Raw genomic sequence first — 55,115 nt, 5'->3', positions numbered from 1 at the left:
GTACATCCAGGCGGAGGCCGAGCGGGTGCGGGCGGAAAACGCTCGCCGGAGGGCGATCGCGGAGTCACACGGGCAGGACACTTCGGGCTGGGGAGCCCCATCGGGCGACTACTCAGCGGAGTAGCGACCGGGCAAGCTGCGCGCCCAGCGGCCCTAGAGCCGGTCACCCAAGAGCTTCGCCACCGAGACGTACACGTCCTCGCGGTTCGTCGGCGTGTAGAACTGCGCGAACCGGCTCTGGCCGTGGCCGCGCTTGCCGATGGCGACCATCTCTTCGCCGTCCGGGAACTTGCAGTGGCTCGCGTACTCGCCCGCGCCCGGGATCGGCTTGGCGGGCTCCTTGCACTCCTTGTTGAGCCGGCCGATCGTCGCCGACGGGCTCTGGGCGCCCGGGAGCGCCACGACCACCAGTTCGCCGTTCAGCCCGTACCCGCAGTGGTAGGCCGTCCCGGGGTTCACGTCCTCGGACTTGCCCTCGGTGCCTTCGCCTTTTTCGCCCGGCCGGCCGGTGAGTTCCCGGACCTCCGAGCCGCCCAGAAACGGGCAGGCCGCCGTCACCTTCTCCGGGGACACCACCGCCGCGAACTTCGGTGTCGTCGGCGTTGGCGTCGGCTTGCTGACCGACGTGGATGACGGCGGCGCCGACGTGGTCGCCGGCGCCGCCGTCGTGGAGCCGCCCGAACACGCTGTGACGCAGGTCAGCAGGCATGCGACGGCGAAGATTCCCCCTACGAAGCGCACGCAAGACAATCTAGCGCTCGGTAACGGAGCGCGGGATTGCGGTTACGCAACGTTTCAGTCCGTGGACGTGACCAAGATCGGGAAGCAACCTTTCGCGGGCCCGGCCGTCGCTGGGTGAGGACGGAGTGAGGTGACGGATGGCGCGGGGCGACGAGGAGTTCGCGGAGTTCGTCCGTGCGTCGTCGGCGCGGCTCACCCACGCCGCGTTCCTGCTCACCGGTGACCGCCACCAGGCGGAGGACGCCGCCCAGACCGCCTTCACCCGCACCTACGCGGCCTGGTCGCGGGTCCGGCACAAAGACGCCTACGGCTACGCCCGGACCGTCCTGGTCAACCACGTCATCGACGGCTGGCGGCGCCCGATCCGCGAGTACGCCACCGAAGCGCTGCCCGAGCAGCAGGACCGCCTCGACGTCGACAAGGCCGTCACCCAGCGCGCGTGGCTCACCGCGGTCCTCAAGACGCTCACCGCCCGCGAACGGGCCGTCGTCGTGCTGCGCCACTTCTTCGACCTGCCGGAAGCCGACGTGGCCCGTGAGCTCGGCGTTTCCGTGGGTACCGTGAAGAGCACGAACTCGCGGGCGCTGGCCAAGCTGCGGATCGAAGCGGCCGATCCCGAAGACACGCTGATCGGGGGGTGCGGGCGGTGAACGAGCTCGACGACTTCCGCGCGGCCCTCCGGCAGCCTCCCGGCGAGCCCTTCGCCGAACCGGACCTGGCCCGGATCATGCGGGACGGCACCCGCCTCCGGCGCCGCCGCCGCGTGCTGACCGGCACCGCCGGGATCGCCGCCGCGGCCGCCGTCGTGCTCGTCATCGTGTTCGCCGTCCAGCTGCGCCAGCCGTCACCCGCTCCGGTCGCGCAGCCGCCCGCACCCGTGTCCGTGACACCGGCGCCGACGACCAGCCGGCCGCCGGTCGCGCAGGCGATCGGCGACGTCGTGGGCACCGGGATCCGGACCCCGGCCGGCGAAATCGTCCTCTACGCGAAAGCGGTCGACCTCCCGGAGCTGCCGAACGTCCGCTTCGGGCTGGTGGCCGGCTTCCGGTCCGGGGACTCGCTGGAGGCGGTGCTGGTGTCGAACGAGACCCGCGGCACCGACCTGTCGTTCGGGTTCCACGCCACCGACGGCGGCGAGGTGATCCGCGACCAGCTCATCCCGGTCTTCGGCTACTTCTCGGGCCGGGCGGCGCGGATCACGACGACGGTGCACGGCAAGACCGTCGACGCCCACCTGGCGACCTGGACCGCGGACGCGACCGTGGTCATCTTCTGGTTCGACCCCGCCCAGGTCCCGGACTCGGCCGTCCTGACGCCGTTGATCGCCTACGACGCCGACGGCAAGCGGCTCACCAAGTAGGCGGTACCCGGCCGCGGGAAGCGGGCGTAAGAACCCAACGGTGACCTCTCGACGAGCGTTCCTCACCGCCACGGCCGCGCTCGGCATGGCGGCCGCCGTCCCGGCCGGCGCCACCGAGCTCGGCGATCGCGGCCCCGGCGGCCCGATCCGCCCGCAGCGCCCCGACGCGGAACTGCGGGCGCTGCTCCGCCAGGTCGACGAACGGCGGATCGAGGCGACCGTGCGGCGGCTGGCCGCGTTCGGCACCCGGCACACGCTGTCCGCCCAGGACGACCCCGCCCGCGGGATCGGCGCGGCGCGCGACTGGCTGTTCGCGCAGTTCCAGCAGATCGCGGCGGCTTCCGGCGGCCGGCTGAGCGTCGCGCTGCAGTCGTACGTCCAGCCGCCCGCCGACCGGATCCCGGTGCCGACGACGATCACCAACGTCGTCGCGACGCTGCGCGGGTCCACCGACCCGGGGCGCGTGTACGTCGTTTCGGGGCACTACGACTCGCGCCGCAGCGACGTCATGGACTTCACCGGGGACGCGCCGGGCGCGGACGACGACGCTTCGGGCGTCGCGGTGTCCCTGGAGCTGGCCCGGGTGCTCTCGACGCGGCAGCCGGCCGCCACGATCGTCTTCGCGGCCGTCGCCGGCGAAGAACAGGGCCTCTACGGCTCGCGATTCATGGCGCAGCAGTTCAAGGCGGCCGGGACCGACGTCCAGGCGATGTTCACCAACGACATCGTCGGCTCGAGCCGCGCCGACGACGGCACGCGCGACCCCGGCACGATCCGGCTGTTCGCCGAGGGCGTCCCGACCGCGGAAACGCCGGCCGAGGCGAACCTGCGCCGCAGCATCGGTGGTGAGAACGACTCCCCGCCGCGGCAACTGGCGCGGTTCGTGAAGTCCGTGGCGGAGAACGACGCGACCGGCATGACGGTCCGGGTGATCTATCGGCGCGACCGCTACCTGCGCGGCGGCGACCACATCGGCTTCCTGGAGCAGGGCTACCCGGCGGCGCGGTTCACCGAACCGAACGAGGACTTCGCCCACCAGCACCAGGACGTCCGCGTCGAGAACGGCGTCCAGTACGGCGACCTGCCGGAGTTCTGCGACTTCCCGTTCACCGCCCGGGTCGCGCTGGTGAACGGCGCCACGCTGTGGTCCCTCGCGACGGCACCGGGGACACCGAAGGGCGCGAAGATCCGCACGGCGGCACTGACGAACGACTCGGACCTGCTCTGGGACGCCACGCCGGGCGCCACGAGCTACGAGGTCGTCTGGCGCGAGACGACCGCGCCGGACTGGACGCACGCGATCGACGTCGGCCCGGCGCTGACGGCGAAGGTCGACCTGTCCAAGGACAACGTCTTCTTCGGCGTCCGCGCGGTGGGCCCCGGCGGCCGCCGGAGCCCGGCCGCGTTCCCGGTGCCGGTGAGCTAGGCGGCTTGGCTGGTCTGCCGTGGCTGGTCGTGAGTGGTAAGGCGGGTTCTAACCCGCTTTTTCACTCACGACGGCCGCGGCAGACCCGTTGCCCGTGGTGAGCTAAGCCGCGGCCTGCGTCAGCACCTGCTCGACGACGTGGTGCGACGGCAGGATCAGGTCGCGCTCGGTGTCGGCGTCGATCTTGCCCTCCAGCAGGTCGCAGAAGCGGTCCAGCTGGGTGGCGAGCGGCTCCCGCGCCGTGACGAGCTCCGGGATCTCGATCACCGTCTGCTGCCGGTAGCCGAGGCCGTCCGGGGTGACGGAGTCGTGCGAGACGTGCCGGTAGATCGTGACGTCGCGGCGCAGCAGGTCGATCTCGATCAGCCGGTCCAGTTCGGACACCACCAGCGAGCGGACCTTCTTCTGCCCCAGCCGGGACGCCGACACCGTGGCCAGGCCGGTCTCGAACGACAGCACCGTCTCGATGGTGTCCTCGGCGCCCTCGACCGACGACGGGTGGAAGTAGCCCGCGCCGGACGTCACGCGCGACGGCGTCGCGCCGCCGAAGAACTGGATCGCCAGGTCGACGTCGTGGACCAGCAGGTCCCACGCCACGCCGGTCTTGATCCGCGGCGCGTACGGGCCGTGGCGGCGGGCCATCAGGTGCACCGGCTCGTTCACCAGCGCCCGCGCGGTCATCACCGCCGGGTTGTAGCGCTCCAGCAGCCCGCACATCAGCGGGACGTCCTTCGACGCCGACAGGGAGACGATCTCCTGCGACTTCTCGAAGCTGTTGCAGACCGGCTTCTCGACCAGCATCGGCTTGCCCTGGCCGAGGATCTCCTGCGCCAGGTCGTAGTGCGCCTCGGTGGCCGAGGCCAGCACCACCGCGTCCACATCGGACAGTGAGCCGATCTCCGGCGTCCACTGGGTTTCGTACCGCTCGGCGACGGCCTTGCCCGCTTCCTCGCGCGGATCGATCACGCGGACCAGGTCGACGCGCTCGTTGCCGGCGAGCACGCGGGCGTGGAGGGAACCCATGTTCCCGGTACCGACAAGAGCGATCCGATGCGTCATGCGCCCAGTACCTCGCGAACGGTTTCGATGATGGTGTCCAGGTCGGACTCGGTCAGGTGCGGGTGCACCGGCAGTGACAGCGCCTGCTCCGAAACGGCGCGGGCCACCGGGAAGTCCTCGACGCGCGCGCCCGGGATCAGGTCGTGACCCGCGTAGCACTCGTAGTCGAAGACGATCTTGGGGTAGTAGATGCCGTTGCCGATGCCGCGCTCGGTGAGCGCCGCGGCCAGCTCGTCGCGCGAGAGGAACGCGTGCGGCCCGACCAGCACGGTGTACTGGTGCCACACGTGCTCGCGGCCCGGCAGCACCTGCGGGACGTCGAGGCCCGGCGTCCCCGCGAGCCCCTCGGACAGGCGCTTCGCGTTCGCCTGGCGGGCGGCGGTCAGCTGGTCGAGCTTGGCCAGCTGCGGAATGCCGACGGCCGCGTGCAGGTCGGTCATCCGGTAGTTGTGGCCCGCGACCTCGTACTGGTAGCGGGCGCGCATGCCCTGGTTGCGCAGCACGCGCAGCTTGTCGGCCAGCGCGTCGTCGTCCGTGGTGATGACGCCGCCCTCGGCAGTGGTGATGTTCTTCGTCGCGTACAGCGAGAAGCAGCCGATGCCGAACGAACCGGCCTGCTTGCCCTCGAACGACGCGCCGACGGCCTGCGCCGAGTCCTCGATCACCTGCAGGCCGTGCTCGGCGGCCAGCGGCGCCAGCTTGCCCATGTCGGCCGTCTGGCCGTAGAGGTGCACCGGCATGAGGACCTTCGTGCGGTCGGTGACGGCGCGCGCGACGGCGTCCGGGTCGATCGCGAAGTCGTCGCGCCGGATGTCGGCGAAGCGGACGGTCGCGCCGGCCTCGAGGATCGCGTTCAGCGTCGCCACGAAGGTGAACGGCGAGGTGACGACCTCGTCACCCGGCTTCAGGTCGAGCACCTGGAGGGCGGCGACCAGCGCGGTGGTCCCGTTGTTGACCGCGATCGCGTGCTTCGTCCCGGAGACCGCCGCGAAGGCGTCCTCGAAGCGCTTGACCATCGGTCCCTGTGCGATGGCGCCGGAGCGCAGCACCTCGACGACGAGGTCCTCCGCGTCACGCACGTCGACCACAGTGATGGGGATCATGGGCAGTCTCTCTCGGCAGGCGATTTCGGCGCGTCCGGTACAGTGAGCCGCCGGTTCTGCGCCCGGCCGCCCTGCAGCAACGCGGGCCACACGTTACCGGGCGCGGCCGCGCGCCCAGTACCCAGCCGCCGACGAACGGATACCCGCCCGTGGCCAACCGCATCCACCCGACCGCCGTCATCGGCGAAGGTGTCGAACTCGGCGAGGACAACGTCATCGGGCCGTTCGCGGTGATCGCCGGACCCACCCGGATCGGCGACGGCAACTGGATCGGCCCGCACGTGACGATCGGCACGCCCGGCGAGGACCGCAACCGTCCGCATCCCGCCTCCTGGGAAGACGCACCGACCGGGGACCCGGATCACGACGGCCACGGTGTCGTCATCGGCAGCCGCAACCGGATCCGGGAGTACGTGAGCGTTCACCAAGGAACCTGGCGGACAACGACCGTCGGCAGCGACGGCTACTACCTCCGCAACAGCCACATCGCGCACGACTGCCTGGTCGGCGACGGCGTGACGATCGCCTCGAACGCCGTCACGGGTGGCCACTGCCACATCTGGGACGGCGCGAACCTCGGCATGGGCGCGATCCTGCACCAGAAGGTCGTGATCGGGCCCGGCGCGATGGTCGGGATGGGCTCGGCGGTGCGGCGCGAGATCGGCGCGTTCACCATCGCCGTCGGCAACCCGGCCCGCGTCACCGGCGTCAACGTGGTGGGGCTGTCCCGCCGCGGTCTCGACGAGGAGACGATCGAGGCCCTCGGGCCGTGGCTGAAGGGCAAGGAAGGTCTCCCGGACGTCACGCTGCCCGGCGACCTCTCTACCTTGGTAAAGGCGTGGGACGCTCGCCCGCGCGACGAGCACTAGGAGCTGTCAGATGTCGGAAGTCGCCCCCAAGCTGCGCGAGGTCTTCGTCGAGGCGCTGGACCTCGACGGCGGTGTGGACGTCGAGAACCTGAAGTACCGCGACATCGAGGCGTGGGACTCGGTCGGCCACATGGCGCTGGTCGCGGCCATCGAGGACGAGTTCGACGTCGAGTTCGACACCGACCAGGTCATCGACATGTCGAGCTTCAAGGTCGCCGTCGACATGGTCACCGAGCTGCAGTCGAAGAATGACTGATTTGTCCGGTCGCGTCGCGCTCGTCACCGGCGGGACGCGGGGCATCGGCCTCGCCACCGCCCGCGCGCTGGTCGAAGCGGGCGCGACGGTGGTGCTCACCGGCCGCGACGAGGCTCGCGCCAAAGAGGCCGCGGCTTCGGTGGGCGCTTCCGGGCTCGCCCTCGACGTCACCGACGCGAAAGCGGTGTCTTCGCTGGTCAGAGGTGTCGCGAAAGAGTACGGCAAGCTGGACATCGTGGTCGCGAACGCCGGGATCATGGAGGACGCGCTCCTCGGGATGATCAAGGAAGACGTCGTCGACGCGACGCTGAGCACGAACGTCGCCGGCACGCTGCACACCGTCCAGGCCGCGGCCCGGGCGATGATGCGCAAGAAGTCCGGCTCGATCGTGGTGCTCGCTTCGATCGTCGGCGAGTACGGAAGTGCTGGTCAGACGGTGTACGCGGCCTCGAAGGCGGCGGTGGCGAACATCGCGAAGTCGGCGGCGAAGGAGCTCGGCCGGTCCGGCATCCGCGTCAACGCGGTCGCACCGGGCGTGATCGAGACCGATCTCACTGCGGGCCTGAGCGAAGACGCGAAGGCCGAGAACGCCGGTAAGACGCCGCTCGGGCGGCTGGGCCGGCCCGAAGAAGTGGCGAACGCGATCCGGTTCCTGGTGAGCGACGAAGCGTCGTTCGTCACCGGCCAGGTGCTGGGGATCGACGGAGGCTTGGTGCTGTGACGCTGTTGGGTGCGGGAGCCCGGCTGGTGGACGTGGCCGGGGGCCGCACGCTGGCGGGCGCGGAACTGTCGGCCGAGGTCGGCCGCGCGATGGAAGCGGTGGACGCGCTGCCCACCGGCGTCGTGTTCGCGCGGATGTCGATCGACCTCGGCAGCGTGCTGACCTACCTGGGCGCGTTCGAGTCCGGGCGGGCGATCGCGCTGATCGACCCGGCGCTGGACGCCGACGTGCTGGCCGGGCTGGTCTCGCGCTTCCGCCCGGCGGCCGTGCTGGCCGCTTCGGGCGACGCGCCGGAGGGGTACACCGCGCGGGGTGCCGACTGGGTCCGTGACGCCGCCGACGGTGTCCAGCCCCACCCCGACCTCGCCGTCCTGCTGCCGACCAGCGGCTCGACCGGCAACCCGAAGCTCGTCCGGCTTTCGCGGCAGGCGATCCTGGCCAACGCCGACGCCATCGCGCAGGTGCTGCACATCGACGCCGACGAGGTCGCGCCGACCTGCCTGCCGCTGCACTACAGCTACGGCCTCTCGGTGCTGAACTCGCACCTCGTGCGGGACGCGACCATCGTCATCGAGCCGTCCGGGGTGCTCGGCCGCGGCTTCTGGGACGCGGTGAACACCTACGGCGTCACGTCCCTCTCGGGCGTCCCGTACCACTACGAAATGCTGCGGCGGCTCAAGTTCGACCCCGCGAAGTACCCGACGCTGCGCACCCTGACGCAGGCCGGCGGGAAGCTGCGCGACGAGCTGATCGCCGAGTTCAACGACAAGATGCTCGCGGTCGGCGGCCGGATGTACGTCATGTACGGCCAGACCGAGGCCGCGCCGCGGATGACGACGGTGCCCGCCGAGCGGCTGGCCGAAAAGCTCGGTTCCGCCGGGCCGGCGCTGCCGGGCGGCAAGTTCTCGGTCCGTCGCGACGACGGGTCGGAGACCACGCACCCGAAAATTGTCGGTGAGGTCGTCTACCGTGGGCCCAATGTGATGCTGGGCTATGCGGACGACGAGTCCGGACTGGCCAAGGGCGACGAATTCGGCGGCGTGCTGGCCACCGGTGACCTCGGGTACCTCGACGAAGAGGGCTACCTGTTCATCACCGGCCGGCTCAAGCGCATCGGCAAGGTGTTCGGCAACCGCGTCAGCCTCGACGACCTCGAGCAGGCCGTGCGCACGGCGGCGGTGGGGATCGACGTGGTGGCCGCGGTGCCCGCCGGCGACAAGGTCGTGCTGTTCGCCGAAGGGGCGGACAAGGACATCTGCAAGGACGCGTCGCGGGCGCTGTCCGAGCGGCTGCACCTGCACGTCAGCGGGTTCGACGTCCGCCCGATCGACACCGTGCCGCTGCTGGCCAGCGGCAAGATCGACTACCGGACCCTGGAGGGGCAGGTATGAGTGTGTTCACGCGGTCGCAGGCCGACCGGGAAGCCTTGCTGCTGCCCGAGCTGGCTTCGCTCACCGCCCACCACCGGGCGAACTCCGAAGGCTACGACCGGATCCTGTCCTCGCTGGGCATCGCGCCGGACGCACGTTTCGGCGCGATCGCCGAGCTGCCCTGGCTGCCGGTGCGGATGTTCAAGACGCACGACCTCAAGTCGGTGCCGGACAGCGAGGTGTTCAAGACGCTGACCTCGTCGGGCACCACCGGCGCCGGCGCGTCCCGGATCTACCTGGACAAGGAGTCGGCGGGCGCGCAGACCAAGCAGCTGGGCGCGACGCTGCAGGAAGTCCTCGGCGGCGAGCGGCTGCCGATGCTGATGGTCGACACGATCGGCATCATCAAGAACCGCCGGTCGTTCTCCGCGCGGGGAGCTGGTGTGCTGGGCATGGCGAACTTCGGCCGCAAGCACACGTACGTGCTCGACGAGAACGACCAGCCGGACGTCGAGGCCGTGAAGAAGTTCCTGGCCGAGTACGGCGACAAGCCCTTCCTGATCTTCGGCTTCACGTTCATGGTCTGGCTGTACCTGTACGAAGTCGCGCGGGACAACGACCTCGACCTGTCGAACGGCATCCTGATCCACTCCGGTGGCTGGAAGAAGCTGATCGACCGCGCCGTGGACAACACCGAGTTCCGGCGGCGGTTCAAGGAGGACACCGGGCTCACCCGGATCCACAACTACTACGGGATGATCGAGCAGATCGGCACGGTGTTCCTCGAGGGCCCGTCCGGCAATTCGCTGTACTGCCCGGACTTCGCCGACGTCGTGATCCGCAACCCGGAGACGTGGGAAGAGCAGCCGGTGGGGGAGCCGGGCGTGATCGAGGTCGTCTCGACGCTGCCGACGTCGTACCCGGGGCACGTGCTGCTGACCGAAGACCTCGGCGTCTACAACGGCATCGACGACGGTGACTGGCCGGGCAAGCACTTCTCCGTGCTCGGGCGGCTGCCGAAGGCGGAGGCCCGCGGGTGCTCCGACACATTCTCGGGAGCGGCAGCGTGACTTCCCTGACCCAGCGTTTCCCCGAGTCGGCTCCGGTTTCCGTGAGCGACCTGGTCGGCCAGTTGCGCGCGGAGCCGCCCGGCGGCCGCCTGCGCGTGGGTGACCCGCGGATCGTCGAGTTCGTCACGAAGTTCGCCCGCAAGCTGCTGGCCCCGGCCACCGCGCGGCGGTTCCCGGAGCTGGCGTCACTCGGCTTCTTCCTGCGCAAGGGGGAAATCGCCAAGGCACTGTCCACTCTGGACACTTCGGGGAACGCGCTGCGGTTCCCGCGCGGGCTGGTGTTCCACGTGCCGCCGGCGAACGTCGACACGATCTTCGTCTACTCCTGGGCGCTGTCCGCGCTGGCGGGCAACCACAACGTCGTGCGCGTCTCGTCGCGCTCGGCCGGGGCTGCCGAGGCGGTGCTGGACGCGCTGAACGCGGCACTGTCCGAAGTGGACGCGGACACCGCGGCCGCGATCACGGCCACCCAGCGGATGGTGACCTACGACCGCAGCGACGAGGTGAGCGGCGCCCTGTCGCTGGCCGCCGACCTGCGGGTCATCTGGGGCGGCGACGGCTCGGTCGCGGCCCTGCGGAAGTACCCCCTCGCCCCGCACGCGCGTGACCTGACGTTCCCGGACCGCTCGTCCTTCGCCGTCGCGTCGGTGGCGGGCTGGCAGCGCGCGTCCGCCGAAGAGCGGCGGGCGGCCGCCGAGGGCTTCTACAACGACTCGTACTGGTTCGACCAGGCCGCCTGCTCGTCGCCGCGCGCGGTGTTCTGGGTCGGCGACGAATCCGGCGCGCGCGAGGCCGGGAGCGAGTTCCGCACCCTGCTGGCCGCGGTGCTGGAGACGAAACAGCACGTCACCGAGCCCGCGATGGCGGTGCAGAAGCGCGTCTCGGCGTACGGCGCGGCGGTCGACGGGCTGGTCAAGGAGATCGCCTTCCAGGGCAACGGCCTGGCGACGCTCGAGCTGGCCGACCCGGCGGTGCTGCCGCGGGAGTGGCTCGGTGCAGGCACGTTCGCCAACGCGCGGGTGTCCACTCTGTCCGACCTGGTGCCGATCGTCCTCCGGAAGGACCAGACGGTCAGCCAGTTCGGCTTCACCGCCGAGGAGCTGACGGCGTTCGCGCACGAGCTCGCGGGCCGCGGCGTCGACCGGATCGTGCCGTTCGGCTCCGCCCTGACCTTCTCGGCGGTGTGGGACGGTTACGATCTGCTCTCCGAGTTCAGCCGCCTGGTCACGGTGCAGGCCTGAGGAGAGCCGTCGATGACGACAGTCGATGACCTGCCGGCCGCGGGCAAGCAGCCGAAGTCCACCCGGGCGAAGCTCCTCGACGTCGTCCGGTGGGTCGCGATCGTGCTGGTCATCGGCTTCGCGGCCAAGCAGCTGGCGGCGAACTGGGGCGAGTTCTGGCACACCCTGCGTGACGTCGCCTGGGAGTCGTCGCTGCTCAGCCTGGTCGCCCTGGTCGCAGCCATCCTGGTGTCGACCTGGGGCTGGCAGATGATGGTCGACGACCTCGGCGAGCCGATCGGCTACGCCCGCGGCGCCCAGATCTGCCTGGTCGGCTCGCTCGGCAAGTACGTGCCGGGCTCGGTCTGGGCGTACCTGCTGCAGATGGAGCTCGGCCGCAAGGCGGGCCTGGCCCGCGCCCGCATCTTCACCGGCTCCCTGATCCAGCTCGGCGTCGGTGTGGTTTCGGCGCTGGTGGTGTCGCTGCTGGCGGCCCCGGCGGTGTTCAGCAACAGCCCGCGCGCGCTGTGGCTGTTCGTGCTCATCCCGCTCGGCCTGGCGATGCTGCACCCGAAGATCCTGACCTGGGGCACGTCGCTGGTGCTGCGGATCCTCCGCCGCCCGCCGCTGGCGCACCCGCTGGGCTGGGCGGTGATCGGCAAGGTGTTCGCCGCGTCGACGGCGGCGTGGTGCCTGCAGGGCGTCCACCTGTGGCTGCTGGCCAACTCGGTGGGCACGCCGGGTCTCGGCGGCTTCGTGCTGTGCGTGGGCGCGATGGCGGTGGCGATGACGGTGGGCACGTTCGCGTTCATCCTCCCCAGCGGCGTCGGCGTCCGCGAGGTGGCCCAGGTGGCGGTCCTGACGGCGAGCGGCCTGACGGTCGGCCAGGCGACGGCGTTCGCGGTGGCCTCACGGGTGATGTTCACGGTGGCCGACCTGCTGACCGCGGGCCTGGCGGCCGTGGCGGCCCGGTCCGCGCGTCCGGCGGTCACCGCGGCCTGACGCAGTTGCCCACAGGTTGTCCACAGGACCTGTGCACTTGTGGACAACCGTCGGCGCGGAATTCGTCGAACACCGAAAACGATTTGCCGCCTCGCGTATCCGGCGGTGGTGAACTGACGTCCCCGAAATGCGCGTCCCCACCTTTCGGGGACGTCACTTCAGCCGTCCGATCCGGCATCCGATCGGGTTATTCTCGGTCGTGGAATTCCCTGTTTGCCGGTCCACGGGAAACGCCTCGCCACCGATGATCGATAACCTGGCGTGGCCCGCCCGGCCGGGGCAGGTGCGGTGACGAGGTGAGGGGGCCGGGTGGTCTACGCGGTCGTGGTGGCGTGGCTCGTCGTCGCCGCAACCGTGGTGCTCAGCTGGAACCGCCTGGACACCGACCGCGGCTGGCGCGGCTTCGTCCTCACCCTCACGCTCGGCCTTTCCCTGCTCCACCAGCTGCTGTTCGCGACCGTCACCGAGGACGCGCTCGTGACGTTCCGGTACGCCCAGAACATCGCCGACGGCAACGGCCCGGTCTTCAACCCCGGCGAACGCGTCGAGGGGTACACGAACTTCCTCTGGCTGGTGCTGATCGCCCTCCCGCGCGCCGCGTTCGGCGCCGACGTCCGCACGACGGCCATCGTCCTCGGGGTGCTCGCCGCGCTCGGCTGCGTGCTCCTGTCCTGCTTCCTGGTCAACCGGACCGTCGCCGCGGCCACCCCGGACGGCGCCGAGCCGCGGCCGGCGATCGGGGTGGCCGCCGCGGTGCTCACCGCGAGCGCCGGCGGCCTCGCCGTCTACGGGGCGTCGGGCTCCGAAGTCCCGCTGTTCGTGCTGCTCGTTCTCGCCGTCGGCTACTCGCTCGCCGCGCGCCGCCCGGTGGTCGCCGGGGTGCTCGTCGCCTTCGCCGTGATGACCAGCCCGGAGGGCCTGGTGGTCGGCGTGCTGGCCGGTCTGTGGCTGGCCGGTGCGGCCCTGAAGCGGAAGCACACCTGGTGGGCGCCGGTCGGGTACCTGCTCGGTGCGCTGGTGTTCCTGATTCCCCGGCTGGCCTGGCGGGCGACGTTCTACCAGCACTTCCTCCCCGCGCCGCTGGCCGCGAAGCTCGGCGCACCGCTCGGCGCGCAGCTCGCCGCCGGCTGGCCGTACCTGTCCGGGTTCGCCCTGGCGCACCAGGGGTTCCTGCTGCTCGGCCTGGTCGCCGCGGTCGCGCTCCTGCTGCGCCGCACCGACGCCGTCGAGGCCCCGAACGCCGCCGCCGCGTCCCGGGTGGCGAGGCCCCAGGAACGAACCGGCACCGCCACCGAGGCCCGCGCCCTGATCGGCCTGCTGTTCGCGACGGCCGTCGGGCTGGCCGCCGCGGCCGTGGTGACCGGTGGCGACCCCGGCCCCTCGTGGCGGCTGCTGGCCCCGGTGCCGCCCCTGCTCGCCGTGGGGGCCCTCGCGGCCTACGGCGTGCTCACCGCGGGCCTCGCCGGGAAGCCGTCGCCCCGGCCGAAACCGTCGCCCGCCGGGACGCGGCTGGTCCCGGTGGCCGCCTGCGGGCTCGCCGGGATCGCGGTGCTCGTCTCGGTCTTCAGCCCCGAGATGCTCGACCGCGTGCGCGACTGGCGCGCGCACGGCATCGAGCTCGCCGAGATCGGCGGCTGGCTCGGCGACTACCTGCCGCCCGGCTCGGTGGTCAGCGCCGCCGCGCCCGGCGCGCTCGCCGCCCACGGCGGGCAGCTGCTCATCGTCGACGTCTTCGGCCGCACCGACGACCACATCGCCCGCGACGGGCAGCACGACGGCGGCGTCGCGACCGACTACGACTACGTGGTCAACGGCCGCCGCCCGGCCGTCGCCGTGCCGGACGCCGGCTACGGCGACCGCCAGCACTGCGCGATCGACCCGGTGTACGCGGGCAAGTACCAGGTGGCGACCTTCCGCCGGGTCGGCACGCCGTACTGGGTGTCGGTGTACCCGCGTGCGGAAGAGGCGAAGGCGCTGGTCGCCGACCTCGACAAGGGCCCGGACTTCCGCTACGTACCCTGTCCTTCGTGAAGCTCGAGGCCCCGGACCGGCAGCTGGGCGCGGAAGCCCGGCTCGGGATCGGGGTGTTCGGCGCGTCGCTCGCGCTGTTCGTGGTGCGGTTCCTGGTGCCGCGGCCGGTCGCGATGTCCAACAACGGCGACGGCGGCCGCGTGCTGTGCGGCGCCGGGATCACCTGGAAGGGCCTGCCCGAGCCGTTCGTCCACCTCGCCTACCGGCCCACCCCGGAGACGTGCCGCCCGACGTACCTGCTGACGCAGAGCTGGCTCGCGGACCTGGCCGTCCGGATCGGCCGGCTGATCGGCCTGCTCGGCACGCTGAGCCTGGTCATCCTGGGCCTGCTGAGCAGCGTGATCGCCGCGGCGGCCGTGACGGCGATCGTGCTCGGCCTGCCGCACCCGCGCCGGACCCGGCTGTTCGTGGCGGCCGGGCTCCTGCTGGTCGTCGCGGACTCGGCGTTCTTCGGCTACTTCGCGGCGATCCTCGGCGAAGGCGCGGCCTTCCTCGGCCTGCTGCTCGCCGTCGGCGGCCTGCTCCTGACCGCGCGTGAAGGCCGGTGGAGCTACGCGGGGATGGCGGTGACGTTCGCCGGCGGCGTCCTGGTGGTCAACGCCAAGGTCCAGACGCTGACCGTCCTGCCGATCCTCGCGCTGGCGATCCTGCTGGTCCGGCCCGGCGGGCTGCGCGGTGCGCGGCGGTGGGCGTCGGCGGTGCTGGTCATCGGCGCGATCGGCGCTGTCACGCTCTACGCGCAGCAGAGCGTCGAGCCCGCACGGGCGCCCGACGGCACGTACACCGAGTTCCCCGGCGACGACTCGCGCGAGATCAACGTCTTCAACTCGATCTTCCTGAACATCGTCGACGGGAAGCACGACACCCGAGCCGACCTGGCCGAGCTCGGGCTCCCGGCGTCGTTCGCGCAGTACGCGGGCAACGGCTGGTGGCACCCGCACCCGGCGACGATGGACCCGCTGTACCCGCAGTACCGCGACAAGATCAGCCGCCGGAACGTCGTGACGTACTTCGCGACGCACCCGGGCCGGACGCTCGGGGTGCTCGACCGCGCCGCGACCGACCAGCTCACCGCGCGGCCGGACTACCTCGGCAGCTTCGACCAGAGCGCCGGGTTCCCGCCGCACGCGCAGGAGCACCGGGTGCCGGTCGTGTCGTGGCTGACCGGCCTGATCGCCCCGCTCGGCCTGTTCGCGCTGCTGCCGATCTGGCTGTTCGTGCTGGTCAGGGCCTGGGGGCGGCGGCGGACCGCACTCGGTGTCCCGCTGGCGTTCCTGTTCGCCGTCTCGGTGACGCAGTTCGGGACGGCGGCGCTGGGCGACGGCATCGAGGGCACCAAGCACCAGTCCGTCGCGCTGTTCGCGCTGCTGATCGCCGTCACATTGTGTTCTTCCCCGCTGAACAGCGGTCAACAACCTACGGTCCCGTAACCTTGCCGGATGGCTGACCTGGTTTACCCGCCCGTGATCGCGGCGGCCCGGACGATGTTCCGGGTACTCGACAACCGCATCCGGATCGAGGGCGCGGAAAACATCCCGCGCCGCGGCGGCGCGGTCATCGCGTGCAACCACGTGAGCTACCTGGACTTCATCTTCTGCGGCCTCGGCGCGCGCCCGGCGAAGCGGCTGACGCGGTTCATGGCTAAGAAGGAGATCTTCGACAACAGGATCGCCGGGCCGCTGATGCGCGGCATGCACCACATCTCCGTCGACCGCTCCGCCGGGCTGGCCTCCTACCGCGAGGCGCTCGCGAAGCTGCAGGCCGGCGAGGTCGTCGGCGTCTTCCCCGAGGCCACGATCAGCCAGTCGTTCACCGTCAAGGAGATCAAGTCCGGCGCCGTCCGGATGGCCGCGGCCGCCGACGTCCCGCTCGTGCCGATGGCGCTGTGGGGCACGCAACGGCTGTGGACGAAGGGCCGTCCGAAGGACCTGACCCGGCGGCACGTGCCGATCTCGATCCTCGTCGGCGAGCCGATGCACCCGGCGAAGGGCGACGACTGGGACGTCGTCACGAAGGAGCTGCGGACCCGGATGAGCGCGCTGCTCGACCGCGCCCAGGCCGAGTACCCCGAGCAGCCCGCGTCCGACGAGGAACGCTGGTGGCTGCCCGCCCACCTGGGCGGCACGGCGCCGACCCCGGCCGAAGCGGCCGAGCTCGACCGCCGCTAGAACCAGCGCTCGAGGACCTGCGCGACGCCGTCCTCGCCGGCCGGCCCGGTGACCTCGTCGGCCACCGCGAGCAGCCGCGGGTGCCCGTTCTCCATCGCGACGCCGTGGCCCGCCCAGCGGAGCATCTCGACGTCGTTGGGCATGTCGCCGAACGCGATGACCCGCTCGGGCCCGACGTCGAGCCGCTCGGCGACGTCGGCGAGGCCGGTCGCTTTGGTGATGCCGTGCGCGGACAGCTCCACCAGGCCGCCCGACGACGAGTACGTGACGTCGACCTCCCGGCCGAACAGCGCGGTCACCGCGTCCGCCATCTCGGCCGACGACATCCCGCGGTGGCTCACCAGCAGCTTGATCGCCGGGTGCCCGAGCACCTCGGCGCGCGGCGCGGTGCGGCCTTCGCCGTCGCCCCACGGGTTGTGGTAGTCGGGCTCGATCACGAAGTTGCGCATGTCGTGGTCGGCGTCGGTGCCGACGCGCTCGGTGGCCAGCCGGCAGCCGGGCAGGGCCTTGTCGAGCGCGTGCGCCACGTCGTGGAGCAGTTCGGGCCGCAGCAGGCCGTGCACCGCGACGACCTCCTCGCGACCGCAGTCGTACAGGACGGCACCGTTCGCGCACACCGCGTACCCGGTCAGCTCGAGCGGCCCGGCCACGGGCGCGATCCAGCGCGGCGGGCGGCCGGTGGCCAGCACGAACGGCACACCCGCCTCGATCGCCCGGCGGACGGTCGCGATGGTGCGGCCGGTCAGGGATTCGGAGGGGCCGAGCAGGGTGCCGTCGACGTCGGACGCGATCAACTGGGGTCTCTCCACCCGGTCATTGTCCCTGACTCGTTCGGGCGAAGGCGTTCCCATCCGTGCGACAGCCGGTGGTGACCGATAGTGTCCGGCATTGTGCGAGTTGGCATCGTCATTCTCCCTGAAGATCGTTGGTGGGCCGCCGAGCCGAAGTGGCGCGGCGCCGAGGAGTACGGCTTCGACCACGCCTGGACCTACGACCACCTGGGCTGGCGCAACCTGGTCGACGGACCGTGGTTCTCCGCGATCCCGACCCTGACCGCGGCGGCGACGGTGACGTCCCGCATCCGGCTGGGCACGTTCGTGGCGTCCCCGGTCGCCCGGCACCCCGTCCCGTTCATGCGCGAGCTCACCACCCTCGACGACGTCTCCGACGGCCGGCTCGTCCTCGGCGTCGGCGCGGGCGTCGACCACCTCCACTACGACGGCGCGGTGCTCGAAGCGCCCGAGCTGACGCCCAAGCAGCGCGTGGACCGCTTCACCGAGTTCGTCGAGGCGCTCGACGGGCTGCTGATGACCGACAAGTTCGACTTCGCGGGCGAGTACTACCGGGCCCGCGAAGCCCGCAACCTGCCCGGCCCGGTCCAGCGGCCGCGGCTGCCGTTCGTCGTCGCGGCGAACGGCCCGCGCACGATGACCCTCGCCGCGCGCTTCGGCGCGGGCTGGGTCACGACGGGCAAGGGCGGCGCGACCGCCGACGAGTGGTGGGCCGGCATCAAGCAGCTCACCGAGGTCTTCGACCAGCGGCTGGACGCGGTGGGCCGCGACCGCGCGAGCATCCAGCGCCACCTCAGCCTGGACGCCTCCCCGGTGTTCTCGCTGAGCAGCGTGGAGGCGTTCCGCGACGCGGTGGGCCGGGCGCGGGAGCTGGGCTTCACCGACGTCATCTCGCACTGGCCGCGGTCGTCGTCGCCCTACGAAGGCCGCGAAGCCGTCCTGGAGCAGGTGGCGAGCGACGTCCTGCCAGAGCTGCACAACCGGTCGTGAGTGGTAAGGAGGGTTCTAACCCTCCTTACCACTCACGACCGGCTACTTCACGATCCGGTAGATGACCGCACCCGGGTTCCGGTACACGACCTGCAGGAAGTCGTGGCCGTCCAGGTGCTGCAGGCCGCGCGCGATGGGCGTGTCCCGGCGGATGGTGCCGCTGCCGACCAGCACGTAGTGGATGTTCAGCCGGCGGACGGCCGCCCGTGCCCCGGGGTCGGTGTCGTAGTCGGCGAAGTGCTGGGCCAGGTAGAGCGCGTCCGGCGGGGCCACGCCGGCGTCGTAGTGGCCGGCCACCGGGTGCACGCCGGTCAGGGCGTACATCCAGGCCGTGCCGTCGAGCCGGTCGTTGAGCACCTTCTGGTCGGCCGGGATGCCGAGGGTGCCGAGGTGGTCCATCGCGTCGATCTCGTCCTGGCTGACCGGCGGGACCACCTCGCCGGGCAGGCCGTTGTAGTAGAGCAGCGACACCGTCTTGGCGTTGGCCGCGCGGTAGAACCCGCCGGTCAGCACGGCCATCGCGACCACCAGCAGCACCGCGGTGGCGAGCCCGACGCGGCCGGTCAGCCACGGCCGGGCGCGCACCCAGGCGCGTCCGCTCGCGACCTTCGCCAGCCACCGCTGGGTCTCGCTCATGCCGTGCGCGGCGAGCAGGCACAGCGGGATCGAGGCCAGCGCCATCAGCCGGAACCGGTCGTTCCACCAGGGCCGCGACAGCGAGATGACCCACTCTTCGCCGCCGAAGCAGGCGACGACCACGAACAGCGCCGACAGCCCGAGCGCCGAGAGCACCAGCCAGCGCATCCGCCGCAGCGCGACCAGCGTCAGGACGCCGATCGCGAGGAACACCGTCAGCCAGATCTGCGGGACCGGCAGCACCTGCTTGAACGTCGCCAGCATGGCCAGCGCCTTCCACACCGGCATGTGCGAGCCCCAGGCGTGGTACGGGTACGAGCCGGACGTGAAGCCGATCGCGCCGAGGATCATCGGCGCGGACGCCAGCCCGGCGACGACCATCACCGGCACCATCCGCAGCACGTCGCCGCCGACCACCCGCCAGGCGCGCCTGCCCTCGGGAACGCCGTCGACGCGGCGTCCGCGCAGCGCCCGGTACCAGCGCTGAACCACCAGGGGGAAGGCGAACAGGATGGCGCCGAACAGGGCGCTGGAGTGGGCGGCGAGCAGGCCGGTCGCGCTCAGCGCCAGCACCGCGCCGGTGTCGACGCCCGGCCGCGCGAGGAACCGCTGCAGCGCGATCGCCGCCAGCGGCGTCAGCACGATGCCGAGCGCGAACGGCAGCAGGCCGCTCGACACCGATTCGTACGCCCCGGTGGTCGCGCCGCCCGCGACCAGCGCGGCGCTGCCGGCGAACACCGCGCGGCCGCCGAGCTGGCGCACCAGCGCGGCCATGGCCAGCGCGAACAGCCCGGCGACCGGCATGGTGATCGCGTTGAGCGTGACCGGGATCGACGTCCCGGACAGCTGGTAGACCAGGGCGCCGACCAGGTGGTAGGCGTTCGGGTAGAACGAGCCGTCCGGGTACCAGTTGATGGTGCCCATGCCGGTCAGCGAGCCGTCGCCGGTCTCGGCGATGTAGCGGATGCCGTTCGCGTGGAACACGGTGTCCCAGCGCTGGAACACCGCCGTCGTCCCGCCGCGGCCGGAGACGACCACGGCGATCGACACGGCGACGGCGATGGTGACGCACGCCGCGACGGCCAGGTGCGCCCGGCGCGTCCACGCCGGTTCCCCGGCGTCCGGCGTGAGCCAGCCGCGGGCGGCCGCCAGCCGGCGCAGGCCGTAGAGGACGGCGGCGAGCAGCAGGGTGAGCGCGGCCACGCTGAGCGGGCCGTACGGGATGTGCGCGATGGCCAGCCAGGGCCCGGCCAGGCCGGTGATGGCGTAGCTGAGCAGCGGCGCGAGCCCGGCCAGGGCCCAGCCGCGCAGGCCGGCGGCCCAGCCGACGACCCCGCCGGGGACCGCCAGCACGGCCAGGTAGGTGGCCACCGCGCCGAAGTAGCTCCAGAAGTCCTCGGGTGCAGGCACTGCTTTCCAGGTGTGTCGTAGGCCGAAATGTGATAGTCGGGTGCGGGCCGGGTTCACGACCTGCGTACCCTCGACGCCCGTGAGCGCGCACACGAACCCCGCACAGATTACTGAAGCCGATTTCGCAGGTTACGACCTCGTCGTCGTCGGGTCCGGCTTCTTCGGCCTGACGGTCGCCGAACGGGCCGCGGCCGAGCTGGGCAAGAAGGTCCTCGTCCTGGAGCGGCGCAGCCACCTCGGTGGCAACGCGTACTCGGAGCCGGACCCGGAGACCGGGATCGAGGTGCACAAGTACGGCGCGCACCTGTTCCACACCTCGAACAAGCGCGTCTGGGAGTACGTGAACCGGTTCACCGAGTTCACGAACTACCAGCACCGGGTGTTCGCGCGGGTCAAGGACCAGGTCTACTCGTTCCCGATGAACCTGGCCCTGATCAACCAGTTCTTCGGCAAGTCGCACACCCCGGACGAAGCGCGCGAGCTCATCGCCAAGCAGTCGTCCGAGTACGAGACCTCCGCCGCGCAGAACCTCGAAGAGAAGGCGATCTCGCTGGTCGGCCGCCCCCTGTACGAGGCGTTCATCAAGGGTTACACCGCGAAGCAGTGGGAGAACGACCCCAAGAACCTCGGCGAGAACATCATCACGCGCCTGCCGGTCCGCTACAACTTCGACAACCGGTACTTCAACGACACCTACGAGGGCCTGCCCGTCAACGGGTACACCGCGTGGCTGGAGAAGATGGCCGAGCACGAGAACATCGAGATCCGGCTGAACGTCGACTACTTCGACGTCCGCGAGCACATCCCGGCGGGCACCCCGACCGTCTACACCGGGCCGCTGGACCGCTACTTCGGCTACTCGGCCGGCCGGTTCACCTGGCGCACGGTCGACTTCGAGTCCGAGGTCGCGGAGACCGGCGACTTCCAGGGCACCTCGGTCGTCAACTACAACGACCAGGAAGTCCCCTACACCCGGATCATCGAGTTCCGGCACTTCCACCCGGAGCGGGACTACCCCAAGGACAAGACGGTCATCTTCCGCGAGTACTCGCGCTTCGCGGGCGAGGAGGACGAGCCGTACTACCCGATCAACACGCCGGAGAACCGCGAGAAGCTCGAGGCCTACCGCGAGCTGGCCAAGACCGAGGCCCGCGAGCGGAACGTGCTGTTCGGCGGCCGGCTGGGCACCTACAAGTACCTCGACATGCACATGGCGATCGGCTCGGCGCTGTCGGCGTTCGACAACAAGATCGCCCCGCACCTGACCGACGGCGCGCCGCTCGACGGGTCCCTCGATGCTTGAGAAGGGGCAGCCCACCGGAGAGGTGGCGGTCCTGGCGAAGGCGCAGGGCTTTCTGAAGAGTGAAGCTTCGGTGAAGGCTGCGCGCGGCATGTCGCACTTCGGCGAGCACGCGCTCGGCTGGTTCGGCCTGGGCGTTCTCGGCGCGGTCGTCGACAAGAAGCGGCGCAAGGACTGGCTGGTCGCGTCGGCCGGGGTCGTGGGTGCGCACGCGGCGTCGATCGCGGTGAAACGCGTGGTCAGGCGGCCGCGACCGGACCACCCGAGCGTGGAGGTACTGGTCGGCACGCCGAGCAAGCTGAGCTTCCCGTCGTCGCACGCGACGTCCACCACGGCGGCGGCGGTGCTCTACTCCGGATTGACCGGGCGTAACCTGGTGCCCGCCCTGGTACCGCCGATGCTGGCCTCGAGGCTCGTGCTCGGCGTTCACTATCCGACAGACGTTCTGGCCGGTGCAGCTCTCGGGGGGCTCGTCGGTGGTCTGATACGACGGAAGCTGAAGAAGAACCCATGAGCGAAACGACCGAGCAGCGCAACAGCGACGAAACTGCCGTGACGCCTGAGGCTCCGGTGACCCCGGAGGCAGTGTCACGTGGCCCGTTGGGCCTGGTCGGCGGCGTCATCAAGACGGCGCGGCCCCGGCAGTGGGTGAAGAACGTGCTGGTCTTCGCGGCCCCGTTCTTCGCGTTCTCGAAGTCGACCGACCGCACGGGCCTGCTGCTCGACGCGATCGTCGCCTTCGTGGCCTTTTCGCTGGTGGCGAGCTCGGTCTACCTAATCAACGACGCGATCGACGTCGAGGCCGACCGGGCCCACCCGACCAAGCGCAACCGGCCGATCGCGGCCGGCATCGTGCCGGTCCCCGTCGCGTACGGGGCCGCGGTCGTGTTCTTCCTGGCCGGCCTCGGCGTGTCGTTCGCGGCGAGCTGGCAGCTGGCCGTGGTCCTCGGGGTCTACGAGGCCGTCCAGCTCGGCTACTGCTTCGGCTTGAAGCACCAGCCGGTGGTCGACCTGGCCATCGTCGGCTCGGGCTTCCTGATGCGCTCGATCGCCGGCGGTGTGGCGGGCGGCATCTCGCTTTCGCAGTGGTTCCTGCTGGTCACGGCGTTCGGCTCCCTGTTCATGGTGGCGGGCAAGCGCTACGCGGAGATCATGCTGTTCGAGCGCACGGGCGCGAAGATCCGCTCGTCGCTGAAGAAGTACTCGGCGAGCTACCTGCGGTTCGTCTGGGCGACGTCGGCGGCGATCCTGATCATGTCGTACTGCCTCTGGGCGTTCGAGATCCGCCAGACCGAGCACAACTCGGTGTGGGCGCTGATCTCGATGGTCCCGTTCGTGGTGGCGGTGCTGCGGTACGCGGTGGACGTCGACGGCGGCATCGCGGGCGAGCCCGAGGAGATCGCGCTCAAGGACCGCATCCTGCAGGTCCTGGGTGCGACCTGGGTGGTCACGCTGTTCCTGTCGTTCTACCTGTGAGCGGCTCATGGCGGATCGACAGGTTCGTTTCAGGTGACGCACAGCTGAGCGGCGCACCCTGAGGTGGTGGGGGCGGGCACTGCGCCCGTCCCCGTGACCACAGGAGCGACCATGAACGACCAGCCGCGCGAGGAGAAGCCCCCGGCCGGAGCCGACCAGCCGACGGCGGTGCAACCGACGGCCCAGGGGAAGCCCGCGGCCCAGGGGGAGCCCGCCGCCGGCCAGGGGGAACCCGCGACTCAAGCGGTCCCCAGCCCGCCTGCCGGGCCCGCCGCCGCGAGCCAGCCTGCCGGGACCGCCCCCGGTGAGGGCGGGGCCGCCGCGCAGCCGCCTGCCGACCAGACCGCCGTCCACGGCCAGCAGCCTCCGCCCGCGCCGCCCACCCCGCAGCTCTCCCAGCCCGGCCCCGGCCAGACCTACGCCTGGGGGCCGCCCGCCGCGCGGCAGCCCGGTGGGTTCCGGCGGTTCGTCGGCCACCGCGCCACCCAGCTGGTCGGTGTCGGCGTCCTCGGGCTGCTGGTCGGCGGTGGCATCGTCGGCGGGATCGCCGCGGCGACCCACCACGGCCCCCGCGACGGCCGTCCGGGCATCCACCGCCAGTACGACGGCCCGAACGGCAACCAGGGCTTCAACGGCCGTGGCCACGCACGCCCGGGGTCCGGAGACGGCATCTGAGCTGTGGCCTCGGCCACCCCTACCTCGCTCAGATCACAAAAGCATCACGGGCGAGGTACGGTGTCCGGGATGCGAAGCGCCTCCGCAGAACTCCCCAAAGTCGCCCGCGCGCTGCCGGCGGCCGTCCCCATCGCCCGCTCGTGGGCGCTCCCGGCGGGCGCCGCGGCTGCCTCCGCGGTGGTGTTCGCCCTGGTCAGCAGCCATCTCATCGATGACACCTACATCACGCTGTCCTACGCGAAGAACCTCGCCTTCCACGGCCATTGGGGCCTGATCGAGCAGGGGACGGCGAACACCGCGACGTCGCCGCTGAACGTCCTGGCCCTCGGCGCGGTCACGTTCTTCGTGCGCGACGCCGTGCTGGCCGCCGGGGTCGTGTTCGTCGCCGCGCAGGTGCTGCTCGTGCTGGGCCTGCGCCGCCTCGGCGAGCGCCGCCGCCTGCCGCCGGCCTTCGCGCCGCTGACCTTCGCGTTGCTGCTGGTCAACCCGCTGCTGCTGTCCTCGGTCGGGCTGGAGGTGGCGCTCGGGGCCACCGGTGTGGTGTGGACGCTGGTCTACGCGCAAGAGCGGCACGCGGGACGGCTCGGCGTCGTCGTCGGGCTGCTCGCGCTCGTCCGGATCGACCTGCTGCTGATCGCCGCGGTGCTGTTCACGGTCCGCCGCGAGTTCTGGACCGGCATCTGGCGGACGGCCTTCGCGGCGCTCGCGGTGACGCTGCCGTGGTTCGGGTTCAGCTGGGTGGTGCTCGGCTCGGCCGTGCCGGACACGCTCGTCATCAAGATCAGCCAGCAGTCGTGGGGGCCGTTCAGCTTCACCAACGGCCCGCTCCTGTACTGGCGCAACTTCCCGGCCGCGGCCACGCTCTCGTTCCTGCCGCTGCTGCTCGCTGGCCTGGCCGGGGCGGCCTGGCTCGTCCAGTACCGCCGCGGCTCCGAGACCGCCCGCCGGCTGACGCCGTTCGCGGCGCTCGCCGCCGCCGGGGCCCTGCACTACCTGGCCTACAGCAGGCTGGGCGTGCCGCCGTACCACTGGTACTACGCGCCGAGCATCATCGGCGCGACGATCTTCGTCGCGGCCTGCGCGTCAGCGGTGCCGGAGCGGGTCCGCCGCGGGACGTGGACGGCGGCCGGCGCGGTGCTCGCGGCCGGCGTCGCGGTGTACGCGCTCCCGGGCCTGCCGCGCCAGTTCGCCCCGATCACCAGCAACCACGCGTCCACGACGGAGTACCGCGAAATCGGCCAGGAGCTGGCCGCGATCGCCCACGGCCGCAAGGTCGAGACGGCGGGCGAGGTCGGCGCACTGGCGTACGCCTGCGACTGCGAGCTGGTCGACGAGTTCTCCGACCGCGGCGCGGTCGACCCGGCGATCACCGAGACGAAGCGCCGCAGCGGCGACCTCGGCCGAGCGTTGCTGGAGGCCAACTTCCACAACTTCGACCACAGTGTGGCCCCGATCAGCCCGGACCTGGTCCTGGCGACAACCCGCCGCGCGCCACCGCCGGCGGCGCTGGCGAGCTGGCGGATCGATTCGCCGTGGATGGGCAGCCAGAACCTCTACCTGGTGCCCGCCCACGCCACCGGCGGCTAGGCACCCCGGCCGGATGTCGCGAATGACTCATTCGGGACATCCGGTGCCGCGAATGAGTCATTCGCGACCTCTGGGCCGCGCCCCCGTCGGGTCAGATCGGCAGCTTGCGGAAGATCGGCCGCGGGACGTGCCGCAGCGCCGACATCACCAGGCGGAACTGCGCCGGGGCCCACACCAGGTCCTTGCCCGCGCGGGCCGCGGTGACCGCCGTCTCCGCCACCTGCTCGGCCGTCTGCGCCAGCGGAGCGTCCTTCAGGCCCTCGGTCATCTTGGTCTTGACGTGCCCAGGCCGGACCACCGTGACCTTGACCCCGAACGGCGCCAGCGCCTCGCCGAGGCCCAGGTAGAAGCCGTCGAAACCGGCCTTGGTCGAGCCGTAGACGAAGTTGGACCGGCGGACGCGCTCGCCCGCCACCGACGACAGCGCGATCACCGTGCCGTGGCCCTGGGCCTTGAGCTTCTCCGACAGCGCGACGCCGACCGACACCGCCGCCGTGTAGTTCACCGTCGCCAGCTCGACCGCCTTCGCGTGGTCCTGCCAGACCTCTTCCGGGTCGCCGAGCAGGCCGAACGCGACGACGGCCACGTCGATGTCGCCGCCCTCGAACGCCTTGTCCAGCACGCCGGGGTGCGACGCCGTGTCCTTGGCGTCGAAGTCCACAGTGGACACCTCGGCGCCGCGGTCCTTCAGGCGCTGCGCGGCCGCGTCGAGGCGGGGCGACGGCCGGGCCGCCAGCACCACCCGCAGGGGCTTCTCGGCCAGGTACTTCTCGGCGATCGCCAGCGCGATGTCGGACGTGCCGCCGAGCAGGAGCAGGGACTGGGGGTTGCCCACCGCGTCGATCACAGTTCGAGCCTCCGGCTCATGTCAGAGGCGAAGACGCCTTCGGGGTCAACGGACGCGCGCACCTTGCGCCACTCTTCGAGCCGCGGGTACATCTTCGCGAACGTCTCGGGCGAGGTGCGCGAGTCCTTCGCGGTGTACAGCCGGCCGCCCAGCTCCAGGACGTCTTCGTCGAGCTCCTGGCAGAACCGGCTCAGGCCGTCCTTGATCGGGAAGTCGACGCAGACCATCCAGCCCGGGTGCGGGAACGACAGCGGCGCCGCGTTGCCCTCGCCCATGCGCTTGAAGACGTTGAGGAAGGACACGTGCCCCGACTCGGCGATCTTCCGGACGATCTTGCGCAGCGGCTCGTGCGCGTTGAGCGGCGTCGAGAACTGGTACTGCAGGAAGCCCTTCGAGCCGTACGCGCGGTTCCACTCGCCGAACATGTCGAGCGGGTGGTAGAAGGCCGTCAGGTTCTGGATGACGCCGCGGGCTTCCTTCGGCGTCTTGCGGTAGTACAGCTCGCCGATGGCGCCGAAGGTCAGCTTGTTGGCCAGGCCGTTCGGGAAGACGTCGGGCAGGGTCGCCAGCTGCGGGGCGTCGAACTTCAGCGGGTTCGCGCGCAGCTTCGGCGGCAGTTCGTCCAGCTTGGCCAGCGAGCCGCGGCCGAAGGCGGCGCGGCCGAGCTTCGCGCCGGTCGAGATCGTGTCGAACCACGCCGACGAGTACGTGTAGTTGTCGTCGGAGCCGTTGCTGACCAGTTCGAGCGTCTCGTCGAGGTTGTCCGTGCGCTCGTTGTCCGCGATGAAGTACGCGGTCTCGGTCTTCGTCATCCGGATGGTGGCCCGGACGATGATGCCGGTCAGGCCGATGCCGGCCACGGTCGCCCAGAAGAGCTCGGCGTCCGGGCCCTCCGGCGTCAGCGTGCGGATCCGGCCGTCGGCGGTGATCAGGTCCATCGACACGACGTGGTTGCCGAAGCTGCCCGCGCTGTGGTGGTTCTTGCCGTGGATGTCGTTGGCGATCGCGCCGCCGATGGTCACCTGGCGCGTGCCGGGCAGCACCGGGACCCACAGGCCGTACGGCAGCGCCTCGCGCATCAGCTGGTCGAGGCTCACGCCGGCGTCGACGACGACGAGCGCGCTGTCCGGGTCGATCGAGTGGATCCGGTTCAGCGCGGTCATGTCGACCACGAGGCCCCCGGCGTTCTGCGCCGGGTCTCCGTAGGACCGGCCGAGGCCACGGGCGATCACGCCGCGTGCACCCGCCTGGGCGACGGCGCGCGCGATCTCTTCCACGTCGGAGGTGGTCAGCACGTCGGCCGTGGTCGGTGCGGTCCGCGCCCAGCCCATGAGCGTGCGACGCTGTGTGTTGGGTACGTGGGTCACCCGACCAGGGTAGCCACGCCGACCGACGCCCGGAACGTGACCCTGAAGTGCTCGCTTCTACACTTTGCGCATCAAGGCACAAGCGCCCGCGCGGGTGACCGTGACTCAGGTATCGAGGTAATGCAGTGGTGGCGACCGACCCGCAAGCCGACGTAGCGGCTGCTCAGTCCTCCCCTGGACTTCTTGGCCAGCTCATCCGCTTCGCCCTGATCGGGGGCTTCTGCGCCCTGGTCGACCTGGGCACCTACACGCTGCTGACCCAGGTGGCCGGGATGGCCACCTCACCGTGGGTCGACATCGCCCGCGCTATCTCTTTCATCGTGGGCACGACCACGGCGTTCTTCCTGAACCGGAAGTTCACCTTCGCCGGCGGGCGCCGCGACGGCAAGGCGCAGGTCGGCTCGTTCGTCCTGCTCTACACCGTGACGTTCTTCGTCGCGGTCGGGGTGAACCAGCTGATGCTGCACGTGCTGCCGGAGTCCGCGTGGCAGCACACACTGTGCTGGGCCGTGTCGCAGGCCACCGCCACCGTGATCAATTTCGTCATGCTCAAGTGGGTCGTGTTCCGCGAGCCGTCGACCAAGGAGAACTGAGGAACCATGCCCGGTAAGACAGCTACCCCGGCGCCGACCACCGAAGCCGGCGCGGCCGCCGAGACGCGGTTCACCGAGCACACTCCGCAGGGCCGTCTGACGGCGCAGCGCGGGCTCTACGCCGGCCCGGCGCCGATCGTCAGCAAGGACCTGTACGCCGAGCTCGAGTGGGGCGCGGCCGTGCGGGAACGTGCGTCGATCACGCTCGAGCCCGCCTCCAAGGTGTCGGGCAACACGTACTTCGGCCGGTTCCCGGCCAGCTACTGGCAGCGCTGGACGACGGTGACCGAGGTCTCGGTCGAGGCCGTCGTCATCGGCACCGGCCTGCTGTCGATGGGCGCTTCCGACGTCGAGGGCGAGCCCCGCGTGGTGGCCGCCGAGCAGGTCAAGGACGCCAAGCAGGCGAAGGTGACGCTGACCGGCAAGCTCGACAAGTTCTACGACGGCGGCGCGCTGTGGCTCGACCTCGAGACCGAGGGTGGCCAGACGCTGCGCGTCGAGCAGGTCCGCTGGACGGTCGAGGCTCCGGAGAAGATCCGCCCGACCGCGGTGACCATCTGCACGATGAACCGCGCCGACGACTGCCTGAAGAACCTGCAGGCCCTCGCCGCGGACGTCTCCTCGCTGGACACCCTGGACGCGATCTACGTCGCCGACCAGGGCACCGACCTCGTCGAGTCCCGCGACGGCTTCGAGCAGGTCGCCAAGGACCTCGCCGACAAGCTGCACTACATCAAGCAGCCGAACCTCGGTGGCGCCGGCGGCTTCACCCGCGGCCTCTTCGAGGTGGCCGGGCACACCGCGACCGAGCACGCGAACGTCCTGTTCATGGACGACGACGTGCTGCTCGAGCCGGACCTGGTGATCCGGATGACGGCGTTCTCGAACCGCGCCGCCAACCCGATCATCGTCGGCGGCCAGATGCTGAACCTGTTCCACCCGAACCAGCTGCACGTCGGCGCCGAGTACGCCCGGCTCAACACGCTCGAGCCCGGCCAGCCGGTCGAGCACTCGCTGTCCACCGCCGACCTGCTCGGCGTGGACGAGGAGACGCTGAAGCCGAACCGCCAGGAGCGCCGCCTCGACGCCGGCTACAACGGCTGGTGGTCGTGCCTGATCCCCTACGAGGTCGTCCAGGCGACCGGCTACCCGCTGCCGTTCTTCTTCCAGTGGGACGACGCCGAGTACTCCTACCGGGCCCGCGCGCACGGCTTCCCGACCGTCACCCTGCCGGGTGCGGGCGTGTGGCACGCGGACTTCCACATGAAGGACTGGGACGAGTGGCACCGGTACTTCAACCTGCGCAACTCGATCATCACCGCGGCGCTGCACTCGCCGTTCAACCTGAACCTGCTCTCGCGGGTGCTGATCGCGCAGCTGATCCGCTACCTGCTCGGCATGCAGTACGGCCTGTCGGCGACGCTGATCAAGGCCGTCGAGGACTTCCTGAAGGGCCCGGAAGTCCTGCGTGACGGCGGGGTCGAGGCGATGAAGGAGATCCGCCGCATCCGCGACGAGTTCCCGGAGACCAAGCGCCACAAGGCGACCGACGTCCCGGGCATCGCGTCCAACGACATCGGCATCATCAACAGCGCGCCGCGGCCCAGCATGCAGCGCCTGGTGCTGATCAAGCGGATCCTCGACCGGGTCCTCGGCCGCAGCCGCTTCGGGCTCGGCGCGGTGCCGATCGACGAGGCGAACTGGTGGCACATCGCGCTGTTCGACACCGCGGTCGTCACCGACGCGAGCCAGGAGGGCGTCCGCGTCCGGTCCTACGACCGGGTGAAGATGTTCGCGCTGGCCAAGCAGGGCGCGCGGGTCATCCAGCGGCTGCGCAAGGAAGGCGCGGCGGTCCAGGAGCAGTACAAGCGGGCCATGCCGGAGCTCACCTCGCGCGAGAACTGGAAGCGCCTGTACAAGCTCTGAGCGTTCTCTCGGGGAGGCCGTCTCACGTACGTCGTGAGGCGGCCTTCGCCGTATCAGGCGTGCAGCCCGAAGACTTTGCTCTTGCGGTTGAGGTCGTCGATGTAGGCGGCGGCGACGTGCGCGAAGTTGACCGCGACCACCGAATCGTCCTTGGTGGTCACCGATTCGACGGCGCCGGCCTTGACGAGCTGGGTGAGCCTGCCGGCCAGCTTCCCGGATTCTTCGGTGGTCAGCGCGAACAGCAGTGGTTCGCCGCCGGTGGCGAGGTGCAGGACGAGGGCGGGTTTCGTGTCGGCCATGCGTCCATCGGACCAGCGGCGATCTTGCCCCGGCAAGGGGGTTCGCTGAGGGCGGAGCTACGGTTTTCGCGAAGGCCGGACTCATCCGCGGGGGGTTGGAAGCGAATGCCGCACTCGTTCTCGCTGTCGCTGGCAGCGGTGGACATCCTGCTGGAACAGCTCGGGCTCGGCCGCGCGCCGACGCCGTTCGAGGTCCCGCACGTCGGCACGACGGTCGAGCAGCGCGCGATGATCCGCGACGCCGTCGTCCGCGACCTGACCGGCCGCGGCCTGTGGAGCCGGGGGCGCCTGGACGCGGACGCCGAGCTGGCGCTGGCGACGTTCGTCCGCGGCAGCGTGACGATCAGCGCGGCCGCCGAGCTGGGCGACCGCCACCTGTTCGCCAGGGTGGCGTCCGACGGCCAGTTCGCGGTCCTCGCCCACCAGAAGGAGAACCTGATCGTCTTCGAGGAGGTCCGCCCGACGGGCATCGTCCCGGCGATCGTCGACCTCCTCCCGCTGACCCCGGCCGCACCCGGCCAGTCGGTGACGATCTCCCGCCCGGCCCAGCAGCCCCGCCACCAGCGCCGCGACGACGCGTACGACCCGTTCGCCGACGTCAGCGCCCCGCGCTCGCACAGCGGCAGCGGCGGCCCGCAGGTCCGCATGATCGAGCGGGTGTTCCAGGAGCCGAAGAAGCGCGTGGGCCAGTTCACGGCCCAGACCCGCGGAGCCACGTACCCACCCCTGGCCTGGTTCGACACCCCGAGCGGCCGCTGGCTGATGTCCTCACGGGCAGCCGCGGACGGCCAGCGCTGGATCACCTACGCCCCGGCCGACAACGCCCGCCTGGCCCAGCAGCTGTACGCCCAGCTCGAAGGGCAGTTCTGAGGTCAGGGGAACCGCGCGGGCGCCCGGTGCGTCCGAAGTGAAGATCGGTGAACAGCGGTTGCGCTGGGTGCCCGGCTAGTAGACTCCCGGGTGCACACGCACGGGCGAAGCGATTCGGGGTGGAACAGCGATGCTGATAGCTGACGGCGGGGGCGGCGGCTCGATTTCGGACATCGTCAACCCGCTTTCGTCCGGCGCCATGGGCGCCGCGGTGCAGGCCGCCAAGGAGCAAACCGACCGGCTGGTCGCCGCGGCCGCGAGCGGCGGCTTCAGGATCACGGCGGAGGGCGTGAAGCCGCTCCGGGATGCGCTCACCGCATTGGTGAAGGACCTCGACGGCCTCGGGCACAAGGTCTACGCGCTGGACCAAGCGCCCCAGCTCGGTAGCCACCCGTACGGGCAGACCGTCGCCTCGCACGACCAGAAGAGCGCCACCGAAGCCAGCGGATCGGCGCGGGCCGTGCTGAACCAGCTCCGGGAAGTGGCCACGCAGGCCGACCAGGCGCTGGCCAGAGCAGCCGGGCTCTACACCGGAACCGAAGACGACGCCTTCTCCGCGCTCAAGACCAAGCAGGCCTGAGGTAATGACGAAACTCCTCGTTCGCATCATCCTCCCGCTCGTAGTCGGCGGGGCTCTGCTGGGCGGGTGCACCACCACCAAGGGTGGCACGGCATCACCGGCGCAGTCGCCGTCGGCGGGCGAGTCGAAGCCGTCGGAAAGCACTTCGTCCGGCGGCGGGGGCACCCAGTCGATCACCGACCCCTGCTCGCTCCTCGAAATGGGCGATCTGAGCAGCTACGGCCAGTTCGATCCGCCGGAGAACGGCAAGATCGGCTCGGCCAGGGCGTGCACCTACCAGAAGCAGATCGCCTCGGCGAGCGACAAGTCCATGGTGATCGGGGCGAACGTCCGCGACAACGCCTCGATCGATCAGGTCAGGGACACCGGCCGTGGCGTGGTCGACAAGGAGATCAACGGCCGGAAGGCGAAGGAGTCGCCCGACGGCGCCGCTCCCGGGTGCACCTTGGCGCTGGCCGTCGGTGACTCGTCCCGGGTGGACGTGGAGGTCACGGCGGTCGCCTCGTCGGACGAAGCCTGCCAGGTCGCCGAGGCGGTCGCGAAGGCCGCTGTCGAACCGCGGTTGCCGAAGGGATAGGGGACCCAGATGACCACGCGACAGAGCCCGCGGCCGCCGAAGACCCCGGACAAGACGCCCCAGGAAGTGCAGGACATGGCGCCCGCCGAGCGGGATGCCTACCTGCAGCAGAAGGCCGAAGAAGGCGTCGACCCCAGCAGCTGGCTGTTCGGCCCGATCCAGCAGTGGATGGCCCAGGCGCGGGCGAAGAACCAGGCCCAGCAGATGGGCGACAAGAACGTCAAGGACGCCACCCAGGGCCGCGACGTCGAGTACGTCCAGGGCCTGCACGCCCCGAACGCCGACTACAAGGGCACGGACCACGCCCAGCTGCAGGCGTTCCTCCAGAGCAACCTGGACGTCGAGCAGGTGTCCGAGGTCTCGACCGCCTACCACCAGGTCCACCAGGTCTTCGACAAGTTCGCGCAGTCGATGAACACCGCCGTCAACGCGTCCAAGGGCACCTGGGAAGGCACCGCGGCCGACAACGCGCAGCAGTACTTCACCAGCCTCAGCAAGTGGTCCGACGCCAACTCGCAGAACGCCAAGCTGGCCTCCGAGACCATCTACGACCAGGGCCAGGCCGCCGCCACGGCGAAGAACTCCATGCCCGCTCCCATTCCCTTCAGCTGGACCGACGAGTTCAAGGGCTGGGCGACGTCGAACCCGTTCAACCTGGCCGACAACGTCGACAAGTCCATCCAGAAGCAGAAGGACAGCCAGGCCGCGCACGACGAGGCCGCCGGTGTCATGGCGACCTACGACAAGAACCTCTACGAGGCCGCCTCCAAGCAGCCCGCCTTCGCGCCGCCGCCGAGCTTCAGCACCGGTGGGGGCAGCGGGGATCCCAACGGCACCGGTGACAAGAACGGCATCAACACCCCCTCCAGCGTCAACACGCCGGGCTCGCACTCGGTGAACACGCCGGGCGGCAACGCACAGGGCTTCGTGTCCGGCAACCCCTCCGGGCCGCTCGGCGGGCCGGCCGGGCACAGCTTCTCCGGGCCCGGGTCGACCACCGGGTCCGGGTTCGTCCCGGCCGGTGGCACCACGCCGTCCAGCTTCACGCCCAGTTCGATCCCGGCGGCGTCGACGTCGAACCCGAACCAGCAGTTCAACGGCATGCCGCCGATGAGCCCGATGCCCATGGGCGGGATGAACTTCGGTGGCGACGAGGCCTACAACTCCAAGGTCGGCGGCGGTGGCGGGCGCGGCGGCGGTGGCTTCGGCCCCGGTGGCGCGGGCGCCGGGAACGCGACCGGCGCGGGCGCCGCGTCGGGTGCGGCCCGGCCCGGCGGGATCGGGGCCGCCGAAGCGGCTGCCGGACGCGGTATGGGCGGTCTCGGCGCCGGGACGGCCGGTCGTGGCGGCATGAGCCCCGGTGGTGGCCTCGGTCGCGGCCAGAAGGGCGAAGGCGACGAGGACACCGAGCACTCGCGGCCGACCTACCTGGTCGAGGGTGACCCCGACGAGGTCTTCGGCACCGACATGCGCACCGCGCCCCCGGTCATCGGGGAATGAGACGAAGGAAGGGGCCCCCGCGGGGGCCCCTTCTCAGTAGCGGTAGAACTTCTCCGCGCGGCCCTGCCGCACCAGCTTCAGCCACTGCAGGAACGCCTTCGGGTCCCGCTTCACGCCCACGAAGTACAGGCCGAACCGGACGATCTCCAGCGCGCCGATCTTCCGCATTCCCGGCTGGGACAACAGGTACCCGCGGTTGCGATAGGTGTAGTAGCGCTTGACCTCGTTCTCCGGGTCCTGCGCGTGGAACTTGCCGCCCAGCATCGGCTTGAACTCGTCCGAGCCGTCCGGGTGCAGGTACTTCGTCTTCAGCGACGTGCCGAACGGCAGGCCCGAGCGGGCCAGCCGCCGGTGCAGCTCGACCTCGTCGCCGCGGAAGAACAGGCGCAGGTCCGGCACCCCGACGACGTCCAAAGTGGACGCTCGGAACAGGGCGCCGTTCATCAGCGACGCGATGCCGGGCAGGAAGTCCACGCCCAGCTCGGACTGCGACCGCTTCCACGTCAGGCCGCGGCGCAGCGGGAACGCCAGCTTGTCCGGTGCCTCGATGTTCGACACCACCGGCGAAATCTCCGCCAGGCCCCGCTTTTCGGCTTCCTCCAGCAGGATGGCGAGCACGTTCTCGTCGGCCGGGCGGCCGTCGTCGTCGGCCAGCCAGACCCAGTCCGCGCCCAGCGACAGCGCGTGCAGCATGCCCAGCGCGAACCCGCCCGCGCCGCCGAGGTTCCGGTGCGACGGCAGGTACGTGTACGGCAGCGGGTAGTTCTCGACGACTTCGCGCGCCGAGTCGTCCGGCCCGTTGTCCACCACGACCAGGTGGTCGACCGGCCGGGTCTGGGCCGCGATGACCTTCAGCGAGTCCGCCAGCAGCTCGCGCCGGTGCCGCGTGACGACCACGCCGACGACCGCGCCGTCGGGCAGCTGCCGGGTCTCGCTGGCCATCATTCCCCGCCGTTCGTCGTCGCCACCGGCTCGATGCCGAAGCGGTCCAGGGTTTCCTGGCTCATGTTCTCGAAGGGGTCACGCCCCTTGTACGACGTGAGGACGTCCCGCAGCGAACCGCGTTGCTTCACGTGCCCTTCGTCCATCCACAGGGCCGAGTCGCACAGCTCGAACAGGAACTCGTCCGAGTGGCTGGCGAAGACCAGGATGCCGGAGCGCTTCACCAGGTCCTTGAGCCGGTCGCGCGCCTTGTTCAGGAACGCCGCGTCGACCGCGCCGATGCCCTCGTCGAGGATGAGGATCTCGGGGTCGATCGAGGTGACGACACCCAGCGCCAGCCGCACGCGCATCCCGGTCGAGTACGTCCGCAGCGGCATCTGCAGGTAGTCGCCGAGCTCGGTGAACTCCGCGATGTCGTCGACGCGTTTCTCCATCTCCTTGGCGGTCATGCCGAGGAAGAGGCCGCGGATGATGATGTTCTCCTGGCCGGAGATCTCCGGGTCCATGCCGACGCCGAGGTCGAAGACCGGCGCGATCTTGCCCTCGATCCGCGCGGAACCGCGGGTGGGCTCGTAGATCCCGGCGAGCAGCCGCAGCAGCGTGGACTTGCCGGCGCCGTTGTGCCCGACCAGGCCGACCCGGTCGCCCTCGCGCAGGGAGAGCGTCACGTCGTGCAGGGCTTCGATGATCGGCACCTTGGTCTCGGTGCCGATCTTGCCGCCGACCTTGCCGAGGACCTTCTTCTTCATCGACCGGGTCTTCGCGTCGAAGATCGGGAAGTCGACGAAGGCGTTGTGGACGTCAATGCTGACCATGTGTCACACCCAGTAGGAGACGCGGGCACGGTAGTTGCGCATCGCGACGAGCGCGAGCGCCCAGCCGACGATGGTGATGCAGGCGACGACGATCCAGTTGCCCGGCGTGAACGACTGCCCGAGCAGCGGCGCCCGCACCACCTGCATGAAGTGGTACAGCGGGTTCAGCTGGATGATCGGCAGCACCCAGGAGATGCCTTCGCGCGCCCCGCCGCCGAGGAGCTGGTCCACCGGCCAGACGATCGGCGTGCCGTAGAACAGCAGCTGGATCAGCGAGTTGATCACCTGCGGGATGTCGCGGAAGCGGGTCGAGATGATGCCCAGCAGCAGCGTCACCCAGCCCGCGTTCAGCGCGAGGAGCAGGAAGCCGGGGATGGCCAGCAGGATGTTCCAGCTGAGGCCCGGGTGGCAGAACAGGTTGCCGGTGCAGAGCCCGTCCTTCGAACCCAGCGAGTACGGGTTGTCGAGCGCGCTGAAGAAGATGACCAGCACCACGACGTAGACGATCATGTTGTGCGCCAGCAGCAGCGTCTGCCGCCACACCGTGCGCAGCATGTACACGCTCAGCGGCGCCGGGAGCTGCTTGATCAGCCCCTCGTTCGCGATGAACGTCTCCATGCCCTCGGACAGGCAGCCGCTGATGAAGCCCCACAGGATGAAGCCGGTGGACAGGTAGGGCAGGAACACCTGGATGGGCGAGTGGAACAGCTGCGAGTAGAGCAGCCCGAGCCCGAGCGCGATGACGGCCTGGCTGATGGTGATCCAGAAGGGCCCGATCACCGAGCGGCGGTAGCGCTGCTTGATGTCCTGCCAGCCGAGGTGACCCCACAGCTCGCGGGCGCGGAAACCGGCCTTGATGTCGGCGAAGGCGCGCGAGAACGTCTTGCTGTCCGACGTCGGCGGAGCCGACGTCGCTACGGGTGAGTCTGCGGCCTGAACCGTGCTGGTGGCATGCACGTGGACGAGGGTACCGATGGGTTGTGCGGCGCCCTTGATAGGGCAGTGGCGTCGGGCGGGACCAGGCCCGGCGGGCCAGGGGATAGGGTCGGGGACGGACCGCAGCCACGCAGCGACCCGGAGGTCTCCATGTTCATGCTCGGCGAGCACCCGGTCGGTGCCGACCACCCCCCTCTCGTGATCGCCGAGATCGGGATCAACCACGAGGGCGACCCCAAGAAGGCGCACAAGATGGTCGACGACGCCGCGGACGCCGGCGTCCAGGTCGTCAAGATCCAGACCCACGTCGTCGACGACGAGATGATCCCGAACGACGTCGTGCCCGGCAACGCCGACGAGCCGATCTGGGACATGATGAACCGCGTCGCGCTCACCGCCGAGGACGAGCGCGAGATCAAGGCGCACGCCGAGGAGCGCGGGCTCGTCTTCCTGTCGACGCCGTTCTCGCGCGCGGCCGCCGACCGGCTGGCCGACCTGGGGGTCGAGGGCTTCAAGATCGGCTCGGGGGAGTGCAACAACTACCCGCTGATCCGCCACGTGGCGTCCTTCGGCAAGCCCGTCATCCTCTCGACCGGGATGAACGACATCGCGTCCATCACCCCGGCCGTCGAAATCCTGCGGGCGGCGGGTGTCGGCTTCGCGCTGCTGCACTGCACGTCGCTGTACCCGACGCCGCCGGAGCAGGTCCGGCTCGGCGCGCTCGCCGAGCTGCACGCGGCCTTCCCGGACGCCGAACTCGGGCTTTCCGACCACACGGTGACGATCTACCCGTGCCTGGGCGCGGTCGCGCTGGGTGCTTCGGTGCTCGAACGGCACTTCACGTCCGACATGAGCTGGCCCGGCCCGGACATCCCCGTCTCGTCGACGCCGGCGGAGTTCAAGCAGCTCGTCGAGGGTTCGCGGCTGATCCACGCGGCCCGTGGCGGCTCGAAGCAGATCCTCGCCGAGGAACAGCCGACGATCGACTTCGCGTACGCCTGCGTCGTCACCACCAAGGACGTCGCCGAAGGCGAGACGCTGACCACGGACAACATCTGGGTCAAGCGCCCGGGCACCGGCGAGATCAAGGCGAAGGACTACGAGAGCCTGCTCGGCCGGGCCGTCACGCGGGCCCTGCCGGCGAACACGCAGGTGAGCTGGGCGGACCTTGGCTGAGACCGGGCGGCGTGAGGTCCTCTTCCTCACCGGGACCCGCGCCGACTTCGGGAAGCTGCGGGACGTCATGCTCGCCGTGCAGCGCAGCCCGGTGCTGTCCGCCCGCATCGTCGTCACCGGCATGCACATGCTGCGCAGCTACGGCTACACCGTGCGCGAGATCGAGCTGGCCGGGCTGGAGCGGCTGCACCTGATCCCGAACCAGATCGAGGACGAGCCGATGGCGCTCGTGCTGGCCAACACCGTCCAGGCGCTGGCCCGGCTGGTGCACGAGGAGCAGCCCGCGGCGATCGTCGTGCACGGCGACCGCGTCGAGGCGCTGGCCGGGGCGATCGTCGGGTCGCTCGCCAACGTGCGGGTCGTGCACATCGAGGGCGGCGAGGTCAGCGGCACGATCGACGACGTCATCCGGCACTCGCTGTCGAAGCACGCCCACGTGCACCTGGTGGCCAACGAGACGGCCCGGCGCCGGCTGCTGCAGCTCGGCGAGGAGGAGGACCGGATCTTCGTCGTCGGCAGCCCCGAGGTGGACGTGCTGACGTCCGCGCGGCTGCCCGACCTCGACGAGGTCCGGCGCCACTACGAGATCCCGTTCACCGACTACGGCCTGCTCGCCCTGCACCCGGTGACGACGGAACGCGACCAGAACCGGCGCAACGCGGCCGCGGTGGTCGACGCCGTGCTCACCGACGGCAACTGGGTCGTCATCGACCCGAACAACGACGAGGGCTGCCGCGAGATCCGGGGCGAGCTCGACCGGCTGACCGGCCCCCGGTTCGTGCGCCTGCCCTCGATGCGGTTCGAGTACTTCGTCACCCTGATGAAGCACGCGGCCGTCGTGCTGGGCAACTCGAGCGCCGGCGTGCGGGAGGCGCCCGTGCTGGGCACGCCGTCGGTCACCGTCGGCACCCGGCAGCGCAACCGGGCGATGGCGCCCAGCGTGCTCTCGGTCGAGCCGACCGCGGAAGCCGTCACGGCCGGGATCGGCAAGGCCCGCGCGATGGGCCGGTGCGAGCCGCACACCGAGTTCGGCGAGCCGGGCGCGCACCGCCGGATCATCGACCTCCTCGAGGGCGAGGAGATCTGGCGGCCTTCGCTGTACAAGGCCTTCGTCGACCGTTAGCCGGCGGCGTGCTGCTCGGCCAGGACCAGGTCCGCCGCGGAGTCGATGTCGATCGCCCGCTCGACCGGCACGAACTGGGGCCGCACCTCGGGGATGAAGAACCGCTCGTGCCGGCGCAGGTCGCCGGCGCGGACCAGGTAGATGCCGCCGGTGGGGCGCAGCACGACGGGCAGCGTCTGCCGGGGGGCTTCGAGGTCGGCCCAGTCCCGGACCGGGGCGATCCCGCCGTCCGGCGTCTCCAGGCACACCTTCAGCGGGTGGTGGCCGGCCGACCGGCACATCTGCACGACCGAGCCGGTGGGCCGGCCGGCGTGGATGTCGAGGCATTCGGCGATGTCTTCGGCCGTCCGCAGCGGCGACGTGGGCTGGAGCAGGAGGACGAGGGTGGAATCCGGGACGCCGAGCGTGTCGATGGCGTGGGTGACCGCGGGCAGGGTCCGGCTCGTCGCCTCCGCGAGGTGGGCGGGCCGGTGGACGGTCCGGGCGCCCTCCGCCTCGGCCGCGGCGGCGATGTCGGCGTCGTCGGTGGTGACCACGACGTCGGCGATCCCGGCCGAAACGGCGGTGTGCACGGTGTGCGCGACCAGTGGACGGCCCCGGAACGGCGCCAGGTTCTTGCCCGGCAGCCCCACGGAGCCGCCCCTCGCCGGGACGATGGCCAGCGCGGTCACAGGGGACCCCTTCCGGGTATCGACGGTGGTCTGTCGGCTATTGTCCGTCTGCTCGGCTGCCGCCCGACGGCGGCCCCGGTCACCGATGCCATGGGGGAGCGATGAATCGGACTCAGTTCGCGGACGAAGCTTCCGAACGGCTCGACGACAGCGCCCGCATGCTCCGTGACCTCCTGCTTTCCTACGCGCGCGAGCAGCGCGTCGAGACGATCGCGGTGGTCGGCAACGCGCCGATGCCGCCCGACGCCGGGCGCGCCGCGCTGATCGACGGCAGCGACCTGGTCATCCGGATGACGACGTTCGCGCTGGACGAGCCGGGCGCCCAGCCGGCCTACGGCCACCGCACCGACGTCGTGGTGGTCCACCGCGGGGTCGTCGTCTCGCCGTACACCTTCGCCGACTACACCTCGCGCCTCTACCTGCTGGCCGAGCCGGGCCGGCTGTTCTGGGAACCCGAGACCCTGCCCGACTGGTGGCCGGCGGACCTGGGGTTCGTGCCGATCCCGAACCGGCGGTTCGTGCTGCCGCTGTCCCGGCTCCTCGGCCTCTCGGCGGACGAGCACGTCTGGGCCACCACCGGCACCCTGGTGACGTACATGTGCCGGGAGCTGTTCCCCGAGGCGCTGGTGCGGCTGACCGGGGTGTCGATCGTCGAACGACCCGACCAGACCGACTTCGAGCACGCCTGGGGCAGCAAGGTCGGCGTGACGGCGGAGCACCGGCTGCACGCGGAATCCCGGCTGCTGAGCACTTGGCGTGACTCCGGAAGAATCGAGATCATACAGTGAGTGACATTCACGGGGTGGTTTCGCGGGCGAAAGAGCTCGCCCGCGTGGCGGGGCGGCCGGTGGTCGCGAAGCTGCGGCCGCGGATCGAGAACATCGCGCTGGACCGCATCCGGCCCGAGCTCGACGCGCTGCACTCGGACATCGCCGCGCTCCGCCGGGACGTCGAACACGCCACCAAGGAGCTCGACGGCCACGTGAAGTGGCTCTACGACGAGCAGCGCCGGCTCGCGCCGCACCTCGCCGCGCTGGAAGCGCGCATCGCGGCCTTCGAGCGGCCGGGCTCGGTGGCCCGGATGGCCGAGCGCCTCGAATACGCGCCGGACGAAGCCGAGGAGGTCCGCGCCGAGCACGCCCGCATCCGCGCGCGCCTCGCCGCGATCTCCAAGTACGAAGAGCGGCTGGCCCGCCTCGAAGAGGACTTCGCGGCCAGACGCGAGGTGACGGGCTGAGCACAGCCGCGGCCGCACCGCCCGCCGCGTCTCGGCGGGCGCGTCCGGCGTGGTTGCTGGTGCTGGTCCCGCTGGCGCTGACGGTCGCCTGGACCGGGCTGAACCACGACGTCCGGTTCGTCCTCGGCACGCTGGAGACGGCCGGCCGCGCGGGCCTGTCGCCGTCGGAAGTCTTCGTGCACCGGCCGATGGCGTACCGGCTGGTGCTCGCGCTCGGCGACGTCGATCTGCCGGTCCCCGGCCGCGAGGCCGTCGTGCGGGTGCTGGCGCTGGTCGCCGTGCTGCTGGCGTCGCTGCTGCTGCGCGCCGGCCTGCTGCGCCACCGCCCGGCCCCGGAGGCGACGGCCGTCGCCGCGGCCACGGGTGTCGCGCTGGCGCTGGCCCCGAACTGGGACTTCCTGCAGCCGGAGTGGCTGGCCGCGGTGTTCGCGGCCGGTGCGGTCGGAGCGGCGCTCCGGATCCGGCGGCCGGTGTTCGCCGCGCTCACCGGTGGCGTGCTGCTGGCCCTGACCGTGCTGGTCAAGTACACGACGGCGCCGACCGCGCTGGTCGCCCTCGGTGTCGTCGCGGTGCTCGACCGGCGCCGCGCGTTGCTCACCGGCCTGCTCGCTGTGCCGATCTGCCTGGGACTGTTCGGTTTGACGGTCCTGATCGAGCCGCGGGAGTGGCGGTGGCTCGGGGAGCTCTCCCTGCTCAACGGGGGAAGCCCGCTCAGCCGCGGCTTCGCGGTGAGCGACGTGCGGGCGCTCGTCTCGACGGTGCTGAACGAGGCTTTGGCTGTCCCGATGGTGGCCCTGCTCCCGGTGAGCGTCGCCGTGCTGGCGCGGCTGGCGCCGGGACGCCGGGCGCGCTGGGCGTGGGTGCTCCTGCCCGTGGCGGCGGTCGTCGTCGTGCTCGCGGCCGTGGTACTGCAGGGGCAGTGGTTCCAGTACCACCTCGCGGCGCTGGTCCCGTTCGCCGCCGCCCTGGCCGGGCTCGCCCTGGCCCGCTGGTCGGCCGAGCACGGCGGGCCACCGCGAGCGCTGGTGCTGCCGGGGATCGCGCTCGGCGTCGGCATCCCGATCGTTTCCGCGGCGACGACGGAGTGGCGCCTGGCGCACGGCACGCCCGTCTACGCGGTGCTGGTGGCGGTGGTCGTGGTGGGCGTGCTGGTCGCGCTCAAGGACCGAGGCCGGACGTGGCCGGTTCTGGCGGCGTTGAGCGCGGTGGCGGTGTTCGCGGTGCTGGCGTGGCCGAGCGCGCCCTACTCGTTCGACGCGATCCACGCCGACTACACGAACTCCGAGCGCGTCGCGGCGGCTCACACCGACGAGCGCTTGTTCGCCCCGGTCCGCGCCCGGATCGGCGCGGACGCGCGCGTGGTGTACCTGGCGTTCGGCGACATGGCGTACTTCTTCGGCAACCCGGCCCCCTGCCGCTACCCGGCACCGGTGTTCGTGCAGCGCGGCACGTACCTCCCGGCGGTGCGCGGGCTGGAGAGCTACCGGGAGAACCTGGCCTGCCTGACGCAGCCGGACGCGGAGTACCTGGTGGTGCAGCCGTCCTGGCTGGCGGTGGACCGGCTGCCGCCGGACGTCGCGGCGCAGGTGCGGAGCCGCTTCGACTGCGACCGTGCGCTGCCGGCGGGCGAGCTGACGGTGTGCCCCCGGCGTTGAGGACCGGAGCTGTCCGCGATCGTTCCTAGGGTCGAACCATGACTTCGGAGATCACCCCGTTCCGCGTCGACGTCCCGCAGGCCGACCTCGACGACCTCCGCACCCGGCTGGCCCGCACCCGCTGGCCCGACCAGCCGGCGGCCACCGGCTGGCGCCTCGGGGCGCCGGTGGACTACGTGCGTGAGCTGGCCGAACACTGGCGCACGGCCTTCGACTGGCGGGCGCAGGAGGCCCGGATCAACGGGTTCCCGCAGGCCACGACCATGATCGACGGGACGAAGGTGCACTTCCTGCACGTGGTGTCCCCGGAGCCGGCGGCCGTCCCGGTGCTGCTGACGCACGGCTGGCCGGGCTCGATCGTGGAGTTCCTGGACGTGATCGGCCCATTGACGGACCCCCGCGCGTACGGCGGCGACCCGGCGGACGCGCTGACCGTGGTGGCGCCATCGATCCCGGGCTACGCCTTCTCGGGCCCGACAACCACAGCGGACTGGGACCCGGCCCGGATCGCCCGGGCGTTCGCGGAGCTGATGACCCGCCTCGGCTACGAGCGGTTCGGCGCCCACGGCAGCGACTGGGGCGCGACGATCTCCCGTTCGCTGGCCACCCAGTTCCCGGAGCGGTTGCTGGGCATCCACGTGACGATGCTGGCGTCGGCCGTCGCGCGCACGGAAGCCGACCTCGACGGCCTCGAGGGGCCGGAGCTGGAGCGGGGAAGGCGGTCGCTGGCCAAGGGGACGAAGTTCTCCCGCGAGGGCACCGGGTACGCGATCCTCCAGGCGACGAAGCCACAGACACTGGCGTACGGGCTGCACGATTCCCCGGCGGGCCAGCTGGCGTGGATCGCGGAGAAGTTCCGCTCGTTCTCGAACACGACGGAGGACCTGATCGACCGCGACGACCTGCTGGCCGACGTGTCGATCTACTGGTTCACGCAGACGGCCAACTCCGCGGCCCGCCTGTACGCGGCGGGCGGCTGGGGAGCCCCGGCGCCGGAGAACACGGTCCCGACGGGCGTGGCGGTGTTCCCGGACGACATCGGGCTGCCGATCCGTGCGCTGGCCGAGCGGACGGACCGGATAGTTCACTGGACGGAGTTCCCGAGCGGCGGTCACTTCCCGGGGTTGGAGCAACCGGACGCGCTGATCGGTGACGTCCGCGCTTTCTTCCGGTTCCTGCGCTGAGGAGCGTTCCCCACCACCGCCCGGAGTTGTCCACAGCGGTTGTCCACATCCCCCTCGGTCTGTGGACAACCCCGTGGAACCCTCAGAGGTACTGGCCGGTGCCCGAGATCCCCGGGCCGTGCTCGTGGCCGGGCCCGACTGCACCGGACGGCCCGGCCGGCAACCCCCGCCGCATCTGCTCGAGCTGGACCCGGGCCGCCATCTGCTGGGCGAACAATGCCGTCTGGATTCCGCTGAACAGCCCCTCCAGCCAGCCCACCAGCTGGGCCTGCGCGATCCGCAGCTCCGCGTCCGACGGCGTCGAGTCGTCCGTGAACGGCCGGACCAGCCGCTCCAGCTCGTCCTGCAGCTCCGGCGCCAGTGCCTTCTCCAGCTCGCGGATCGACGTCTGGTGGATCTCGCGCACCCGCGTGCGGGACGCGTCGTCCAGCGGGGCCGCGCGGACCTCCTCCAGGAGCTGCTTGATCATCGTGCCGATGCGCATCACCTTCGCCGGCTCCTCGACGAGGTCGCCCACCGACTCCGGGTGGTCGCCGTCGACGGGGGCTGAGCCCACTGGTGTGCCGTCCGGTCCGACGACCACCACGTGGGGTGAAGAATCCTGGCCCGGGTCACCCGCTGTGAAGTTCGGCTCGGTCATGTGCTCCATCCTGGCTTGCCTTCGACACGCTCCGCGACACCCACGGGGTGTCCGTCTCCGAGCGTAGCCGTAGTCGGGGTTCCCGGTGGCTCTCCACCCAACCCCGGGCGCACGGCGAAACCGCACGTCCGTACGGTGTCCCCATGGCGTTCGACGTCGCTCGTATCCGTGGGCTCTTTCCCGCGCTGGGTGACGGCTGGATTCACTTCGACGGCGCCGCCGGAATGCTGGTACCGGAACAGGTCGCTTCGGCCGTTTCCACGGCGATGCGTGCCCCGGTGTCCGGGCCGGGCGGAGCGTTTCCGGCCTCACAACGCGCGGAAAGCATCGTGACCGCGGCCCGCCGGGCCGTGGCGGACCTGGTCGGGGCCGACCCGGCTGCCGTCGTGCTCGGGCCGAGCGCGCCGGTCATGCTGCGCCGGCTCGTCGACGCGCTCGCCGAGCGCTGGACCATCGGCGACGAAGTCGTCGTGTCCCGGCTCGACGAGCAGGCCAACCTGGCGCCGTGGCAGCGCGCCGCCAAGCGTGTCGGTGCCGTCGTGCGCTGGGGCGAGATCGACATCGAGACCTGCGAGCTGCCCGCGTGGCAGTACGAGCAGCTCGTGTCGGCGCGCACCAAGGCCGTCGCCGTCACGCTCGCCTCCGGGTCCGTCGGCACCCGGCCGGACGTGCCGACGATCATCGAGTTCGCCAAGCGGGTCGGCGCGCTCGTCGTTGTCGACGCCACCTACGCCGCGCCCTTCCTGCCGCTCGACATCAACGCGCTGGGCGCCGACGTCATGGTCGTCTCGGCGCAGGCGTGGGGCGGCCCGTCGGTGGGCGCGCTGGTCTTCCGCGACCCCGAGCTGATCGAGCGCATCCCGTCGGCCTCGCTCGACCCGATGGCCCGCGGCGCCGCCCGGCTGGAGCTCGGCCCGCACGCCTACCCGCTGCTCGCCGGACTCATCGCGTCGATCGACTACCTCTCCGGCCTCGACGACGCCGCCACCGGCTCGCGCCGCGAGCGGCTGGTCACCTCGCTCGGCTCGGCGAAGTCCTACCACGCCGGGCTGCTCGCACAGCTGTCCACGGAACTGCTGTCGCTGCGGCACATCATGGTCATCGGCAACGCCATGCGCCGCATCCCCGCGCTCGCCTTCGCCGTCGCCGGCAAGAAGGCGCCCGAGGTCGCCGAATACCTGGCGACGCAGGGTCTGTGCGCCTTCGCCGACGACGGCACGAGCGGCGTCTTCGCGTCACTCGGCGTCGGAGAAGTGGGCGGCGCCGTGCGGATCGGGCTCGCCCACTACTCCAACGTCTTCGAAATCAACCAGCTGGTGCGGGTCCTCGAAGAACTCCGCTAGGACTTCGCGGCCAGCAGGACCTTTCCGAACACGCTGCCCTCTTCCAGGACGCGGTGCGCGGTCGAGGCCTCGGCCATCGGCACGACCTGGCCGACGATCGGCTTGACCAGGCCGTCCGTGACCAGCGGCCAGAGGCGCTCGCGGACGTCGGCGACGATCGCCGCCTTCTGCTCCAGCGGCCGGAACCGCAGGCCCGCCGCGAACACCGAGGCCCGCTTGCCCAGCAGCGTGCCGACGTTCAGCTCGCCCTTGACCCCGCCCTGCATGCCGATGATCACCAGGCGCCCGTCCTGCTGCAGCGCGTCGACGTTGCGGCCCAGGTAGGACGCGCCCATGTTGTCGAGGATGACGTTCGCGCCGCCGGTCTCCTCGCGGAGCACCTCGACGAAGTCCTGCTCCTTGTAGTTGATCGTGATGTCGGCGCCGAGCTGGCGGCAGCTTTCGAGCCGGTCCGGCGAGCCCGCCGTGACGGCGACCGTCGCGCCGAGGGCCTTGCCGACCTGGATGGCGTGCGTGCCGATGCCGCCGGCGCCGCCGTGGACCAGCAGCACCTCGCCTTCGGTGAGCTTCGCGTGCATCACGACGTTCGCCCACACCGTGCAGGCCACCTCGGGCAGCGCGGCCGCGGTGAGCAGGTCGACTTCGCCCGGCACCGGGAGCAGCTGCCCGGCCGGGACTACGGCCTTTTCCGCGTAGCCGCCGCCGGAGAGCAGTGCGCAGACCTCGTCGCCGACGTTCCAGCCTTCGACGCCTTCGCCGAGTTCCGCGATCGTGCCGGAGCATTCGAGGCCGAGCGTTTCGCTCGCGCCGGGCGGGGGCGGGTAGTGGCCCTGGCGCTGCAGCAGATCGGCGCGGTTCACCGCGCTCGCCGCGACCTCCAGCAGGACCTCGCCGGGGCCGGGCCGCGGATCCGCGACCTCCGTCCACTCGAGAACGTCCGGGTCACCTGGTTCACGGATGGTGATCGCGTACATGTGTCGACTGTATCCCGGGGCGAAACTTCCCGCCGAAAGGCGCATTGACGGACTTCGCATATCGAACAAAGGTGAGCAACCATGTCACTCTTCAGAACGAGAATCCTGCCGCCGGTGGCCATCGCCGCCGGCGCGACGCTGGTGCTCGGCCTCACCCCGGCCGCCGCCGCGAACACCCTTCCCGACGGTCCGGCGCTGGCGAAGCAGCTCGTCAAGAAGGTCGACGTCAACGGCGTCAACCGGCACCTGATCGCCCTCCAGCGGATCGCCGACACCAACGGCGGCACCCGGGCGGCGAGCACCGAGGGGCACAAGAAGTCCGCCGAGTACATCGCGACCAAGCTCGAGGCGGCCGGCTACCAGGTGACCCGCCAGGAGTTCCCGTTCACCTACTCGCAGACCCTCGCCGAGAAGCTGACCGCGGGCGGCCAGAGCGTCCCGGTCATCGCCATGGAGTACACGAAGTCGACGCCGGTCGGCGGCATCACCGCGCCGCTCGCCGTGGTCGCCGTGGACGACACCAGCGGCTGCGAGGCCACCGACTACACCGCGGACGTCGCGGGCAAGATCGCGCTGATCAAGCGCGGCGGCTGCTCGTTCGCGCAGAAGCAGCAGACGGCCGCCGCCGCGGGGGCGATCGGCGCCATCGTCTACAACAACACCGACGGCGCGCTCAACGGGACCCTGGGGGGTCCGGAGAACGCGGCGATCCCGACCGGGGGCGTGACGGCGGCCGCGGGGGCGCAGCTGGCCACGCTCGGCGGGCAGAACGTGACGCTGGAACTGCGGGCCTTCCAGGAGGCGCGGACCAGCTACAACGTCATCGCCGAGACCAAGACCGGGCGCAAGGACAACGTCGTGATGCTGGGGTCGCACCTCGACAGCGTCCCGGCCGGCCCCGGCATCAACGACAACGGCAGCGGCTCGGCGACCTTGCTCGAGACCGCGCTGCAGCTGGGGAGCAGCCCGAAGGTCAACAACGCCGTGCGCTTCGGGTTCTGGAGCTCGGAGGAGTTCGGCCTGATCGGCTCCACCTACTACGTCGACTCGCTGAGCTTCGAGCAGCAGCTCGACATCGCGCTGTACCTGAACTTCGACATGATCGGCTCGCCCAACGCCGGCTACTTCGCCTACGACGGCGACAACTCCGACGGCGTCGGTGCGGGCGCGGGCCCGTACGGCTCGGCGCAGATCGAGAAGACCTTCGTCGACTTCATGCAGGCCGCGCGGGGCGTGTCCCTGGAAGGCACCGACTTCACCGGTCGCTCGGACTACGGCGAGTTCATCGCCGTCGGCATCCCGGCCGGCGGCCTGGACACCGGTGCCGAGGTGCTGAAGACCCCGGCGCAGGCGGCGAAGTGGGGCGGCACGGCCGGCATCGCGTTCGACCCGTGCTACCACCAGGCCTGCGACAACCTGGGCAACATCGACCGGGTCGCGCTGGACCGCAACGCCGACGGTGTCGCCTGGGCCCTCGGCGTCTACGCGACGAGCACCGAGAGCATCAACGGCGTCCAGCCGGGCAAGGCCAAGTCGAAGTCGCTGACGGCGCAGAAGCGCTCGACCCAGCGGTCCCTCACCGCGCACACCGCGGGTGACCCGCACGCCCTGACCGCCTGACCCCCCGGTCGTGAGTGAGAAACAGTGTTAGAACACTGTTTCTCACTCACGACGGGTTGGTCGTCTCAGCCGAGGTTGTTGGTGCCGAAGGTGTCGCAGCGGGCGGGGTCGCCGGTCTGGAAGCCGGTGGTGAACCACTTCTTGCGCTGCGCGGACGTGCCGTGGGTGAACTTCGAGCGGTCGACCTGGCCGCCGCCGAGGTTCTCCTGGATGTAGTCGTCGCCGATGCGGGACGCGGTGTCCAGCGCGGAGTTGATGTCGTCCTGGGTGACGTCGGTGATCAGCGGCTTGCCGCTCTCGGTCGGCGTCGTCGAGGCGTGGTTGCCCCAGACACCGGCGTAGCAGTCGGCCTGCAGTTCCAGGCGCACCGAACCGGACGTCGGGCCGGTGCCGGTGCCCTTGCGCGAGGTGCCGAGCAGGTTCTGCACGTGGTGGCCGTACTCGTGGGCGAGCACGTACGCCTCGGTGAAGAGCCCGCCCTGCGCGCCGAAGCGGGTCTTCAACTCGTTGAAGAAGGACAGGTCGATGTAGACGTCCGAGTCGGCCGGGCAGTAGAACGGGCCGGTGTCGGAGGTCGCGCTGCCGCAGCCGGTGCGCACGCCGCCGTTGAAGAACTTCGTCGGCGCCTTCCGGTAGGTCGAACCGGAGCGGGCGAACTGCTGCGTCCAGTAGTCCTGGACGGAGTTCACGATCGCGACGATCGCGCAGTCGTGGTTCTTGTTGGCGTCCGCGCCGGTCTTGCACTCGCTCGACAGCTTCGAGTTGTCGACCTGCTGGCCGGAGCCGACGCTGCCGAGCCCGCCGCTCAGGCCGCTGCCGCCGGTGGTGACCCCGCCGAGCTGGGACAGCACGAAGTAGATGATCAGCCCGACGACACCGAGCCCGCCGCCGCCGAGCGCCACGCGGCCGCCGATCCCGCCGCCGCCTCCACCGCTTCCGCGCAGGTCCTGGACTTCGGAAGCGTCCAGGCCGGCGTCGTCGTCGAATCTCACCCGCAAATGTTAACGAGCCTGGGTGCGGCCGTCGCGCTGACGGGCGCACCCAGGCTTGTACCGAGGTATGTCTTCTGTCGAGCGGTCGGCCGCTTCCGGGGCCGGCGTTCAGGCGCTGTCGTCACGGCTTCCGAGGCCGTGACCGGATCCAGGCCCGACCGACGCCGTATGCGTGAACGCATGGAAGCCCGCTCAGTAGCTGTTCACAGTCGCGACCAGCCCGTTAGAAGTCCGTTCCGGTCGCGGGGACGCAGCTGGCGGTCAACCGCGAGAATCACCCGCCACGCAACCACCTGACCTCTCCTGGCGGGGAGCCGGGCCGGCACGTCGCCGTCGCCGCGCCGTCTACCCTGGCCGACGTCCGCCGACAAGCAGAATGCGCCTTTCCCGGCCGAGTCTCAACCTTTTCGTAACCCCACCTTCGGGCGAAGTTGGCACGGCATTTTCACCGACACCGAATCGGCCGTGCGCCGCGCGATCCCTTGATCAGCGTTCTAGGCTGTCTTATGAGCGAGGAGCGGCCTGTGCGTTGGTTGGACGATGCCGAGATGGCGGCGTGGCGCTCCTACATCGTGGCGACCCTCCTGCTGCGGCAGCGCCTGCACCGCGAGCTGACCGACTGCCACGACGTGTCGCTGACCGACTACGAAGTGCTCGTGTGCCTGCAGTCCCAGCCCGGCTACCGGATGCGGATGTCGGAGCTGGCGATGTACATGGGGGTGTCGAAGAGCAAGCTTTCGCACCAGGTGGCCAAGCTGGAATCGGCGGGCCTGGTCCGGCGCGCGCGTGACCCGGAGGACAAGCGCGGCGTGATCACGGAGGCGACCGACGAGGGCCTGGCGCTGCTGGAGAAGGCCGCGCCGACGCACGTGGAAGGTGTTCGCGAACACCTCATCGACCTGCTGACCCCCGAGGAGCAGGCGACGATCGCCGTGGCGTTCGAGCGCGTGCAGGCGCACCTGCTGGCGACCGAAGGCTGAACCCGGGCGCCGCGGCGCCCGGGTTCTCAACGCGGTAGCGGTGGGATTCGAACCCACGGAGAGGTTGCCCCCTCGCATGTTTTCAAGACATGTTCCTTCGGCCGCTCGGACACGCTACCCCTGCCCACGAGGGTAGCCGACGCACTCTCGGGCAACCTGGGGCCCGCCGGGGACGTGTTCCCCGCATGAGGCCGCCAGGGGACGATCCGGACGGTGCCCTGCGCCGCAGCGCCCTGGTCGGGGTCTTCGGTGGCTTGCTGCTGCTGGCGCTGCTGCTCGCCGGGGTCTTCGGCGTCAAGACGTACGACCAATCGCGGTCGCAGGTCCTGGTGGGCCGCGTGACGGCGGTGGACGACGGGCGGCAGCGGATCTCCGTGGCCTACACCGTACCGGACGGGAGCCCGGTGACCAGGACCTTCTCGACCCGCAGCAGCAAACGCGGCAGCCACCCGGCGGGGGCGGCGGTCGGCGTCCGCTACTGGCCGACGACTGGCCGGGTCGTCCTCGACGGCGGGCTCCCGCCGGTGGCCGGCCTGGTCGTCGGCGCCGCGCTGCTGCCGATCGCGGCCGCCGGCTTCGTCGTCTCGCTGCGGCGCAACCGCTCCCGGGCTAGCTCCAGCTCAGCGTGAGGGCTGCTCCTTGCGCCCGGCCCGCTTCCGCGGCCGGGGTGCGCGTCGCCGGGTCCAGCGGGTTTTCGCCGACCGCCGCCTGCGATGCCTCGTCCGGGGTGATCAGCGTGACCTCCGCGCCCGCCGCGCGCAGGTCGTCCAGGACCTCCAGCAGCGGCTTCTCCATCGGCAGCGGGGCGTCCGCGCCCAGCGGCGAAACCACCGTCACGCGCGTGTACCCCGTTGCGTAGTCGGCGTTCTCCGCCGACCGGACGCCGCCGTCGACGTACCGGCGGCCCTCGATCGTCACCGCCGGCCAGACGCCGGGGACCGCGCAGCTCGCCGCCACCGCGTCGACCAGCGGGACGCCGGACTCGCGGTCGAACCGGCGGGGCTCGCCGGTCTCCGCGTCGACCGCCACGATCACCAGCCGCTGCGACGGCCACTCGTGCACCGGCAGGCGCGCCTCGATCACCGCGCGCCGGTCCGCTTCGGACACCGTTTCGGCCGCCAGCGCCAGCTTCCCCACCGCGCGGCGCACCTCGGCCGGGTCGCTCGCGCCGGTGACCGCGCCGCCGAAGTCGGCGGCGAACTTCTCGAAGTCGATTTCGGCCGGGATCTCCGCGGTCTGGAGCGCCGGGTCGGCCTGGCGCGCGTACAACTCGGCCAGCGGACGGCCGCTCGCCACCTGCGCGGCCACCACCGACCCCGCCGACGTCCCGACGAGCAGGTCCGCGCCCGTCAGGTCCTGGCCGTGCTCGGCCAGCCCCGCCAGCAGCCCTGTCGTCCACGCGATCCCGGCGACTCCGCCGCCACCCAAAACCAAAGCCTGTCCACCCATGCGACCAGGCTAGCGAGGAGGTCCGACAATTTCCGGCGCACAGCGTGACCCGCAGCCCCGTGGTTCAGGGCTGGCGCAGGGCTTTCGCCGCGATCCGCGCCCGCACCTCCGGCCGCCGCAGCGGCGGGACGGTCGACGGCGGCTGGCGGCGCTCCGGCAGCTGCTCCAGCAGGCGGGCGGTGATCTCCGTGATCTCGGCGACCGCCGCCTCGAAGGGCTCGCGCGTGGCGTCCGAAAGCGCCTGCACGCCCGTCACCTTGCGGACGTACTGCCGGGCCGCCGCTTCGATCTCCTCGCCCGTCGCGGCCGGCTGGAGTCCCCGCAGGGTGGTGATGTTTCGGCACATGCCGCCCAGGGTACGTCGCTCCGGAGCCCTCGATCACACGGTCGGGTAGGGCCGGGCCGTCGTCGTTGACGCCCGGACCAGCGCTGGGCAATGTCGGGGTAGTGCCTCTCAGACCGCGTCCCTTCCGCTCCGCCCGCGCCGAACCCGGCATCCTCGAAGACGAACTCCCGGAAACCCCGATCCCGGAACAGGCGTGGCCGCGCGTGCGCGCCGACGAGCTGGTCACCCTCGTGGCACACGTCTTCGCCGCCCACGGCCTCCCCGAAGTCCGCGCCCGCATCGCGGCCGAAGCGCTCTGCCACGGCGATCTGACCGGTTCGCCAGAAACCGGCGTCGCCGACCTGACCCGCGTGCACCTGCCGATGCTCGAGGACGGCCTCGTCGTGCCGCACGCCGAGCCGCTGATGATCGCCGACCGCGGGGCCGCCGCGCTGATCGACTACCGCCGCGCGCCCGGGCTGTGGGCGGTCGGCGACGCGATGGACCGGGCGGTGACGCGGGCCGGCCGCTTCGGCGTCGGACTCGTCTCGATGCGGGGGATCGGGCCGTTCGGCCGCGCCGGGCACCACGCCGCGCGGGCCCTGCCGCACGCGATGATCGGGCTGGTGCTCGCCGCGGGTGGCGAGCCCGGCTCCCCGGTGAACCCGCTCGGGATGGCCGCGCCCGGCGGGGCGTACCCCGAGTTCGTCTTCGACATGGACCGCCCCGGCTCCGAGGCCGCCGGGCTGACGCTGCTGGTCGAGGTCCTCGCCGGGGTGCTGTCCGGCGTCGCCGACCACGAGCACGACACCGGCCTGCTGGTGCTGGCGATCGCGCCGACGACGCTGCGCAGCGCCGACGGCTTCTACCGCGCCGCGAGCGCGTTGTTCGGCAGCATGCTGGGCTGGGAAGGCGGCGCGCCGATCCGCTACCCGGGCTGGCGCGAGGCGCAGCACCTCGAGCAGTGCCGGGCCCTCGGCGTGCCCCTCGCCGGGCCGGTGCGCCGCGAGCTGGACACCCTCGCGGCCTCGCTCGGCCTCCCGCCGCTGACCAGCGTCGGTTAGTGCACCAGGACGACCTTGCCGCGGTCGGGGCCCACCGCGACGACGTCGCCGTCGGTCAGCTGGCGGCCGCGGCGGGTCTCGACCTCGCCGTTGACCGTGACCTCTTCGGCGTCGAGCAGGTCCTTGGCGTGGGAGCCGTCCTCGGCCAGGCCGGCCAGCTTGAGGAACTGGCCGAGCCGGATCGGCTCTCCGGTGATGGGTACGTCGACGGGCTCGCTCATGCCCCGCATCATGCCGCCTCAGGTGCGGGCGGTCGTCTGCCGGTAGAGCGCGAGGACGTCCGTGTCGAAGTAGCTCGAGTACGACGTGTCGGCGTCGTCGCCGCCGGACTCGAAGCCGCCGATGACGCCGATGACCGTGCCGAGCCGGGTCTTCGGGTTCTGCTGGGTGACCCACGGGCCGCCGCTGGTGCCGGTCGGGAAGCCCGCGCAGTCCACCCGCAGCTGGAAGGTGTCCTGCTTGCTGGTGGTGTTCTGGCAGACCGCCGGGACGTCGGAGTCGTCCGGGTAGCCGGTGAGCGTGATCGGCTGCTCGAACGCGGTACCGGTGGCCAGCAGGTTGGCGCCGACCAGGCTCTCCAGCGTCTTCGTCGTCCCCGCCTGGTGGGCGGTGGCGAAGCCGACGTCGAGGTCCGGGTCCGACGAGGAGCTCCAGCCGGCCGCGACCCGCTCGTCCGACACCGTCCAGTAGCCGAACGGCGCGATCCCGTCGTGGTAGGCGGGTGCGAAGGTGAGGCCGGTGAAGTAGCCGCCGCCCTCGCCGTCGTGGATGCAGTGGGCCGCGGTCAGCAGCACGTCACCCTGCTCGCTGTGCACGACGCTGGCGGTGCAGTAGTGCGCCCCTTCGGCGAACAGCGCGCCGACCGCCGGGCTGGACACCGCGGGCAGGTCGCGCGCCGGGGTCGCTTCGACCGTGGCAGTCACCGGCGTCGTCGCTTCCGCGGGCTGGAGCTGCCGGACGGTGGCGGCGACCACGACACAGGTGACGCCGAGCAGGACGATCGCGGCGAGGGTGAGCAGAACGGCCGGCCGCCGCACGTACATCGCCTCCTCGTCTTCGGTGCTGTCGACCACATCACCATAGGACGACGCAGCGGCACAATCAGCACACCCACAGCAAGCTCACAGCCGCTAGCATTCGCTACTCAGGAGTAACCACCGGACGGCGGGAGGGCCGATGAAGCGGTTCGCGGACAAGGTCGTGGTGATCACCGGAGCGGGTTCGGGCATCGGCCGCGCCCTGGCCTGCGAGTTCGCCCGGCGCGGCGCCCGGGTCGCGCTCTCCGACGTCGTGACCGCGAACGCGGAAGAGACGGCGAAGCTGGCCGGCGGCAACGCCCGCGCGTACACCTTGGACGTTGCCGACCGCGCCGCCGTGCTCGCGCACGCCGACGAGGTCGCCGACGAGTACGGCCGCGTCAACGTCATCGTGAACAACGCGGGCGTCGCGCTCGGCGCGACCGTCGAGGAGATGACGTTCAAGGACTACGACTGGCTGATGGGCGTCAACCTCGGCGGGGTCGTCAACGGCACGAAGGCGTTCCTGCCGCACCTGATCGCTTCCGGCGACGGGCACGTGGTCAACATTTCCAGCGTGTTCGGTTTCGTCGGCGTGCCGACACAGAGCGCGTACAACGCGGCGAAGTTCGCCGTCCGCGGATTCACCGAAGCGCTGCGCGAAGAAATGCTGATCGCGCGGCACCCGGTCGCGGTCAGCTGCGTGCACCCCGGCGGGATCAAGACGAACATCGTGCGTAACGCGCGGAGCATCGCCGACGACCAGGAAAAGGCCGCGCAGGGATTCGAGCGGATCGCCCACACCACACCGGAGAAGGCGGCGCAGACGATCCTGCGCGGGATCGAGCGGAAGTCGGCACGCATCCTGATCGGACCGGACGCTTACGTCATCGACGCCATTCCGCGGGTGCTCGGCTCCGCTTACCAGCGGCCGCTGGCGGCACTCGCGCGGCTCGGGCTCAAGCAGATGGACGGCTGAGGCTTTCACTCAATGGAGTTGCGTTTCGGACAGGACCGTCCGAAATGGTCCAGAATGCGTGAGGTCCGCGAGCCCCGTCCCGGAGGTCCCCGATGCTTCGCACCGCACCGCGCAGTGCGACCCGTTCGTCCAGCGACCGCACCGCGGTGGAACTGCTGGACCGCACCGGCATCG

58 protein-coding genes and 1 tRNA gene (2 of these 59 cut by a window edge) are annotated in these 55,115 nt (G+C 71.1%); 39 read left to right on the top strand and 20 right to left on the bottom strand.

Going from position 1 to position 55,115, the window contains the following annotated elements:
• Positions 1–124 carry the 3' portion of an acyltransferase gene (locus OO60_RS06070; RefSeq protein WP_004559084.1) on the top strand. The gene continues 506 nt to the left of window position 1, outside the view, so 124 of the gene's 630 nt are visible here — the last part of the coding sequence; its start codon lies off the left edge, out of view; its stop codon occupies positions 122–124.
• A gap of 29 nt (positions 125–153) precedes the next feature.
• Here OO60_RS06070 and OO60_RS06065 read toward each other — a convergent pair whose 3' ends face one another.
• Complete coding sequence (locus OO60_RS06065) at positions 154–741, bottom strand: hypothetical protein (protein ID WP_039912151.1); 588 nt, start codon at positions 739–741, stop codon at positions 154–156.
• Positions 742–878: 137 nt separating this feature from the next.
• Between OO60_RS06065 and OO60_RS06060 the strand changes: the two genes are divergently transcribed.
• The 3 genes from OO60_RS06060 (at position 879) to OO60_RS06050 (ending at position 3,527) form a co-directional block, all read left to right on the top strand.
• Positions 879–1,391: a SigE family RNA polymerase sigma factor gene (locus OO60_RS06060; RefSeq protein WP_004559086.1), complete on the top strand. Its 513-nt coding sequence runs from the start codon at positions 879–881 to the stop codon at positions 1,389–1,391.
• Positions 1,388–2,101: a hypothetical protein gene (locus OO60_RS06055; protein WP_033261086.1), complete on the top strand. Its 714-nt coding sequence runs from the start codon at positions 1,388–1,390 to the stop codon at positions 2,099–2,101. The genes OO60_RS06060 and OO60_RS06055 overlap by 4 nt, the downstream gene beginning before the upstream one ends.
• An 85-nt stretch (positions 2,102–2,186) precedes the next feature.
• Positions 2,187–3,527: a M20/M25/M40 family metallo-hydrolase gene (locus OO60_RS06050; RefSeq protein ID WP_209441375.1), complete on the top strand. Its 1,341-nt coding sequence runs from the start codon at positions 2,187–2,189 to the stop codon at positions 3,525–3,527.
• 102 nt (positions 3,528–3,629) lie between these two features.
• Here OO60_RS06050 and OO60_RS06045 read toward each other — a convergent pair whose 3' ends face one another.
• Positions 3,630–4,586, bottom strand: coding sequence for a Gfo/Idh/MocA family protein (locus tag OO60_RS06045; RefSeq protein WP_033260993.1), 957 nt, complete (start codon positions 4,584–4,586; stop codon positions 3,630–3,632).
• A complete protein-coding gene (locus OO60_RS06040) occupies positions 4,583–5,689 on the bottom strand; it encodes a DegT/DnrJ/EryC1/StrS family aminotransferase (protein WP_003096470.1) in 1,107 nt (368 codons plus the stop codon). The genes OO60_RS06045 and OO60_RS06040 overlap by 4 nt, the downstream gene beginning before the upstream one ends.
• Positions 5,690–5,838: 149 nt before the next feature.
• Here OO60_RS06040 and OO60_RS06035 point away from each other — a divergent pair, with 149 nt between their 5' ends.
• The 10 genes from OO60_RS06035 (at position 5,839) to OO60_RS05990 (ending at position 16,396) form a co-directional block, all read left to right on the top strand.
• Positions 5,839–6,558 (top strand): acyl-ACP--UDP-N-acetylglucosamine O-acyltransferase family protein, encoded by a 720-nt coding sequence (locus OO60_RS06035; protein ID WP_003096468.1) that lies wholly within the window; start codon positions 5,839–5,841, stop codon positions 6,556–6,558.
• A gap of 10 nt (positions 6,559–6,568) precedes the next feature.
• Complete coding sequence (locus OO60_RS06030; protein WP_003096467.1) at positions 6,569–6,814, top strand: acyl carrier protein; 246 nt, start codon at positions 6,569–6,571, stop codon at positions 6,812–6,814.
• Positions 6,807–7,535 carry an SDR family NAD(P)-dependent oxidoreductase gene (locus OO60_RS06025; RefSeq protein WP_033260992.1) on the top strand — a complete coding sequence of 243 codons (729 nt, stop codon included), beginning with the start codon at positions 6,807–6,809 and terminating at the stop codon, positions 7,533–7,535. The genes OO60_RS06030 and OO60_RS06025 overlap by 8 nt, the downstream gene beginning before the upstream one ends.
• Positions 7,532–8,926 (top strand): AMP-binding protein, encoded by a 1,395-nt coding sequence (locus OO60_RS06020; RefSeq protein WP_003096465.1) that lies wholly within the window; start codon positions 7,532–7,534, stop codon positions 8,924–8,926. The genes OO60_RS06025 and OO60_RS06020 overlap by 4 nt, the downstream gene beginning before the upstream one ends.
• Complete coding sequence (locus OO60_RS06015) at positions 8,923–9,975, top strand: LuxE/PaaK family acyltransferase (RefSeq protein WP_003096464.1); 1,053 nt, start codon at positions 8,923–8,925, stop codon at positions 9,973–9,975. The genes OO60_RS06020 and OO60_RS06015 overlap by 4 nt, the downstream gene beginning before the upstream one ends.
• Positions 9,972–11,216: an acyl-CoA reductase gene (locus OO60_RS06010; RefSeq protein WP_003096463.1), complete on the top strand. Its 1,245-nt coding sequence runs from the start codon at positions 9,972–9,974 to the stop codon at positions 11,214–11,216. Before OO60_RS06015 ends, OO60_RS06010 begins: the two co-directional genes overlap by 4 nt.
• Before the next feature lie 12 nt (positions 11,217–11,228).
• On the top strand, positions 11,229–12,197 hold the full coding sequence (locus OO60_RS06005) for a lysylphosphatidylglycerol synthase transmembrane domain-containing protein (RefSeq protein WP_003096460.1): 969 nt from the start codon (positions 11,229–11,231) through the stop codon (positions 12,195–12,197).
• Between the two features lie 309 nt (positions 12,198–12,506).
• On the top strand, positions 12,507–14,228 hold the full coding sequence (locus tag OO60_RS06000) for a hypothetical protein (RefSeq protein WP_003096459.1): 1,722 nt from the start codon (positions 12,507–12,509) through the stop codon (positions 14,226–14,228).
• On the top strand, positions 14,225–15,658 hold the full coding sequence (gene wsfD / locus OO60_RS05995; protein WP_003096457.1) for a glycan biosynthesis hexose transferase WsfD: 1,434 nt from the start codon (positions 14,225–14,227) through the stop codon (positions 15,656–15,658). Before OO60_RS06000 ends, wsfD begins: the two co-directional genes overlap by 4 nt.
• Before the next feature lie 9 nt (positions 15,659–15,667).
• Positions 15,668–16,396 (top strand): lysophospholipid acyltransferase family protein, encoded by a 729-nt coding sequence (locus tag OO60_RS05990; protein ID WP_003096456.1) that lies wholly within the window; start codon positions 15,668–15,670, stop codon positions 16,394–16,396.
• Here OO60_RS05990 and OO60_RS05985 read toward each other — a convergent pair.
• The gene (locus tag OO60_RS05985) at positions 16,393–17,190 is read right to left on the bottom strand and encodes an HAD family hydrolase (RefSeq protein ID WP_003096454.1); all 798 of its coding nucleotides are present in this window, start codon (positions 17,188–17,190) and stop codon (positions 16,393–16,395) included. The genes OO60_RS05990 and OO60_RS05985 overlap by 4 nt on opposite strands.
• Positions 17,191–17,286: 96 nt before the next feature.
• On the opposite strand from OO60_RS05985, the gene OO60_RS05980 reads away from it, so the two are divergent.
• Positions 17,287–18,177 (top strand): LLM class flavin-dependent oxidoreductase, encoded by an 891-nt coding sequence (locus tag OO60_RS05980; protein ID WP_003096452.1) that lies wholly within the window; start codon positions 17,287–17,289, stop codon positions 18,175–18,177.
• Positions 18,178–18,219: 42 nt separating this feature from the next.
• On the opposite strand, the gene OO60_RS05975 is transcribed toward OO60_RS05980, so the two are convergent.
• Positions 18,220–20,223 (bottom strand): DUF6541 family protein, encoded by a 2,004-nt coding sequence (locus OO60_RS05975; protein WP_033260991.1) that lies wholly within the window; start codon positions 20,221–20,223, stop codon positions 18,220–18,222.
• 79 nt (positions 20,224–20,302) lie between these two features.
• On the opposite strand from OO60_RS05975, the gene glf reads away from it, so the two are divergent.
• The 5 genes from glf (at position 20,303) to OO60_RS05950 (ending at position 25,261) form a co-directional block, all read left to right on the top strand.
• Complete coding sequence (gene glf, locus OO60_RS05970; protein WP_003083948.1) at positions 20,303–21,526, top strand: UDP-galactopyranose mutase; 1,224 nt, start codon at positions 20,303–20,305, stop codon at positions 21,524–21,526.
• Positions 21,519–22,037: a phosphatase PAP2 family protein gene (locus OO60_RS05965; RefSeq protein ID WP_033260990.1), complete on the top strand. Its 519-nt coding sequence runs from the start codon at positions 21,519–21,521 to the stop codon at positions 22,035–22,037. Before glf ends, OO60_RS05965 begins: the two co-directional genes overlap by 8 nt.
• Complete coding sequence (locus OO60_RS05960) at positions 22,034–22,999, top strand: decaprenyl-phosphate phosphoribosyltransferase (protein WP_003083942.1); 966 nt, start codon at positions 22,034–22,036, stop codon at positions 22,997–22,999. The genes OO60_RS05965 and OO60_RS05960 overlap by 4 nt, the downstream gene beginning before the upstream one ends.
• A 111-nt stretch (positions 23,000–23,110) precedes the next feature.
• Positions 23,111–23,674, top strand: coding sequence for a hypothetical protein (locus OO60_RS05955; protein WP_003083939.1), 564 nt, complete (start codon positions 23,111–23,113; stop codon positions 23,672–23,674).
• A 69-nt stretch (positions 23,675–23,743) separates the two neighbouring features.
• On the top strand, positions 23,744–25,261 hold the full coding sequence (locus tag OO60_RS05950) for a hypothetical protein (RefSeq protein ID WP_003083931.1): 1,518 nt from the start codon (positions 23,744–23,746) through the stop codon (positions 25,259–25,261).
• A gap of 91 nt (positions 25,262–25,352) precedes the next feature.
• Here OO60_RS05950 and dprE2 read toward each other — a convergent pair whose 3' ends face one another.
• Both dprE2 and dprE1 read right to left on the bottom strand, forming a co-directional pair.
• On the bottom strand, positions 25,353–26,108 hold the full coding sequence (dprE2, locus tag OO60_RS05945) for a decaprenylphospho-beta-D-erythro-pentofuranosid-2-ulose 2-reductase (protein ID WP_003083929.1): 756 nt from the start codon (positions 26,106–26,108) through the stop codon (positions 25,353–25,355).
• Positions 26,105–27,439 carry a decaprenylphosphoryl-beta-D-ribose oxidase gene (dprE1, locus tag OO60_RS05940; RefSeq protein ID WP_003083927.1) on the bottom strand — a complete coding sequence of 445 codons (1,335 nt, stop codon included), beginning with the start codon at positions 27,437–27,439 and terminating at the stop codon, positions 26,105–26,107. The genes dprE2 and dprE1 overlap by 4 nt, the downstream gene beginning before the upstream one ends.
• Positions 27,440–27,600: 161 nt before the next feature.
• On the opposite strand from dprE1, the gene OO60_RS05935 reads away from it, so the two are divergent.
• Positions 27,601–28,068 (top strand): GtrA family protein, encoded by a 468-nt coding sequence (locus tag OO60_RS05935; RefSeq protein WP_003083924.1) that lies wholly within the window; start codon positions 27,601–27,603, stop codon positions 28,066–28,068.
• A gap of 6 nt (positions 28,069–28,074) precedes the next feature.
• Positions 28,075–29,994, top strand: coding sequence for a glycosyltransferase (locus OO60_RS05930; protein WP_003083921.1), 1,920 nt, complete (start codon positions 28,075–28,077; stop codon positions 29,992–29,994).
• Positions 29,995–30,047: 53 nt separating this feature from the next.
• Here OO60_RS05930 and OO60_RS05925 read toward each other — a convergent pair whose 3' ends face one another.
• Complete coding sequence (locus OO60_RS05925; protein WP_003083918.1) at positions 30,048–30,293, bottom strand: hypothetical protein; 246 nt, start codon at positions 30,291–30,293, stop codon at positions 30,048–30,050.
• A gap of 105 nt (positions 30,294–30,398) precedes the next feature.
• On the opposite strand from OO60_RS05925, the gene OO60_RS05920 reads away from it, so the two are divergent.
• The 4 genes from OO60_RS05920 (at position 30,399) to OO60_RS05905 (ending at position 33,820) form a co-directional block, all read left to right on the top strand.
• On the top strand, positions 30,399–31,163 hold the full coding sequence (locus tag OO60_RS05920) for an ESX secretion-associated protein EspG (RefSeq protein WP_003083915.1): 765 nt from the start codon (positions 30,399–30,401) through the stop codon (positions 31,161–31,163).
• A gap of 130 nt (positions 31,164–31,293) precedes the next feature.
• Positions 31,294–31,743, top strand: a complete 450-nt coding sequence (locus OO60_RS05915; RefSeq protein WP_003083912.1) for a hypothetical protein — start codon at positions 31,294–31,296, stop codon at positions 31,741–31,743.
• A gap of 4 nt (positions 31,744–31,747) precedes the next feature.
• The gene (locus OO60_RS45745) at positions 31,748–32,320 is read left to right on the top strand and encodes a DUF3558 family protein (RefSeq protein ID WP_003083909.1); all 573 of its coding nucleotides are present in this window, start codon (positions 31,748–31,750) and stop codon (positions 32,318–32,320) included.
• Between the two features lie 9 nt (positions 32,321–32,329).
• Entirely contained in the window at positions 32,330–33,820 is a 1,491-nt protein-coding gene (locus OO60_RS05905) for a hypothetical protein (protein WP_033260988.1), read from the top strand.
• Positions 33,821–33,853: 33 nt separating this feature from the next.
• Here the strand turns inward: OO60_RS05905 and glfT1 are convergent, their stop codons facing one another.
• Genes glfT1 through wzm form a run of 3 tightly spaced genes read right to left on the bottom strand, consistent with a single transcriptional unit; the run spans position 33,854 to position 36,534 of the window.
• Positions 33,854–34,762: a galactofuranosyltransferase GlfT1 gene (gene glfT1, locus OO60_RS05900; RefSeq protein WP_004560761.1), complete on the bottom strand. Its 909-nt coding sequence runs from the start codon at positions 34,760–34,762 to the stop codon at positions 33,854–33,856.
• On the bottom strand, positions 34,762–35,577 hold the full coding sequence (gene wzt / locus OO60_RS05895) for a galactan export ABC transporter ATP-binding subunit Wzt/RfbE (RefSeq protein ID WP_004560760.1): 816 nt from the start codon (positions 35,575–35,577) through the stop codon (positions 34,762–34,764). Before wzt ends, glfT1 begins: the two co-directional genes overlap by 1 nt.
• Before the next feature lie 3 nt (positions 35,578–35,580).
• Complete coding sequence (gene wzm, locus OO60_RS05890; protein ID WP_004560759.1) at positions 35,581–36,534, bottom strand: galactan export ABC transporter permease subunit Wzm/RfbD; 954 nt, start codon at positions 36,532–36,534, stop codon at positions 35,581–35,583.
• Positions 36,535–36,663: 129 nt separating this feature from the next.
• Here wzm and OO60_RS05885 point away from each other — a divergent pair, with 129 nt between their 5' ends.
• Complete coding sequence (locus OO60_RS05885; RefSeq protein ID WP_004560758.1) at positions 36,664–37,689, top strand: N-acetylneuraminate synthase family protein; 1,026 nt, start codon at positions 36,664–36,666, stop codon at positions 37,687–37,689.
• Positions 37,682–38,812 carry a UDP-N-acetylglucosamine 2-epimerase gene (gene neuC / locus OO60_RS05880; RefSeq protein WP_004560757.1) on the top strand — a complete coding sequence of 377 codons (1,131 nt, stop codon included), beginning with the start codon at positions 37,682–37,684 and terminating at the stop codon, positions 38,810–38,812. Before OO60_RS05885 ends, neuC begins: the two co-directional genes overlap by 8 nt.
• Here neuC and OO60_RS05875 read toward each other — a convergent pair.
• Positions 38,809–39,483 (bottom strand): acylneuraminate cytidylyltransferase family protein, encoded by a 675-nt coding sequence (locus OO60_RS05875; RefSeq protein WP_004560756.1) that lies wholly within the window; start codon positions 39,481–39,483, stop codon positions 38,809–38,811. The two genes, neuC and OO60_RS05875, sit on opposite strands and share 4 nt — an antisense overlap.
• 101 nt (positions 39,484–39,584) lie before the next feature.
• On the opposite strand from OO60_RS05875, the gene OO60_RS05870 reads away from it, so the two are divergent.
• The 4 genes from OO60_RS05870 to OO60_RS05855 are packed head-to-tail and all read left to right on the top strand — an operon-like array spanning position 39,585 to position 43,559.
• Entirely contained in the window at positions 39,585–40,271 is a 687-nt protein-coding gene (locus OO60_RS05870; protein WP_004560755.1) for a hypothetical protein, read from the top strand.
• A complete protein-coding gene (locus OO60_RS46345) occupies positions 40,268–40,720 on the top strand; it encodes a hypothetical protein (RefSeq protein ID WP_004560754.1) in 453 nt (150 codons plus the stop codon). The genes OO60_RS05870 and OO60_RS46345 overlap by 4 nt, the downstream gene beginning before the upstream one ends.
• Before the next feature lie 59 nt (positions 40,721–40,779).
• Positions 40,780–42,375 carry a hypothetical protein gene (locus OO60_RS05860; RefSeq protein WP_033260987.1) on the top strand — a complete coding sequence of 532 codons (1,596 nt, stop codon included), beginning with the start codon at positions 40,780–40,782 and terminating at the stop codon, positions 42,373–42,375.
• A gap of 38 nt (positions 42,376–42,413) precedes the next feature.
• A complete protein-coding gene (locus OO60_RS05855) occupies positions 42,414–43,559 on the top strand; it encodes an epoxide hydrolase family protein (protein WP_004558818.1) in 1,146 nt (381 codons plus the stop codon).
• 82 nt (positions 43,560–43,641) lie between these two features.
• On the opposite strand, the gene OO60_RS05850 is transcribed toward OO60_RS05855, so the two are convergent.
• A complete protein-coding gene (locus tag OO60_RS05850) occupies positions 43,642–44,208 on the bottom strand; it encodes a bacterial proteasome activator family protein (RefSeq protein WP_033260986.1) in 567 nt (188 codons plus the stop codon).
• Positions 44,209–44,342: 134 nt separating this feature from the next.
• On the opposite strand from OO60_RS05850, the gene OO60_RS05845 reads away from it, so the two are divergent.
• Positions 44,343–45,542, top strand: coding sequence for a cysteine desulfurase-like protein (locus OO60_RS05845; RefSeq protein ID WP_004558816.1), 1,200 nt, complete (start codon positions 44,343–44,345; stop codon positions 45,540–45,542).
• Here the strand turns inward: OO60_RS05845 and OO60_RS05840 are convergent.
• Positions 45,539–46,516 (bottom strand): NAD(P)H-quinone oxidoreductase, encoded by a 978-nt coding sequence (locus OO60_RS05840; protein WP_004558815.1) that lies wholly within the window; start codon positions 46,514–46,516, stop codon positions 45,539–45,541. The two genes, OO60_RS05845 and OO60_RS05840, sit on opposite strands and share 4 nt — an antisense overlap.
• Before the next feature lie 81 nt (positions 46,517–46,597).
• Between OO60_RS05840 and OO60_RS05835 the strand changes: the two genes are divergently transcribed.
• A complete protein-coding gene (locus tag OO60_RS05835; protein ID WP_205624246.1) occupies positions 46,598–48,136 on the top strand; it encodes a M28 family metallopeptidase in 1,539 nt (512 codons plus the stop codon).
• Between the two features lie 65 nt (positions 48,137–48,201).
• Here OO60_RS05835 and ypfJ read toward each other — a convergent pair whose 3' ends face one another.
• Complete coding sequence (gene ypfJ / locus OO60_RS05830; protein WP_004558813.1) at positions 48,202–49,128, bottom strand: KPN_02809 family neutral zinc metallopeptidase; 927 nt, start codon at positions 49,126–49,128, stop codon at positions 48,202–48,204.
• Between the two features lie 506 nt (positions 49,129–49,634).
• Between ypfJ and OO60_RS05825 the strand changes: the two genes are divergently transcribed.
• A complete protein-coding gene (locus OO60_RS05825) occupies positions 49,635–50,108 on the top strand; it encodes a MarR family winged helix-turn-helix transcriptional regulator (protein WP_205624245.1) in 474 nt (157 codons plus the stop codon).
• Positions 50,109–50,140: 32 nt separating this feature from the next.
• Here the strand turns inward: OO60_RS05825 and OO60_RS05820 are convergent.
• Positions 50,141–50,227 (bottom strand) — tRNA-Ser (locus tag OO60_RS05820).
• Between the two features lie 66 nt (positions 50,228–50,293).
• Here OO60_RS05820 and OO60_RS05815 point away from each other — a divergent pair.
• A complete protein-coding gene (locus OO60_RS05815; protein WP_004558811.1) occupies positions 50,294–50,737 on the top strand; it encodes a hypothetical protein in 444 nt (147 codons plus the stop codon).
• Here OO60_RS05815 and OO60_RS05810 read toward each other — a convergent pair.
• A complete protein-coding gene (locus OO60_RS05810; RefSeq protein ID WP_051767642.1) occupies positions 50,718–51,557 on the bottom strand; it encodes a patatin-like phospholipase family protein in 840 nt (279 codons plus the stop codon). The genes OO60_RS05815 and OO60_RS05810 overlap by 20 nt on opposite strands.
• Before the next feature lie 64 nt (positions 51,558–51,621).
• Positions 51,622–51,903, bottom strand: a complete 282-nt coding sequence (locus tag OO60_RS05805; protein ID WP_004558809.1) for a DUF2277 domain-containing protein — start codon at positions 51,901–51,903, stop codon at positions 51,622–51,624.
• Between the two features lie 101 nt (positions 51,904–52,004).
• Between OO60_RS05805 and OO60_RS05800 the strand changes: the two genes are divergently transcribed.
• Positions 52,005–52,946, top strand: a complete 942-nt coding sequence (locus tag OO60_RS05800; RefSeq protein ID WP_004558808.1) for an Ldh family oxidoreductase — start codon at positions 52,005–52,007, stop codon at positions 52,944–52,946.
• Here OO60_RS05800 and OO60_RS05795 read toward each other — a convergent pair.
• Both OO60_RS05795 and OO60_RS05790 read right to left on the bottom strand, forming a co-directional pair.
• Positions 52,943–53,167 carry an RNA-binding S4 domain-containing protein gene (locus OO60_RS05795; RefSeq protein WP_033260983.1) on the bottom strand — a complete coding sequence of 75 codons (225 nt, stop codon included), beginning with the start codon at positions 53,165–53,167 and terminating at the stop codon, positions 52,943–52,945. The two genes, OO60_RS05800 and OO60_RS05795, sit on opposite strands and share 4 nt — an antisense overlap.
• Positions 53,168–53,185: 18 nt before the next feature.
• A complete protein-coding gene (locus OO60_RS05790; RefSeq protein ID WP_033261081.1) occupies positions 53,186–53,989 on the bottom strand; it encodes a trypsin-like peptidase domain-containing protein in 804 nt (267 codons plus the stop codon).
• A gap of 133 nt (positions 53,990–54,122) precedes the next feature.
• On the opposite strand from OO60_RS05790, the gene OO60_RS05785 reads away from it, so the two are divergent.
• Together OO60_RS05785 and OO60_RS05780 are read left to right on the top strand one after the other, a co-directional pair.
• Positions 54,123–54,941 carry an SDR family oxidoreductase gene (locus tag OO60_RS05785; protein WP_004558805.1) on the top strand — a complete coding sequence of 273 codons (819 nt, stop codon included), beginning with the start codon at positions 54,123–54,125 and terminating at the stop codon, positions 54,939–54,941.
• Between the two features lie 92 nt (positions 54,942–55,033).
• Positions 55,034–55,115, top strand: partial view of a hypothetical protein gene (locus OO60_RS05780; protein ID WP_033260982.1) — the 5' portion only. It continues 536 nt past the right edge of the window; the window shows 82 of its 618 coding nt (coding positions 1–82); its start codon is at positions 55,034–55,036; its stop codon lies off the right edge, out of view.

The sequence above is a fragment of the Amycolatopsis vancoresmycina genome (assembly GCF_000716785.1).
In the GTDB taxonomy this organism is placed as follows: domain Bacteria; phylum Actinomycetota; class Actinomycetes; order Mycobacteriales; family Pseudonocardiaceae; genus Amycolatopsis; species Amycolatopsis vancoresmycina.
The sequence above is the reverse complement of the archived record's forward strand: the minus strand, read 5'-3'. Positions and strand labels throughout refer to the sequence as shown.

What these genes read in the sequence shown, in the direction of transcription:
- OO60_RS06050 (WP_209441375.1), top strand. Translation starts at nt 2,187, where the DNA reads ATGGCGGCCGCCGTCCCGGCCGGCGCCACCGAGCTCGGCGATCGCGGC.
- OO60_RS05990 (WP_003096456.1), top strand. Translation starts at nt 15,668, where the DNA reads ATGGCTGACCTGGTTTACCCGCCCGTGATCGCGGCGGCCCGGACGATG.
- OO60_RS05960 (WP_003083942.1), top strand. Translation starts at nt 22,034, where the DNA reads ATGAGCGAAACGACCGAGCAGCGCAACAGCGACGAAACTGCCGTGACG.
- OO60_RS05795 (WP_033260983.1), bottom strand. Translation starts at nt 53,167, where the DNA reads ATGAGCGAGCCCGTCGACGTACCCATCACCGGAGAGCCGATCCGGCTC.
- OO60_RS05850 (WP_033260986.1), bottom strand. Translation starts at nt 44,208, where the DNA reads ATGGAGCACATGACCGAGCCGAACTTCACAGCGGGTGACCCGGGCCAG.
- OO60_RS06060 (WP_004559086.1), top strand. Translation starts at nt 879, where the DNA reads ATGGCGCGGGGCGACGAGGAGTTCGCGGAGTTCGTCCGTGCGTCGTCG.
- OO60_RS05810 (WP_051767642.1), bottom strand. Translation starts at nt 51,557, where the DNA reads ATGGGTGGACAGGCTTTGGTTTTGGGTGGCGGCGGAGTCGCCGGGATC.
- OO60_RS06015 (WP_003096464.1), top strand. Translation starts at nt 8,923, where the DNA reads ATGAGTGTGTTCACGCGGTCGCAGGCCGACCGGGAAGCCTTGCTGCTG.
- OO60_RS05905 (WP_033260988.1), top strand. Translation starts at nt 32,330, where the DNA reads ATGACCACGCGACAGAGCCCGCGGCCGCCGAAGACCCCGGACAAGACG.
- OO60_RS05925 (WP_003083918.1), bottom strand. Translation starts at nt 30,293, where the DNA reads ATGGCCGACACGAAACCCGCCCTCGTCCTGCACCTCGCCACCGGCGGC.
- OO60_RS05950 (WP_003083931.1), top strand. Translation starts at nt 23,744, where the DNA reads ATGCGAAGCGCCTCCGCAGAACTCCCCAAAGTCGCCCGCGCGCTGCCG.
- OO60_RS05885 (WP_004560758.1), top strand. Translation starts at nt 36,664, where the DNA reads ATGTTCATGCTCGGCGAGCACCCGGTCGGTGCCGACCACCCCCCTCTC.
- OO60_RS06045 (WP_033260993.1), bottom strand. Translation starts at nt 4,586, where the DNA reads ATGACGCATCGGATCGCTCTTGTCGGTACCGGGAACATGGGTTCCCTC.
- wzt (WP_004560760.1), bottom strand. Translation starts at nt 35,577, where the DNA reads ATGGTCAGCATTGACGTCCACAACGCCTTCGTCGACTTCCCGATCTTC.
- OO60_RS05840 (WP_004558815.1), bottom strand. Translation starts at nt 46,516, where the DNA reads ATGTACGCGATCACCATCCGTGAACCAGGTGACCCGGACGTTCTCGAG.
- OO60_RS05920 (WP_003083915.1), top strand. Translation starts at nt 30,399, where the DNA reads ATGCCGCACTCGTTCTCGCTGTCGCTGGCAGCGGTGGACATCCTGCTG.
- OO60_RS05825 (WP_205624245.1), top strand. Translation starts at nt 49,635, where the DNA reads ATGAGCGAGGAGCGGCCTGTGCGTTGGTTGGACGATGCCGAGATGGCG.
- OO60_RS06040 (WP_003096470.1), bottom strand. Translation starts at nt 5,689, where the DNA reads ATGATCCCCATCACTGTGGTCGACGTGCGTGACGCGGAGGACCTCGTC.
- OO60_RS06030 (WP_003096467.1), top strand. Translation starts at nt 6,569, where the DNA reads ATGTCGGAAGTCGCCCCCAAGCTGCGCGAGGTCTTCGTCGAGGCGCTG.
- OO60_RS05870 (WP_004560755.1), top strand. Translation starts at nt 39,585, where the DNA reads ATGAATCGGACTCAGTTCGCGGACGAAGCTTCCGAACGGCTCGACGAC.
- glfT1 (WP_004560761.1), bottom strand. Translation starts at nt 34,762, where the DNA reads ATGGCCAGCGAGACCCGGCAGCTGCCCGACGGCGCGGTCGTCGGCGTG.
- dprE1 (WP_003083927.1), bottom strand. Translation starts at nt 27,439, where the DNA reads ATGGGCTGGGCGCGGACCGCACCGACCACGGCCGACGTGCTGACCACC.
- OO60_RS05815 (WP_004558811.1), top strand. Translation starts at nt 50,294, where the DNA reads ATGAGGCCGCCAGGGGACGATCCGGACGGTGCCCTGCGCCGCAGCGCC.
- OO60_RS06025 (WP_033260992.1), top strand. Translation starts at nt 6,807, where the DNA reads ATGACTGATTTGTCCGGTCGCGTCGCGCTCGTCACCGGCGGGACGCGG.
- OO60_RS05835 (WP_205624246.1), top strand. Translation starts at nt 46,598, where the DNA reads ATGTCACTCTTCAGAACGAGAATCCTGCCGCCGGTGGCCATCGCCGCC.
- OO60_RS05790 (WP_033261081.1), bottom strand. Translation starts at nt 53,989, where the DNA reads ATGTACGTGCGGCGGCCGGCCGTTCTGCTCACCCTCGCCGCGATCGTC.
- OO60_RS05785 (WP_004558805.1), top strand. Translation starts at nt 54,123, where the DNA reads ATGAAGCGGTTCGCGGACAAGGTCGTGGTGATCACCGGAGCGGGTTCG.
- OO60_RS05855 (WP_004558818.1), top strand. Translation starts at nt 42,414, where the DNA reads ATGACTTCGGAGATCACCCCGTTCCGCGTCGACGTCCCGCAGGCCGAC.
- OO60_RS06005 (WP_003096460.1), top strand. Translation starts at nt 11,229, where the DNA reads ATGACGACAGTCGATGACCTGCCGGCCGCGGGCAAGCAGCCGAAGTCC.
- OO60_RS45745 (WP_003083909.1), top strand. Translation starts at nt 31,748, where the DNA reads ATGACGAAACTCCTCGTTCGCATCATCCTCCCGCTCGTAGTCGGCGGG.
- OO60_RS05805 (WP_004558809.1), bottom strand. Translation starts at nt 51,903, where the DNA reads ATGTGCCGAAACATCACCACCCTGCGGGGACTCCAGCCGGCCGCGACG.
- OO60_RS05915 (WP_003083912.1), top strand. Translation starts at nt 31,294, where the DNA reads ATGCTGATAGCTGACGGCGGGGGCGGCGGCTCGATTTCGGACATCGTC.
- OO60_RS05965 (WP_033260990.1), top strand. Translation starts at nt 21,519, where the DNA reads ATGCTTGAGAAGGGGCAGCCCACCGGAGAGGTGGCGGTCCTGGCGAAG.
- OO60_RS05845 (WP_004558816.1), top strand. Translation starts at nt 44,343, where the DNA reads ATGGCGTTCGACGTCGCTCGTATCCGTGGGCTCTTTCCCGCGCTGGGT.
- OO60_RS05930 (WP_003083921.1), top strand. Translation starts at nt 28,075, where the DNA reads ATGCCCGGTAAGACAGCTACCCCGGCGCCGACCACCGAAGCCGGCGCG.
- OO60_RS05955 (WP_003083939.1), top strand. Translation starts at nt 23,111, where the DNA reads ATGAACGACCAGCCGCGCGAGGAGAAGCCCCCGGCCGGAGCCGACCAG.